This window comes from Geobacillus sp. Sah69, from assembly GCF_001414205.1.
GTDB classification, from domain to species: domain Bacteria; phylum Bacillota; class Bacilli; order Bacillales; family Anoxybacillaceae; genus Geobacillus; species Geobacillus stearothermophilus.
Window position 1 is genome coordinate 1 of the sequence record NZ_LLKS01000032.1, and the last position, 55,896, is coordinate 55,896.

The following is a 55,896-nucleotide window of genomic DNA, read 5'->3' on the forward strand; positions in this document are numbered from 1 at the left end:
TATTTTTGAATACTGATAGCCTTGTAGTCATATTTTCCTTGTTTGGCAAGACTGATCAAACCAAAGAAAGATTTAAAGGCTTCATTGACCTTTTTTAAAATTTGCTGTGCCATGTTGCTGTTTAACAGCTTATAGTTTTCGTTAGTTTTGGCAAGATGATMRTTTTTCTCATAATTAAGAAATTCCTTGTGTTCAAAATAGTATTGTCTGACATTGTACAATCCGACGTTGTACATGTTCTTGGCAATATGGCACAGTTCTCGAAGGGTCAAGTATTCTTCTTTGGTCAAACCATTTAGCTGTTGTTTGATACAAAAATACATTTTTTCACCTCCCATCTAACTATATTATACTATATTTTACTGAATCTATCCTATTTTCAGCAAAATATAGTTAAGGCGATTCATCTCCCACTTACTCCGCTTCGCTTCGTTGAAGTGGGAGTCTTCTCGCCTAATTAAGATAAAACGGGCCATTCAGCTAACAAAAAAATAAACAGTGGACGGGCCGTTTGGGCTAATGTTCCCTTGCCGTTTCGGCAAGGCTTTCTTTTTGCCCTTTGCCCGTTATGATATACTAGAAAGTACGTACAGAGAAACGGAGGAGAACGAAGTGGCGAAAGGCATCATCCATTATGAGGTTGGGGAACAAGTTGATCTCTTTTTGCTCATCAAATCCGCAACGAAAGGCATCGCCAGCAATGGCAAGCCGTTCTTAACGTTGATTTTGCAAGATAAAAGCGGCGACATTGAAGCGAAACTGTGGGATGTCTCGCCAGATGATGAAGAGCGGTATGTGCCGGAGTGCATCGTCAAAGTGGCGGGAGACATCCATAACTACCGTGGCAAATTGCAGTTGCGCATCCGTTCGATCCGTCCTGCTCATCCGGGCGATGCGGTGCGCATCGATGACTTTTTGGAGACGGCTCCGCTCGGGCGCGAGGAAATGAAGGCGAAAGTGATGGAATACATATTTGCGATGGAAAATCCAAACATCCAGCGCATTACCCGCTATTTGTTGAAAAAATACGAAAAGGCGTTTTTTGAGTACCCAGCGGCGACGAAAAACCATCATGAATTCATCTCCGGACTGGCGTACCACGTCGTGTCGATGCTCGAGCTCGCCAAGGCGCTCGTCCATCTCTATCCGTCGCTCAATAAAGACTTGCTTTATGCCGGCGTCATTTTGCATGACCTTGGCAAAGTGATGGAATTATCTGGTCCGGTATCGACGGTGTATACGCTGGAAGGAAATTTGCTCGGACACATTTCGATCATGGTGAGCGAGATCAGCAAGGCGGCGGAACAGCTCGGCATTCAAGGTGAGGAAGTCGTCATTTTGCAGCATCTCGTGTTGTCGCATCACGGCAAGGCGGAATGGGGCAGCCCGAAGCCGCCGCTTGTCAAAGAAGCCGAGGTGCTTCATTACATTGACAATTTGGATGCGAAAATTACGATGATCGACCGTGCGCTTGAGAAAGTAAAACCAGGTGAATTCACCGAACGCGTCTTTGCCCTTGACAATCGCTCGTTTTACAAGCCGGTGTTTTTATCTGTTTCAAAGCCAAAAAACGCGGGTAGTAAAGAGTAGGGGGCGGATCAAGGGAGGGATGGATCATGATCGAACCGATCATTGAAATCGTCCCGACATCCCAGCACGAACAGGCGAAAGAAACGTTGAGCGAACTGCGCCGACAGTGGAAGAAAACGAAGAAGAAAACAAAGAAGAAGCGAAACGAAGCATAAGCGTTGTCCCGAGGAAAGAGGCGGTGTCCCCGCCTCTTTCTTCATGCATACAGCTGGCCGTTCACGCGTATAGTGTAGTAAGACAAGCGTACAAGGAGGGGATGGCGATGTTCAGTTTGCCATGGTGGATTTATTTGGTCGTGGCCGGCATTATTTTCAGCGGCTACATGACTGTAAAAACAGCGGCGCGCGAGCGGGAAATCGACGAGGCGTTTATAGAAAAAGAAGGCGAAATTTATATGGAGCGCATCCGTCAAGAACGGGAGCGGCGGAAGCAAGCGAAGTCCTTGCAATAGCCAAGGGCTTTCTTTTTTTGATTTTTGAAAACGCTTTTTTTAAAAAATTCTCTTTCTTTTTTTTTGAATCGTGTTAGGATAGTAATATCAACGGACTACCAGGAGGCAAAGTGAGGGATAACAATGAAACGCGCGTACAACTTCAACGCTGGCCCGTCCGCGCTTCCGCTTCCGGTGCTTGAGCGGGCGCAAAAAGAGCTGCTTAATTTTCAAAACACCGGCATGTCGGTGATGGAATTAAGCCACCGAAGCAAGGAATACGAGGCGGTGCACAATGCGGCGAAAGAGCGGCTCAAGCGACTTCTAAATGTGCCGGACGGGTATGACGTTTTATTTTTGCAAGGCGGGGCGAGCTTGCAGTTTTCGATGGTACCGATGAACCTCCTCACGGAAGGGAAAATCGGCTGTTATGTGCTGACCGGGGCGTGGTCGGAGAAAGCGCTGAAAGAAGCGCAAAAAATCGGTTTGACAACGGTTGTCGCGTCGAGCAAAGAAGCGAACTACACGTATATTCCGCCGCTCGATGATGTGAAATGGCCGAAAAACGCCGCCTATGTCCATATTACGTCCAACAACACGATCTTCGGCACTCAATGGAAGGAATTTCCGGACACGCCGGTTGACCTGGTCGCGGATATGTCGAGCGATATTTTAAGCCGTCCGTTCGATGTCAGTCAATTTGCCCTCATTTACGCCGGGGCGCAGAAAAATCTCGGCCCGTCAGGAGTCACGGTTGTCATTCTCCGCAACGATTTGCTGGAGCGCATTCCGGACGGGCTGCCGACGATGCTGGATTACCGGACGCACCAGAAGAGCAATTCGCTGTACAACACGCCGCCGACGTTTGCGATTTACATGCTGTCGCTCGTGCTCGAATGGGTCGAAGAGCAAGGCGGTGTGGCGGCGATGGAAGAGCGCAACCGGCAAAAGGCGGCCATGCTGTATGAGGCGATTGATGAAAGCGGCGGCTTTTACAAACCGCACGCCGAAAAGGGGAGCCGTTCGCTCATGAACGTCACCTTTACGCTTCCAAATGAGGAGCTGACGAAAACGTTCCTCGCCGAGGCGAAAGAACGCGGGTTTGTCGGGCTCGGCGGGCACCGATCGGTCGGCGGCTGCCGGGCGTCGATTTACAATGCGGTGCCGCTTGAGGCGTGCGAAGCGCTCGCATCGTTTATGAACGATTTTCGCCGCCGCTTTGCCTGAAACTTTCTTCTTCACTTTTGTATTGCAAAGTGATATAATAATAGAAAATTCTCGAGCATGAGAATAGATGAGAATAGATGAGGAGAGATGAGCATGAATGCCAGAACATTAGTATTGATGGCGCTGTTAGTCGGAATCGGAGCCGTGTTGCACGCCGCCATTCCGGGGTTGTTTTTCGGAATGAAGCCGGATATGATGCTGGCGATGATGGTGTTGGCGATTTTGCTGTTTCCAAACGTCAAGGCAGCCGGTCTTGTCGGCGTCGCCACCGGGTTGATTTCCGCCATGACGACGACATTTCCGGGCGGGCAGCTTCCGAATATGATCGACAAAATCATCACGGCCTTCGTCGTCTTTGCCCTGATCTTTGCGGTGAAAAAGTACAGCCAGACCGTGGTCGGGGCGGCGGTGCTGGCGGCTGTCGGCACCGTCATTTCCGGGTCGGTGTTTTTAACCGCGGCGCTCCTTATTGTTGGGTTGCCGGGTGGAACGACCTTTTCTGCGCTGTTTGTCACGATTGTGCTGCCAACCGCGGCGTTAAATGCGGTGGCCATGGCCATTATCTATCCGATTGCGGCGTCCATTTTCCGGCGGATGAACGTCACAGCACACGTGTAAACGGCAAAAACCCGATCATGACTGGTCGGGTTTTTTGCTATCAAACAGGCGGAACGATGCTGGTTTGCAGCTCCTTCCCTGTCTTTATTTATTTGAAAATTCAAACAAATGCTAAGCGTAGCTGAGAAGCCAGGCGGCAAACAGACAAAGCGATGCTATTCCAATATAGCGCAAAGCTTGCTCTTTGAGCAGCGCCTTTGGCGGGTACGCCCGCGCTTTCCATAAAGAAAAGAAAGTGTTTATAAAAAGACAGAAAAATACGAATCCGATTGCGGCAAGCATCCATTGTATATACATCATTGCGTTTTCCCTCCTGTATGCGGCAGTCTCCTTAGGCTTATTACTATGAATATGCAAAAAAATCATAAAAATAAATATTTTTGTCTTTATTCTTTTTTGTTTTATTGATATAATAGGAAATAAAAAATACGGTGAGGGAAAGAGTGGGTGGAACGATGAAGGGGACAGAACAGCATTATTCCGTTAAAGAGGCAATGCTATTTAGCCAACGGATCGCCCAGCTGAGCAAGGCGCTATGGAAATCGATTGAAAAAGACTGGCAGCAATGGATCAAGCCATTCGATTTGAACATTAATGAGCATCATATTTTATGGATTGCTTACCATTTTAAAGGAGTATCGATATCAGAAATTTCCAAATTTGGTGTGATGCACGTTTCGACAGCTTTTAACTTTTCGAAAAAACTGGAAGAAAAAGGACTTCTTTCATTTTCCAAAAGGCAAGACGACAAGCGCAATACGTACATTGAGTTGACCGAAAAAGGCGAAGAAGTGTTGATGAAGCTGATGGAGACGTATGACCCGACGAAAAATGCCGTTTTTAATGGGGTGCTGCCGTTGCGCGAGTTGTACGGAAAGTTTCCGGAAATTTTAGAAATGATGTGCATCGTCCGCAATATTTATGGCGATGATTTCATGGAAATTTTTGAGCGGGCGTTTGAGAACATTAAGGAAGACTTTGTCGAGCAAGACGGCAAGCTCGTCAGGCGGACGGCGAAAGCGACAGAGCAGGAGAAAGAGCTGGCCAGCCAGGCTAATTGACGGTTTGAATGAGCATTTTCAGCTCGGTCATCAGCGGCACAAACAGTTGTTGGGCCAACATGGCGTCAACCGTTTGTTCGAGCGGAAGGTTCGGATGGAGCATCCCGGCAAACTGCACGAGCAGAGGGGTGAAAATCGTCAACCCTTCCGCTTTTTGCCGCTCATATTGCTCGGCGAGCTCTTGGCAAAACGATAGGAATGCGTCGACTTCTTCTTTGGTCAAATCAGCGCGGATCACAAGGGAGTAAAACGGTTTTTTCATTTCATCGACCATTTCCAGCAACAATGACTGGTGAAATTCGAGCTTGGCCACTCGCTTTTCCAACGACTCCATACACCGTGCTCCTTTGGCTGGCATAAAGTGCAACCGTGTTTACGTATATTTTACCGGATTTGTGCGCATTCACCAATAGGGAAAATCGCTTCACCGTATTTTTCGAGAGAAAAAAGATTGATTTCCGGCGGCGGACGAGGTAAAGTTAAAGCCATGGACGGTGTTTGGTGAAGATGAGAAGGAGGGGAAGAGTTTTGGCGCTTTACTTTATCCCTCTGGCAGTGGCGGTTTTATTTTTTCTGAATCAGCTCACTCACTCGTTTTGTGCGCAGCGAGACATCCCGGAGGAGCAGCAGCCGGCGGTTTTCCGGACGATCAACGTACTGATTACGATTTTATTGATTTCTTCTTATTTTGAAGTGTTGTTTACATAACGAGGAGCCGGTGCGGCCGATCGGGAAAGAAGAAGCAAGAGGGTGTTCCCGGTTTCGGGGGACACCCTCTTTTGTTTAGTAGATGACGCAGGCGCAGCCGACAATGATTAGCAAAATAAACAGCACAACAATCAACGCAAAGCCTCCGGAATAAGGTGTGCTCATCGTAACACCCCCTTTCGTAAGAAGAAGCCTGTCGAGCGCTTCATCCTCATCATATGTATGACAAGCGTGCATGTTATGGGCGGATGACTAAAGCGGAAAGAGGTTTTTTTTTCATTGAAAATATGGTATAATTATTGTCGTGGCTGAAGAGGCGAGCATGTTGTTTCTTGGGCGCGCTTGGGCGCCATTCGATCTGCGCCGCTTGAAAGCGTGGGAACATTCAATCGAAAAAAGATGTAGGAGTTGTGAAGCGAATGAAAAAATGGATGATGGCCGCTGCCGTCGTTTCGCTCATGGCTTTGTCGGCCTGCAGCAACGACGGTTCGGAAGCGATTGTGGAAACGAAAAACGGCAATATTACGAAAGACGAATTTTATAATGAGATGAAAGAGCGCGTCGGCAAATCCGTCCTTCGTGATTTGATTGACGAAAAAGTGTTGAGCCAAAAATACAAGGTAACCGATGAAGAGATCGACCGCGAAATCGAACGAATCAAGGAAGCGTATGGAACGCAATATGATTTGGCCGTGCAGCAGAACGGAGAAAAAGTGATCCGCGAAATGGTCAAGCTCGATTTGCTGCGGACGAAAGCAGCCGTTGAAGACATAAAAGTGACGGAGAAAGAGCTGAAGGAGTATTATGACAACTACAAGCCGAAAATTCGTGCCAGCCATATTTTAGTCAAAGATGAAAAAACAGCAAAAGAAGTAAAGGCGAAGCTTGATAAAGGCGAGGATTTCGCCAAGTTGGCCAAAGAATACTCCCAAGATCCAGGTTCGGCGTCCAACGGCGGCGATTTAGGCTGGTTTGGCCCAGGGAAAATGGTCAAGGAGTTTGAAGAAGCCGCCTATAAGCTGAAAGTCGGCGAAGTGAGCGATCCGGTGAAAACGGATTACGGCTACCATATCATTAAAGTGACGGACAAAGAAAAGAAAAAGTCGTTCAACGAAATGAAAGACGAAATTGTGTTTGAAGTCAAACGGAACAAGCTTGATCCTGCGACGATGCAGTCAAAAGTGGACAAATTGGTGAAAGATGCCGGTGTTGAGATCAAAGACAAAGATTTACAAGATGTGATCGAGCAGCAAGGAAAACAGTAAAAAAACGGAAGCAGAACATCCCTGCTTCCGTTTTTTTATTTGTGGGCTTGACCTTTCTGCTGTTCAACAACGGGAGATCAGCCGAGCTGCTCGCGAATGGCGGCCGCGATCGCCTGCAGGTCAGCGGGCGTATAGTCGCTTGCATGCGACTTCCAGACCGCGCCAAACCCATCCCCTTTGCCGTAGCGTGGAATGAGGTGAAGATGGTAATGGAACACCGTCTGCCCCGCTTGCTCGCCATTGTTGTTCAATAAGTTGAGCCCGACGGGGGAAAACGCTTTATTCAGCGCGTTGGCGATTACCGGCACGGCGCGAAACAGACAGCCGGCTGCCTCCGACGTAAGCGTAAAAACGTTTTCTGTATGTACTTTTGGGATGACAAGCGTATGCCCTTTCGTTACTTGGCTGATATCCAAAAAGGCAAGCACATGCTCGTCTTCGTACACTTTCGCCGCCGGCAACTCACCGTTGACGATTTTGCAAAAAATGCAATCACTCATAGGAACGGTCACCCTTTCCTTTCGTTTTCTTCATTTTACCATAAAAAAACCGGGATGTAATCCCGCATGCGGTTACATCCCGGCTGGTGAAAAGGGGAGAGGATGATTCAATCAAATGTGCGTTTGATGAACACCCCATTTGCGACAAAGTCGTTTAGGCGTGAGCGCTTCCTTTGTTCAACGCGACCATCCCCTTTGGACAGGTTCGTTGCTTCTCAGCAACAGACAGATGGCCCTTGTTCATGAACGGTTTACAACGTCTTGCGGCTCACAACGGTGTCTTTGACGAACACCCCATTTCAGATGGATCGTTCATCAGCCTTTGCTTGGTGAATCCCCATCCCCTCTTCGCTATTTATCATGCCCGCAGAGGCAGTGTTTATGCAGGGAGGGGCAACAAACTTTTTTGGTAAAAACCGCTTCTCTTTGATACAATGGGGGCAAAAGCCATTTCGCGGTGGAAGGGGTTAGCGGACGATGGCGCTTTTGCAAGTGGATCATATATCCGGAGGGTATACAGCGCAAAACGTGCTTGAGGATGTGACATTTTCGGTTGAGCGCGGCGAAATAGTGGCCTTGATTGGCTTGAACGGGGCCGGGAAAAGCACGACAATCAAACATATTATCGGTTTGATGGAGCCGCGCCGCGGGACGGTTTCGATCAACGGCTATACGCTCGCGGCCGAGCCGGAGGCGTACCGGAAGCAGTTTGCCTTTATTCCGGAAACGCCGGTGTTGTATGAAGAACTGACATTGGAAGAACACTTGCGTCTAGCGGCGATGGCGTACGGGTTGAGCGAGGAGGAATACGAACGCCGCCTTCCTCCCTTGCTTCGCGAGTTCCGCCTCGAGCGGCGTCTTTCTTCGTTTCCGGCCCATTTTTCCAAGGGGATGAAACAAAAAGTGATGATCGTTTGCGCCTTTTTGCTTGAACCGCCTCTTTATATGATCGACGAGCCGTTTCTTGGCCTTGATCCGCTTGCGATTCATGCGCTGCTCGAGCGGATGAATGAACAAAAGGCGAAGGGAGCCGGCATTTTGTTATCAACCCATATTTTAGCAACAGCCGAGCGGTATTGCGACTCGTTTGTCATTTTGCACCAAGGGCGCGTGAAAGCGAAAGGAACGCTTGATGACATCCGCCGCCAGTCCGGGTTGAAACATGCGACGCTTGATGAGGTGTACATTGAATTAACAAAGGATGATGCGCCATGATGGACGCCGGCAAGCTTTGGCAGGAGCGCTTTCGAGCGGAGGGGAGGCGAAGGCTCCGGTACTTGCGTTACATGTTCAATGACCATTTGCTTGTCGGCCTGTTCATCGTGTTGGGCTGGGCGGCGGTCGTGTATAAACGCTCGATCGAACAGCTCCCCCCCTCATTTCCGTACCCAGCCATCGCTGCGGCGGTGTTTGGTTGGGCGGCGGCGTCAGGCTCGGTGCGCACCTTGTTTCGTGAAGCGGATATGGTGTTTTTGCTGCCGGCCGAGCGCCGGCTGCGTCCATATATTCGCCGGGCGTTTGTTTTCTCTGCAGTGTGGCACTCCTACGGCCTATGTTTGCTTCTTTTGGCGGCCGGACCGCTCCATGTCCGGTTTTCGCCGGTGCCGTGGCCACTCTTTTTGCTAGGCATCGTCTGTTTAAAACTATGGAATTTATGGGCGAGTTGGAAGGGGAATTACATCGCTGAACCGTCGTTTCATCGTTGGAGCGCGCTTGTCCGCTTGGGCGCATCGGCGCTTGTCGTGTACTTTTGGCTGGCGGCGGCGCCGTGGCCGTTTTTCGGAACGGTCGCCGCGTTGATGGCCGCTCTTTCCGTCTGCTTATGGCGGTGGACAGAAGGGAAAACATGGAAGTGGGAGCGGCTCATCGCCGAAGAGCAGCGCGCAGCCCGATTGTTTTACCGGGTGGCCAACTTGTTCACGGACGTTCCGGAATGGCGGGAGACGGCGAAGCGGCGGCGTTGGCTCGACCCGTTGCTGGCCTTTATTCCGTACGGGCCGCGGCACGTCTTTTTCCATTTGTATGTACGCACGTTTTTGCGCGCCGGCGAGTACGCAGGGCTGTATGTGCGGCTAACCGCCATCGGATGCGTCGTGCTCGCGGCGGCCGACCATGAATACATGAGGGCGGCCACGGTGCTTTTGGTGTTGTATGCGACCGCTGTTCAATTGGCGGCGCTTCCTCATCGCCACCGTTATTCGCTATGGACGCGGCTGTACCCGCTGCCGCGGACGGAATCGCCCGCCGCTGCCATGCGGCTGTTCGCCATCTTGCTCATCGCGCAAAATACGTTGTTTCACCTTGTATTGGCTGCTGTCTCCCCCCGTTTTCTTTGGCTTGCCACTTGGGTGGGCGGAAACGCGTGGGGGATCTGGGCGGCCGGGCGCTATGGACGCCCGCGCCGGAGGGCCAACGCCGGCTATTAGCGCTTTTCGAGCCAAGGCCGGCGTCTTTCTTTTTTGAAAGGGGCGACGGAAAGCCCTTAACGTGCTGTTTCTGCTTGATGCTCTCCCAGCGCAGCGCTTCTTTTTTGTTTCACACCTTCTTTCCCGCTTCATATGCTGTAGTACACCAGCCCAGGCGCATGTCCGGCGGGCCGGGCTGGAAGTTGGGGAAAGGGGATTGTGTATGGGTGTAGAGCTTGTGGCGCTGCACTGGATTTACTTGCTGTTTATCATGCTCATCATTGGGTTTATGGTTGCCCGCAAAGATACATCGCTCGTTTGCATTGCTGGGATCTTTTTGTTGGCGGCGGTCGCTACCCATTCACTGAGCGCGGCAGTCAGCGGGGTGTTTAACAGTTTTATTTACGCCATTACCGAATTGCTGCCGCCGATTTTGGTCATCTCAATCATTGTGTCGATGAGCAAAGTGTTGTCGGCGACCGGCATCAATGATGTCATGGTATCGCCGTTTGTCCGCTTGATCCGCACGCCGGCTTGGGCGTATTGGACGATCGGGATTTTGATGATGGTCATCTCCTGGTTTTTCTGGCCGTCTCCAGCCGTTGCCTTAATGGGGGCGGTGCTGTTGCCGGCAGCGGTCCGGGTGGGCTTGCCGGCGTTAGGAGCGGCGATGGCGATGAACTTGTTTGGGCATGGCATCGCGCTTTCTGGCGATTTCATCATTCAAGGGGCGCCGAAACTGACCGCCGATGCAGCCGGCCTGCCGGTTGGCGACGTCATCGCCGCTAGTGTGCCGCTCGTGTTTGTCATGGGGGCGGTCACGACCGTCACCGCGTTTTATTTGCTGCGCCGCGACATGAAGCAAGGACGTTTGGCGGTCGGCGATGCAGAAATCGCTGCTGCCACGGATTCGGCGCTCGAAAAAACGGAAGGACTGCTCGCCGAGACGGCGAAAAAATGGCTGGCGCTGTTGATTCCGGTGTTGTTTGCCCTTGACGTCATCGCGATGTTTTATTTGCGCTTGCAAGGCGGCGAGGCGACAGCCTTAGTCGGCGGAACCGCGATTTTTATTTTGATCCTCATTTCCGTTTTAGCCCACCGGCAAGAGAGCTTTGCTGAAGTGACCAATTACTTTATTGAAGGATTTCAGTTCGGATTTAAAGTGTTCGGTCCTGTCATTCCGATTGCCGCCTTTTTCTATCTTGGCGATGCCGGATTTGTAAAAATTATCGGCGACTACTTGCCGCAGGCGTCACAGGGCATTGTCAACGATTTAGGGGTCGCCTTGGCTCATGCAGTGCCGCTGAACAACGAAATCGGGGCAGTGACGCTCACGATTGTCGGGGCGATTACCGGTCTTGACGGCTCCGGGTTTTCCGGCATCTCGCTCGCTGGTTCGGTCGCCCATTTGTTTACGGTCGCCATTGGCGGCGGGGCGGCCACGTTAACGGCGCTCGGCCAGATCGCTGCCATTTGGGTCGGCGGCGGCACGCTTGTTCCGTGGGCGCTCATCCCGGCCGCGGCCATTTGCGGCGTCGATCCGTTTGAGTTGGCGCGGCGCAACTTGATTCCGGTAGCGGTCGGTCTGGCGGTCACAACCGTTGTCGCCATGTTTCTGATCTGACGAAAAAAGCTGTCCTGTGCGGCCAGGGCAGCTTTTTTGGTATAATGGTCATAGGCTGAAAATCGGTCGATTTTTTGACAGTTTGTTTCCTTCTCTATACATAGAGCGGGGAAACCTGTATAGTGAAAAATAGATAAGCAAAAAATCGGAAACGGACAGCTCGATTGGGGAAAAGAAAGGCGGATGGAGATGACAAGACGGATCAACGATACATTTTTGCGCGCCTGCCGCGGCGAGAAAACGGATTATGTGCCGGTCTGGTACATGCGGCAAGCCGGCCGGTCGCAGCCGGAGTACCGGGCGCTGAAAGAAAAATACTCGCTGTTTGAGATTACGCATGAACCGGAGCTGTGCGCCTATGTCACGAGGCTTCCGGTCGAACAATACGGCGTTGATGCTGCGATTTTATATAAAGACATTATGACGCCGCTGCCGGCGATTGGCGTTGATGTTGAGATTCAGGGCGGCATCGGGCCGGTGATCGCCAATCCGATTCGCTCGCTTCAAGACGTCGAACGGCTCGGGGAGATCGATCCGGAACATGATGTGCCATACGTGCTGGAGACGATCCGGTTGCTTGTCAACGAGCAGCTTGACGTGCCGCTCATCGGGTTTGCTGGTGCGCCGTTTACGTTGGCGAGCTACATGATTGAAGGCGGACCATCAAAAAATTACCATAAAACAAAAGCGTTTATGTATGCGGAACCGAAGGCATGGTTTGCCTTAATGGACAAGCTCGCCGAGATGACGATCCGCTACGTGCGGTCGCAAATTCAGGCCGGGGCGAGCGCGGTGCAGATTTTTGACTCTTGGGTCGGGGCGGTGAATGCGGACGATTACCGGGCGTTTATTAAGCCGGCGATGGCGCGCATTTTTGCCGCTTTGCGCGAGGAAGGCGTGCCGCTCATTATGTTTGGCGTCGGGGCGGGCCATTTGGCGCGCGAGTGGAACGATTTGCCGCTTGACGTCATCGGCCTTGATTGGCGGCTGTCAATTCGGGAGGCGCGCCGCCAAGGCATTGTGAAAGCCATCCAAGGCAACTTGGATCCGGCGGTGTTGCTCGCTCCATGGAATGTGATCGAAGAGCGGGTGAAACGCATTTTGGACGAGGGGATGGAGCAGCCGGGCTATATTTTTAACCTGGGACATGGCATTTTCCCTGATGTGCAGCCGGCGACTTTGAAGCGGCTGACGGCTTTTATCCATGAGTATACTTCAGCAAAGTAAACGAGGTGCAACACAATGAAGAACATTGTCGGACTGCTTGTGATGGCGTACGGCACGCCGTACAAGGAAGACGATATTGAACGGTATTATACGCATATCCGCCACGGGAGGAAGCCACCGCAAGAACAAATCGAGGATTTAAAAGCGCGCTACCGGGCGATCGGCGGCCTGTCGCCGCTTGCGAAAATTACGGAAGAGCAGGCGAAACGGCTCGAGGAGCGGCTGAACGAAGTGCAAGATGAAGTCGAGTTTCGCATGTATTTAGGGCTCAAACATATTGAGCCGTTCATTGAGGATGCCGTCGAGCGCATGCATGATGACCGCATCAAAGAAGCGGTTGGGATCGTCCTAGCCCCTCATTATTCCACATTCAGCATCCGCTCGTACAACGAGAGGGCGAAAGCGGCGGCGGAAAAGCTTGGCGGCCCGGTTATTTATACGATTGACCAGTGGTATGACGAGCCGAAGTTTTTGCAATATTGGTCCGAACGAGTGAGAGCCATTTTTGATGCCATGCCGGAACAAGAGCGGGAACGGGCGGTGTTGATCGTCTCGGCCCATAGTTTGCCGGAAAAAATCATTCAAGCGGGCGACCCGTATCCAGAACAGCTCCAAGACACAGCCGAACGTATTGCCAAACAAGCCGGCGTCTCGCATTACGCCGTCGGCTGGCAAAGCGCCGGCAGCACGCCGGAGCCATGGCTTGGCCCGGACGTGCAAGATTTGACGCGCCAGCTCCATGAAGAGCACGGCTATACGTCGTTCGTTTATGCGCCGGTCGGTTTTGTCGCCGACCATTTGGAAGTGTTGTATGACAACGATATTGAATGCAAGCAAGTAACCGAAGAAATTGGCGCCCGCTATTACCGGCCGGAGATGCCGAATACCGATCCGCTGTTTATTGATGCATTGGCGACGGTCGTGTTAAAGCGGCTCGCAAAAGAAGGCGGTAAGCATGAGTGAAGGAAAACGGACGGTTGTGATTATCGGCGGCGGCATTACGGGTCTCGCGGCCGCCTACTACTTGCAAAAAGCGGCTAAAGAACAGCAACTGCCAGTGACGTGTAAACTTGTCGAGGCGACGCACCGGCTCGGCGGAAAAGTGCAGACGGTCGTTCGTGACGGTTTTGTCATTGAACGGGGGCCGGACTCGTTTTTGGCGCGGAAAACGAGCGCATTCCGCCTTGTGAAAGAAGTCGGGCTCGAACGGGAAATCGTTCATAATGCGAACGGAAAGTCGTACATTTTGGTCAATGGCAAGCTGCACCCGATTCCAGGCGGAGCGGTGATGGGCATCCCGACGCGCATCGCCCCGTTTGTGGCGACCGGGTTGTTTTCGCCGGCCGGCAAGCTGCGGGCGGCGCTCGACTTCGTGCTGCCGCCGGTGAAAACAGCCGGTGATATGCCGCTTGGCCGCTTTTTTCGCCGCCGTTTAGGCGATGAAGTGGTGGACAATTTGATCGAACCGCTGCTGTCTGGCATTTACGCCGGCGACATCGACGAAATGAGCTTAATGGCAACGTTCCCGCAGTTTTTTCAGCTGGAACAAAAATACGGCAGCCTCGTTCGCGGTGCGAAACGGACGACGCCAAAGGAACAGAAGGAGCGAAAAGGGGCATTTCAGACGTTAAAAACCGGCTTGCAGTCGCTCGTCGAAGAGGTGGAAAAGCGGCTTGAGCCAGGCAGCGTCGTCAAAGGGGCGCGCGTCGAGCGGATCGTCCGCGTCGGTTCAGCGTATCAGCTGCGGCTCAGCAATGGTGAAACGTGGGAGGCGGACAGCGTCATTGTTGCGGTGCCGCACCATGTCGTGCCGGATATGTTCGCTGATTATCCGTTTTTCGCCCCGTTTCGGTCCGTGCCGCTGACGTCGGTGGCAACGGTCGCGCTTGCCTTTCCAGAGGAAGCGATCCGTCAAGATATTGACGGCACTGGGTTTGTTGTCTCGCGCCGCAGCGATTACACGCTGACGGCGTGCACGTGGACGCACAAAAAATGGCCGCACACGGCTCCGCCCGGCAAAGCGCTGCTGCGCGGCTATGTCGGACGCCCGGGCGATGAGGAGATCGTCGATCAACCGGATGACGAGATTGTCCGCGTTGTGTTGGATGATTTAAGTAAAGTGATGAAAATTGACGGCCGGCCGGAGTTTGCCGTCATCTCCCGGTGGAAGCGGGCGATGCCGCAATATACAGTCGGGCATCGCGAGCGGCTGGCGAAAATTAAGCAACAGATGGCGGCTGAGTTGCCGGGAGTGTTTTTGGCCGGTAGCTCGTATGAAGGGCTCGGGCTGCCGGATTGCATCGACCAAGGAGAGAAGGCGGTCGGTGATGTGCTTGACTACTTGCGCCAAACGGAATAACACCAGCCGGTCGGGATGTACAGCCGCGCCCATTAGCGGGCCGCCTTGTACCGTTAGGCGGCCCGTGTATTCCGTTGTCCGGCCGCGCTGTTCCCTAGAACAAGGGGTGCCGCCGTTTCGGGAAGCTGAGCGGCGTTTTTAAGGGCTTTACGGGAAAACGGCCGCATAGTATAATGGATACGAATTGACCGAATCGTTCATTTAGTCAAATTAAAGGATGAGGCCAATGGCAAGCGACCGTAAACGGCAAATTATCGAGGCGGCAACTCAATCGTTTGCGGCATTCGGCTACAAGGCGACGACGATGGAACAAATCGCCAAGCTCGCCAATGTCGGCAAGGGAACGATTTATACGTTTTTTTCCGTGAAAATAATGAATCCATGAGCGGTTATTTTCATGCTTGGGTGGCGAGTAAAAGCTTACTCATGGATGTTTTTTGTGTAAAAAAAAACGCCCCCACACGGGGGGCATTAAAGCAAAAAAGGCAGGTTGCATCGGGGAACAGCCTATTGCCGGCGGGGCAGCCGGCATCGTGACGCAAGGGCAGCGTCCGCTCACCTAGTGGCGGTAAGCGGTGCCAAGGCAGTCAGAGCATGTGTTGCCGTAGCACTCGTGCTGCTCGTCGATCGTTTTGCCGCATTGCGAGCACTTTTTCGGTGCTATGTTTTTGAAAAATTCTAACACTTTCATTAACATTGTGATCCCCTCCGTTGTCTTGGTGATTTTATTGTATTATAACACAGATAAAAATGTCAATATGTGTTTTAAAACAAAATCAACAAAGATGAAAAAAAGGCAGCCGTCGTGTATGATGAAGACAAAATGGGTGGAAGGAGAGGAAAGGGAATGAAAGTGACAGTCATCGGCTATTGGGGAGGGTTTCCCGCCGCCAATGAAGCGACATCCGCTTATTTGTTTGAGCATGACGGGTTTCGCATGCTTGTCGACTGCGGAAGCGGGGCGCTCGCCAAGCTGCAAAACTACACGGCTGTAGAAAACTTGGATGCGGTTGTCGTCTCCCACTATCACTATGATCATATCGCCGATATCGGCCCGCTCCAATATGCGCGCCTCATTCATAAAAATGTAGGGGCGGATTTGCCGGTGCTGCCGATTTACGGCCACCAAGAAGATGAGGCGGCCTTCGCTCGCCTGACGCATAGCGGCATTACGGAAGGGATTCCTTATGACCCGGCCAAGGTGCTTGCGGTCGGTCCGTTTTCGCTTTCATTTTTGAAAACAGTCCATCCGGTTCCGTGTTATGCGATGCGCATCACTGCCGGCGGCAACACGGTCGTGTACACGGCTGATTCGAGCTACATGCCGGAATTTACACCGTTTGCAAAAGGAGCTGACTTGCTCATTTGCGAGTGCAATTTTTACGCTGGACAAAACGCGGCGCCGGCCGGCCATATGACGAGCGAGGAAGCGGCGGCCATCGCCGAGGGGGCGGGCGTTGGTGAACTATGGTTGACGCACTTGCCGCACATTGGCAGGCACGAACAGCTCGTTGAAGAAGCGGAGCGGACGTTCCGCGGCGTTATTCGCCTCGCCCGCACCGGCTTAGTGTGGGCGCAGTAGCGAAAAGTAGCGAAAAAAACGGCGAGGGAAGCGCTTTCGATTGTCCTTCGCCGTTCTTTTTTTATAATAAATTATAGTTCGAATTTTTTTACTTGAAAAATGAATGGTCATTCATTTTTAAGGGGGGAGATTGGATGAACTTAACGACACGGTTGGCGCAAATCGCCAAACAACTACCGGACAAAGAAGCGTACGTGTTTATGGGGGAACGATGCACGTATCAACAATTGGACGCCGCGGTGTCGCGGTTTGCCGACGGATTGGCGCAGCTTGGCATTCGCCGGGGGGGATCACATCGCCTTATTGCTTGGCAATTTGCCGTAATTTGTCATCGGCCTGTACGGGGCGCTGCGGCTCGGAGCGACCGTCATCCCGATCAATCCGATTTATACGCCGGAAGAAATTGGGTATATTTTGCTTAATGGCGACGTCAAAGCGGTAATCGGGCTCGATTTGCTCGCTCCGCTCTTTGCCGGGGCGAAGCAGCGCCTGCCTTTGCTGAAGCAGGCCATCGTTTGTGAAACGTCGCAAGGAAAGGAAAAAGGGATTTCGCTGTCCGATGAAATAAAATCGTTTGCAGAAGTGTTGGCTGCCGGCGAAGTCGGTGAACTTGTTGTGCGCAGCCCGAACGTCATGAAAGGGTACTACAAAATGCCGGAAGAAACGGCGGCTGCCTTGCGCGATGGCTGGCTGCACACCGGCGATTTGGCGCGTATGGATGAGGAGGGCTATTTCTACATCGTCGACCGGAAAAAAGAGATGATCATCGTCGGCGGCTACAATGTATATCCGCGTGAGGTCGAGGAAGTGCTGTACAGTCATCCGGGCGTCGTCGAAGCCGCTGTGATCGGCGTGCCGGATCCGGATTACGGCGAGGCGGTGCTAGCGTTTGTACAGAGGAAAAAACGGAAAGCAGCACAGCTTGAGAGGGGAGAGACGGTTGCTGGAGCTAAAACGAATTACAAAAGTATTTAACGAAGGAACTGCTGATGAAAAAGTCGCCTTGCGGGGGATTGATTTAACGCTGGCCCCCGGCGATTTTGTCACGGTCATCGGCAGCAACGGCGCCGGAAAGTCGACGTTGATGAATATCATTTCCGGCCGGCTGTCCCCTGATACGGGTGAAGTGTGGATCAACGGCCGCAACGTCACGGCGCTCAAAGAACATGCCCGCGCCCGCTACATCGGCCGCGTGTTTCAAGATCCGATGGCCGGCACCGCCCCCCATATGACGATTGAGGAAAATTTGGCGCTCGCTTACAACCGAACAAGACGGCGCACGCTGCGTCTTGGTGTAACAAGAGAAAAGCGAAAGTGGTTTCGGGAAACGCTGCAAACGCTCCATTTAGGGCTCGAAGACCGGCTCGCCGCTAAAGTCGGCCTTCTCTCCGGCGGGGAGCGGCAGGCGCTTTCACTGTTGATGGCCACATTCACAAAGCCGGATGTGCTTTTGCTTGATGAACATACCGCCGCCCTCGACCCGGCGCGGGCCGAGCTTGTCACCGAATTGACGAAGGAAATTGTCAGACAGCATCAGTTGACGACGCTGATGGTCACGCACAATATGGAGCAGGCGATTCGCCTTGGCAACCGGCTCATCATGATGGATGGCGGGCAAATTATTTTCACGGCCGCGGGAGAGGAAAAAGAAAAATTGACAGTCGAGCGGCTGTTGGAAGAGTTTCAGCGCATCCGCGGCAGCCGGTTTGCGAGCGACCGCGCTGTACTCGGTTCATAAAACGAAACGAGGTGCCCCAACGTTGCGGGCGCCTCATTTTCGGTGCAATGGAACGGGTCAAGCGGTTGGAAGCGGCTTGGTCGCCTTTTGATAGGCGGCTTGCAGCGCTTTCGTCACGTCCCCCGGTTCGCCGTTTCCGATCAATGTTTCTTCTACTTGGACGATCGGAGTGATCGCCGAGGTGGTGCTCGTCAAAAACAGTTCATCGGCTTCGGCGAGACTGCTGACGGAAAACGCCTTTTCGATGAACGGAATGCCAAGTTCAGCGCAAAATTCCTTCACTTTGGTGCGGACGATGCCGTTTAAAATCCGCTCCGTCGCTGGGTGAGTATAGACGGTTTTGTGTTTGACAAGGAAAATGTTCGATGAACTTCCCTCGGTCACGACGCCGTCGCGGTGGAGAATCGCTTCAAACGCTCCGCGCTCGACGGCTTCTTGTTTTGCAAGTACGTTCGGCAGCAAGTTCAAGCTTTTAATGCAGCAGTACTCCCAGCGGACGTCTTTGGTCAAAATCGCGCGCACGCCGCGCGCCATTTCCTCCGTTTTTCGCGCCATCGGCTGAATGTAGGCGTACAAATTCGGCCGGTTTTCGGCCGGAAATGCATGGCTGCGCGGGAAGCTCCCTCGCGTCACTTGCAAATACAAAATGGCATCTTCTCGCACATCGTTCATGCGGCGCAGCTTCTCGAGCCGCTCAGCCAACTCTTCATGGCTGAACGGAACGGCGAGGCGAATGGCCGCCGCCGAGCGGTATAGGCGGTCTAGATGTTCATGGAGCCAGATGTACGTGCCGCTGTATAGACGAACGACTTCGTAGACGCCGTCGCCAAACTGCAAGCCGCGTTCTTCCATCGGATAGGCAACTTGTTCGGAACGAAGGAGGCCGCGTTCGGTCAAAACATATGCTTTTACGGTCATGGACGTGCACTCCTTTTCTTGTGACAAATCGATCGTCAATCAATTTGATTATATCATAGAGGAAAAAACTGTGATGGATGTTCGGGTTGAGAAACATCGTTCTTTTCCGTGAAAATCCCCACCACTTGGTGAGTGCGGTATACGCTCCTGATCCGTGAGGGTATACTGAAAATGGCCAAAAAAGGCAATAGGAAAGCAGAGGTGCCCGATTTTAGGCATCTCGTATAACCTGTCTGCCTTTTGGCTAGACTAAATAAGTTGTGGTTGGCGGAACGGCTCTTTGCGGGAGATCATGCAAAAGATGATCACCAACATCCGCCGAGCAATGGCGATGAGGGCTTTTTTCTTCCCGCACCGGGCCGCCAACGACCAAAACTTTCGGGACAAGGGATGCGTCTTGGATCGAGCTGCTGACCATGCCGCCTCGCATAACGCCGATCGGAGATGGGGATTGCCTTTTGTCGTGCGCGTGCTCTTTCGCTTTCCGGCGCTTTCATGGTTGCCGGGGGACAATCCAGTCCATGAAGCCGCCCGTTCCGGCGTTTCAAAGACGCTCATGTCGGTTCCCATCTCGGCGATGATGACGGCGGCGGTTTGTTTTTTCACTCCGGGCATGGTCATCAGCAGGTTCACTTCCTCGCGATACGGCTCGAGCAGGCGGTCGATGTGYTGGTCGACTTCTTCGATGAGCCGCTCCAATTCCTCMACGTGTTTCCACAAGAGGCGAAGGAGACGGAGCTCGTGTTCGGTCAAGGTGCCGAGCAGCGAATCGTACACCGCTTGCTTTTTCTTTTTGAGCCTTCCGCGCAGGCATTGATCCAACTCGTCCTTGTCCACGTATCCCTTCTCCAGCAGCCGGGCGAGGATGTCTTTTCCGGAAACGCCGAAGAGATCGGAGAGGACCGAGCCGAGTTTGACATTGGAAGACTCGAGCACTTTTTGAATCCGGTTTTTCTCCGAAGTCAGCTGTCCGACCCACTTTTTGCGGAGGCGGGTAAAATCCCGCAATTCGCGAATATCCGCTGGGGGGACGAAACTTTTTTCAACGAGTCCATGGCGGAGCAGCTTGGCGATCCACTCGGCGTCCGAGACATCGGTTTTTCTTCCCGGGACATTTTTGATCCGCTGCGGATTGGCCARWGTCAAGTCGACATAGCCCTCGAGGAAGGCGAAGACCGGTTTCCAATACACGCCGGTGGATTCCATGGCGACATGGGTAACGCCATGTTCTTCGAGCCACTCAAGCAGGTCGCCAAGTCCTTTCGAGAACGTGGAGAAGGTTTGAATGTCCTTTTGAATGTGTCCATCTTCTTCCCATAGCGCGCAGGCGACGATGGTTTCGGCATGAACATCCAATCCTGCGCAGCGAGGATAGATGACATCCATGATGAAAATCCTCCTTTTCGATGATCGAGTGCGCAAACAGCGAATCCACGGGAGAAATGCGGCAGTTTTCCGTTCGTCGTCACCTTTCCTCCGCATCGGGAAAGGGCGGACAATGGGTGGTGCACCCAGTGGATTCAAACACTTTTCCGTACAGGGTCTAAGCCACCATTAAGCATAACGTCCTGTTGAACTGTTTGCGCCTATTCTTCATTATGGGAAGAAAAGGGGGATTTTCATCCCTGGGTGGAGGGCAAACCATTGCCCATGGATCTTTTCCGTTTTTGTTCAAACCACCCGCCTTTTTCGCGGAAGGAAACTAGTTTTCTCGGATATGCAGCCATTTTCCCTCTGTTCTAGTTCGATGTTCCCAATTATAATAAAAATAAACGACAGAAAGCGAGGTGGCTTTGTTGACATCTGCCGCACAGCAGCTTGTCACCCATTTGGAAACCCATTTGCCGGACTTCCTCGCCTATTGGCTGCAGCACATGAAAATTGCCGACGATGACAAATATATCGACTGTGTCGAACAAAACGGCTTGGCGGTGTTCACCTTGGTCAAAGAGGCGCTGCTGCAGTCGTGGCCCGGCGAGATGGTTGAACGGCTGGCGAACAAAATCGCCAAAGAACGGGCGGAGATGAACACCGGCATCGGCGCCCTTGTTTACAACGTAAACTTGGGACGGCGCCTGATCATCAACCATGCGTTGGCCGCACCGCTGTCCGTCGATGAGCTCGCCCCGCTCATTGACCATATGAACGAGTTGTTTGACCAGTTTTTGTTTCATGCGGTCACCAAATACAATGAGTTAAAAGAAAAGGAGCTGCATGAGAAAAATGCGCTCATTGCCAGATCGCATCAAGACCGGCTGACGCTGCTCGGACAAATGTCATCGAGTTTTGTCCATGAGTTTCGCAATCCGCTTACGGCTATTATTGGTTTTATTCAATTATTGAAGTTTGAGCATCCGCATCTTCCTTATTTAGACATTATCGACCATGAGTTGCAGCAGCTGAAATTTCGCATTTCGCAATTTTTGCATGCCTCACGCAAAGAAATTGTTGAAAGCGAAAAGGAAACGTTTTCGCTTTGCCAGCTGTTGGAGGAAATTATCGAGTTTTTATACGCCTCGATCGTCGACAGCGATGTCGACCTTTCGGTGGCGATCGATGAATCCATACATATATTTGCCTATAAAGATCAGCTGCGCCATGTGCTGGTAAATATTTTGCTCAACTCGATCGAAGCGTTGAAAGAGAGGGAAAAACCGCGGCGGATCAACATCGCCGCCCGTTGCCAAGACGGAAGCATCATCATCGAAATCGCCAACAACGGTCCGTCCATTCCGGCCGACATTGTGGAAACGATTTTCGAGCCGTTTTTTACGACGAAAAAACTCGGAACCGGCATCGGGTTGTACATTTGCAAAAAAGTGATTGAAGACCATGGCGGAGATATCCGCTGTTCATCCGATGAAGACATGACGACGTTTTCCATCCGCCTGCCCGCATAACAAAGGGCGAAAATGGGCATGCTGGATGTAAAAAAGGATGATGTCGATGACACCGTCATGGAAACATTTGCTGGAACAGACGGCAGCCGCCATTCGCGAATGGCTTCAGCGGGAAAACCATTCGTTTGCCGAGCTGGCGGAGCTGATCCGCCATCATCCGGACACCGTCCGGTCCGAGCGCACTTGGCTCGGTTTGACGTACCGCTTTTACTCGCTGACACTGGCGGATGCGGCGCTGAGGATGGAAACAAAAGTCGCCCACAACGGGAACGAGCGCATTTTATCGTTGTCGCTTCACGCTCCGCGGACCAAAGCAGCCGTGTATCGTTCTTATGACGAAGAGAGCGACTTGTCCGATGTCGTCACCACCCCTCCGCTCGCGGAAAAAACCGCACCGTAACCGAACCGGTGCGGTTTTTTTAGCCTTTCATGCCCTGCAGCCATTCTTGGTAACATTCCGGACAAAGCGCTTCCTCGCGTTCTTCATCGTTCGCATGGAACGAGACGTAATGCACGTTGTCGTCGCACTCGCATTGGCAATAGAAACACGTTTCGTTCATCGATTGTCCCTCCTTGTCCGTTAGTGTGGACAATCCGAGGAACGTCATTGCAAGGAAAACATCCCCAAAAGCGATCAGCACGACGTGTGCGACAACAAATAGTCTAATGGCGAGCGACCCGCAGCTGAAATCGCTCATTCAACAAGACATGCAAAAAACAGAGCAGCACATCCGCGACTTGCAAAACTTATTATCGTAACGAACGGAGGAGGGACAACGATGCAGGCAACGATGACGCCGACCGGCGTATTCAATGATCAAATGATCGCCGCCGACTATCTCATTGGGGCGAAAAGCGCGATCAAAGCGTGCGCAATGGCCATTGCCGAAGCAACAACCCCGGAAGTGCGCAATACGCTGAAGCAACATTTAAATGACGCGATTGCGTTTCACGAGCAAATTAGCCAATACATGATCAACAAAGGATACTATCATCCGACCAACGTCCAAGAGCAGCTGCGCGTCGATATGCAAACGGCGCAGCAAGTGTTGCAATCAGCCGGCCGCTGAACGCACAAATGGGATTCGCCCGCTGCAAGGGGAATCCCATTTTTCATGATTTGCCCTCCATTCGCCCATCCTAACAACAAGGAGGTGAACAGCGTGAAACGCCGATACCGAATATGGGCCGCGACCAGCGCGGTTGTTGCTCTACTCGTTGCCGCAGCCGCCTTGGGGCGACCGGCTCTAGAAGAAAACGCCCCGGCTCCACCACGGCTGAAGCCGTTTGACGCCGAGGTCGCACCCACCCATCCAACCGTTGTCGCCTTAGACAGCTTAAGCGCAGGCGAACAGCTGAAACAGCAGTTGAACAAGCACCCGCGCATTCGGGAAATCCTCCATAATCGCCGCGGTGACCAAAGCCATTATTTCGCCAATGAGATCGTCGTCCGCTTTCGGGCATTGCCATCGGAAAGCCGTCTTCAACAAATGGAGGCAGCCATCGCCGGCCAGCTCATCAAGCAGGTCGACCACGTGTTTGTATTCCGTTCGCGCGGGCAAACGTACGAAGAGATGCGCCGCTATTTCCGATCCCTTCCGATGGTTGATTATTGCGAACCGCACTACATTTACATGCAAAATGAGTGGAACAAGCCGGCGCTGATCCCGAACGATTCGTTTTACGCCCGCTACCAATGGAATTTGCCGGCCATTCATACCGAAGCCGGCTGGACGTTGTCGCGCGGCAAACAAACCGTGCCTGTCGCCATCATTGACAGCGGGGTCGATTTGACCCATCCCGATTTAATCCGCCGCCTTGGTCCCGGATACAACGTATTGGCCGACGACCGCTCTCCGAATGACGAAAATGGCCATGGCACCCATGTCGCTGGCATTATCGCCTCACAGCCGAACAACGACGAAGGAGTCGCCGGCATAACATGGTTCAACCCGATCATGGCCGTCAAAGCATTAAATGCGGACGGCTATGGAACGAGCATCGACGTGGCGAAAGGCATCCGCTGGGCGGTCGACCACGGGGCAAAGGTCATCAATTTAAGCCTTGGCAACTACCAACCATCCTCGGTGCTTGAAGAGGCGATCCGCTACGCCGACGCCCATGATGTCGTCCTTGTCGCCGCCTCCGGCAATGACAGCACATCACAGCCGAGCTTTCCGGCCGCGTATCCGGAAGTGATCAGCGTCGGGGCCGTCGACCCGGATCTATCCTACGCTTTGTATTCCAATTATGGCGAGTACATCGATGTGGTGGCGCCCGGGACGAACATTGCCAGCACATTTGCCGGCCATCAGTACGCCGCTCTTTCCGGCACATCCATGGCCGCTCCCCACGTCGCGGCGCTCGCCGCCTTGATTCGTTCCGTCAACCCGCAGCTTTCGAATGATGAAGTGCGCAGCATTATTTTAGAAAGCGCTGATGACTTAGGCGAGAGAGGAAAAGATCCGTATTATGGCTACGGACTTATCAACGTCTATCGTGCCCTCGAGCTGGCGAAACCGTGAACAAGCGCCCGCCTTCCATCTGGAACAGCCTGCATGCCGCCCGTTGCAACGGAATGACGCCATCTCAACGAATCGTTGCAGGCTCGAACGCTCAAGTTCCATAACCGCCTCCCTTTCCGTCTTGATCATGACAGCGGACAGGCGGGGAATGGCCATGAAAAAACGGTGGGGACTGGATTACACCCCCATCGTTTTTTCGTGCGTCAACATCGTTGTCACCGCCCCGACAACCGTGACGACGACAAGCGAATGAACAAAGGGCACGGAGTCGATGATCAAGCTTCCAGCTGAAATGATGCACGCATCAATCACAAAAATAACGATCCCAACGTTCCAGTTCGTCAGCCGCGCGATAAACTGGGCGAGCAAGTCGGTGCCGCCCGTGCTTGTCTCCTCACGCAGCATCAACCCGATGCCTGCACCAACCAAGATTCCGCCGATCATGGCACTCCACAATGGATCGAGCGCCACCACGCCGCGCAACACCGACAATACGTCAATCATCCAAGAGGAAAACAAAAGACCGTGCAAACTGTTGTAAAAAAACGGGCGGTAGTAAAACCAAGCCGCCACGTAAAGCGGAACGCTTAAGACGATCATCATCAATCCGGCTTGCACGTTCCAGACATATTTGGCGATCAATCCGAGCCCGATCATTCCCCCATCAAGCAAATGGTGAGGAACTAAAAAGACGTTGATGCCAACGCCAAGCAACAGGCTGCCGACGATCACCGCCGCCATTTTTTTGATCATCATGACTCCCCTCCGCCACCGGCTGATTGCAACGAACGAACGCACCTCCGTATATGTATATGGCGCTTGTCAGCAGAGCTTGTCTTTTTTTTTTTTTTTGCGGCGAGAGAACAATGGCCGACAAAGCAAAAAATAAGAGGCTAGGCTCTCGCCCAACCTCTTATTTTTGCGCTTTTGTCGCCTCGTCGTCGTCAATGATGCCCTTTGTCGCGTTTTTGAATTCACGCAGCGTTTTTCCAGCCGCTTGCCCTAACTCCGGCAGCTTTTTCGGCCCGAAAATGAGCAATGCGAAAAAGACGATGAGCGCAATTTCTCCAAACCCGATGTTCATATTGCTCACTCCAATGTTCAAGCGTCATTTCTTTCGCTATTATATCATATTCGAACAAGGAGTGTCATCGGCTTTCCCTTGACAGAGTCAGTCAAGACTTTGTGGAGAACATTTTTTCGGTTCACTACGGGTGTTGTCAATCACTAGTTAGCGAACCATTTTCAGGAATTGATATCGTAAGCGCTTTCGGACTCTCATCCCTCATCTTGAAGTGATGATATTGTATTCCATTTTTTTACACCCAACCAAAATCCCGAAGCGCCGACAACGCTTGATGGATCGGCGTCCCGGATGACCGCTGCAGACACGGTAGATTCTGACGCACCACATCTGCCCACAACCGTCCTGCCTTCCGTTTGGCCTGTTCAACCCGCTTGGACTTCGTCGAGGCCGAGGCTGCCGTTCGGGTCTCTTCTTCCTCCACCAACTGCCCATTTCTCCGCCAAATCCCGTCGATTCGGGCTGCCATCGCCCTCAGAAACGCCCGAAGCCCTTGGTCTTTCCAGCTGCGGCGGGATTTCACCCGATGCGCAAACCGGCTCATCACGCTCTCGGCGTGGCCCATCGGACGCATGCCGGTCGTCTCCACCCCTTGCTCCGACAGCCACTCCCGATAGTCCCGGATGCATCCCGGCATCGACTCGATCCGACGGATCATGGCAGCCATCTGCTTCTCTTTCGCTTCGTCCTCCAACGTGCCGACCGCGCTGTTCAGCTCCACCAGAAGTCCCTCTTCGTCTTGTTTCGCCAGCTTCTTCCGCACCTCCCGCCAACGCGGATGGCCGGACAGACACTGACGCAGCTCCCGCGCCACATGAAATCGATCCAGCTGAAAGCAGGCTCGCTTTCCAAAATACTCCCGGCAGGCTGTGATCCACGACGCCGCGTCGCCGTTGATGATCAAAAGGTCCCGGCACGGGTCATAGGCATATTCGTTCATCAGCCACTCTTCAAACCGTTCCCACACGTCTCCCTCCCCTTCATGGAGGTAGTGGCGCCGGTTCACGAGCTCGAGCTGCGAACCGTTTCGTTTCCATCCCTCGTGAACCGCCAGGATTTTCTCTTCTTTCGCCCGTTTCCCTTTCCCCTGGCGGGAAATGAACAGCCCATCCGCCTCCACAAACAGCACTCGGCCGTGCCGTTGGGAAACAGGGTGGTGCAGCGAGACAGGGGCCTCCAGCACCAGTTGGCGAATCGCCTCGTGGCTTAGGACCGCATACCCCACGATCGACTCCAACGTACGGGCCGCTTTGCGGTAGGAAGAGCACTCTACGGCCAACTCGACCGCCGTTTCCTCGAGGCAAGGGCTGATCGACTGCGCTCCATCAAAGCCCAGTTCGGCATCCAGCAAGAAGGTATACGCCCCCGCCTGCCGATCATAGTAGTAGTTCCGTCGAAACGTCACTTCTCCAAACAGCGTTTGGATCGTGGTCGGCCGTTTGTCTTTCAGCTGATACCGGCGCTTGTCCCGCGCTTCCGCCAGTTGTTGATCAATCTCCTCCAAAAGGGCCGCCAACAAGACAGCGAACACCTTTTGAAGAGTTCTGACTAATTGTTCCTCCAGCTCTTTTAATAAAGGCCATTCTGTGGTAAGATGTTTCATGGACTCTCTCCCTCCTGTTTTCGGTTGATGTTGACAATCACCATCATAGCAGGGAGAGAGTCCTTTTTGCATGACATTTGCTTTTTTCTACCGCGCTTCGCTTGGTGGCCCCGACGAGCGTCGCGAACAAAAGTTCGCAACCCTCGTCGGGGATCATTTCGGAATGTCACCCACAAATATTTTACTCACACAATCTACAAAAATCCTTTGTTTCTACCTTGTTAGGGTGTGACATGTGAGTAGTGATTTCCGCTCTTTCCCTCGACCGGCTCCATTAACCATCGGAGGTCATAAAGAAACGCATCTTGGTTCATACTAAAGAAAAAGATGGAAAAAGAAAGGAATCCACCATGCTTCGCGAACTCGACTGGATGACGTACATCATGATCATTTTGGCCAGCTATAGGTTCACCCACTTGATCGTCTTTGATAAGATCACCGAATTCATTCGCAATCCGTTTATGAAAAAAGAGACAATCCGGCGTGAGGACGGCCATACGGAAATCAAAAAAGTGCCGAAATCGAAATTCGGCTATTTGTTGAACTGTTACTGGTGCGCGGGGGTGTGGAGCGCGATTTTTCTCGCGCTTGGGTATTTATTCATCCCGAAGATCGCCATGCCGTTCATTTTTATTTTTTCGATCGCTGGGGCGCAAGCGATTTTGGAAACATTCGTCGGGGTAGGGACGAAGGCAATCGATCTTCTGTCGGCGGCGAAAAAGCGGATGGACTGACATTGGCGGGCGTACGGCGGAAACATGCGGCACGCTCGCTTTTCTTGCTTTTGTCGATACATCATGGTTAACTTATATCATTATTTAACATAAATCAGCCAGAAGTCCCCCACCTCTACAGGTGGGGGATGAATGGCGTTCGGTTTTTCTGTTTTTTTCTTTCTTCTTTGGATGGCAATAGAATACAATAAACATAGGAGGTGAAACCATGTATCGAACGCTGAAAACCCGTTTTCGGGCAAAGAAAGAAGTTACCCAAAAACTCAGAAATTATCCAATTGGTCGTTTGGAAAATTATTTGATTATCTCAAATACAAATTGAATGCCGAAGGAATTCAAATCGAGAAAAAAGATGAAAGTTATACCTCGCAAACATGCCCTGTTTGCGGGAAGAAAAATAAATCTTCTTCTAGAAATTATACATGTCAATGCGGGTACAAACGACACCGTGATATCCATGGGGCAATGAATTTATTTGCCAAAGTATATTATGGTGAAATCCGCCCATTGGAATTTACGGTCAAACCGTTTACGTATCGACGGATTRCTTAGGTATGAAGTCGTAGATGGCGAGTTCCCGCCCTTGAGTATCATGGATACTCATGTTGCCTGTGGCTCCCAACGGGACGGGTGCCAGGTGTTGCCTGCAGATAGGCTGCCAACCAGCCTATCATGCATCCACCTCCGAAGGGGAAACAGGAAACCCCCACTTCGATAAGTGGGGGAGGTTCATTGTCAAGGCCGGTTTGCAGCCATACCCGCGAAGAACCGAGCGTGACCGGTACGTCGTACGGCAAGGCGAATTGAAACGGGATCGTTTTCGTTTCGTTCGGCGCGATCGTCAGCGGGCCGCTCACTTTGTAGCGCGCCAGCACGGCTTTTTCTTCAAATTTCTTATCATCGATTTCGCGGATGTACGTTGTGACTAATGCCAAGTAAATTTCATCAATGTGCTGTTCGACGCTGCCGCCGCGAATGTCGACAACCCCTTCGACGGTTTCGCCTTGGACATATTGCGCTTTGGCGAGCTTCGTATCAACAGTGGCGGCACCGATGCCGATCGAACTTAACAGTTTTTTGAACAACACGTTCTCCCCCTTGTCAGCGATTTCAGTTGAGAATACGGAGCACCTGGTGAAAAGGTTCCGTCCTTCTTAATTAAAAAGGCGGGAACGATGCCGTCCCGACCTTTGCCTGTCATGATTCTACTGTTGAGAGTAACATAACACCGAAAATGGTTACATTATTTTGGAAAATATGGAAGTTTTTGGCTAATCACTCATATTTCGCAACCTTTGCATAATATACAAAAAATAACCAAAACATTCGCATAAAAATAAATTTTTATACAAATATTGTAAAATAACTAATTTTTATTCACTCAAATCAGGCTTATTTTGAATTTTTATTCAGGGTGCGAAATGTGAGTAATCACCACAACATGTACTTGACAACGGTTTCCTGACAAGGATAGGAAAAAAGTGCTGATGTTCCCTCACAAGCGTAAATAGGGGATGTTCAGAAAAAATCAAGTACAACTTTTGGTGAAGAGCCAAGTTTTTGCTACAATGGTTGGGAGATCATAACAAGGAGCCGGTCGTCATGAAACGAACCATCTATGTCGTCGGGGCAGCCATTCGCAATGAACGCGGGGACATCCTATGCGCCTTGCGCGCTCCCGACATGTCGCTGCCCAACGTGTGGGAGTTTCCGGGCGGCAAAGTGGAAGAGGGGGAGCGGCCCGAAGACGCTTTAGTTCGGGAAATTCGCGAGGAGCTTGGCTGCACCATTTCGGTCGGTGAGTTGTTGGCTGATGTGTTCCATGAGTATGAACACGCCATCGTGCATTTGCGGACGTATGAAGCCCGCTTAGTCGATGGGGAGCCGCGGGCGCGGGAGCATGCTGAGCTTCGGTGGGTGCCGCTTCAAGCATTGCGCTCTCTTGAGTGGGCGCCGGCGGACATTCCGACTGTTGAGGCGTTGTTGGTTGAGGGGGAAGCGCAGAAGGGCGTTTTGGACGTTCTGATGAGACCGAGATCTATCGACGATTGAGGTGAAGAAAGCCTGGTTGCGGCCGTTTGCCATGTGGCCGCACCAGGCTCTTTTGGTGTCAGCAGTTAGCGGATGTCAAGTGGGTCGACTGCTTTATCCGTCACGGTGCACGCTTCCGCCAAAGCGAGGTCGGCGGCGGCGTCTTCGGCAGTGACGAGGACGCGCCAGCTCGGGTTCTCGATCAAACGGCAAAAATCAAGAAAGCGCGTTTGGGCAATCGCTTCGTACCACCCGTGGCGGTCCGAGAGCACCACGGTGCGCTCGTATGGGCGGCGCGGAGCGGCTGAAGGTTCCGTGGGCGGCAACAGCCGGTCGGCCGCTTGCTGCAGTTGTTCGATAGCGTCAGCCGACGGCTTTGTCGGGATGGCGTCAAGCCAGGCGTCAATGCAGGCTGCCTCCTCGTCAGTGACGAGGCCGGAGACGGACAGCTGCGTCGGAATCCAGCCGTCAAGCACGATGCGGCCGCGTTTCGTATGAATGTCCCAGTGCGTCGATTCCGAAGCGGCAGGGTCCATCGTAAAGCCGTGGTAATAATGGACGGGGATGCGCCGTCCGTTGCCTTCATGAATCACCGTAGCGCCGACGCGCGGCCGTGTGCCGTCTGTTTCCTGAAGCGCGAATCCGTGGGCGGAAACCGCTTCGCCAAACCAATCGCGGCCGACTTCAAAAAAGTGGACGCCGTGTTCAATGAGAATGCCTCCGCTTCGCCGCTCGTCCCAAAACCAATGGCCTTTGGCGACGCGGTGAGCCGCGTTGTGAAGGCTTGCGTAGTCCACTGGTCCAAGAAGCGCGCGGTGGATGAGTTGCTTGACAGCTTCAGCGAGCGGATGGTAGCGAAGGACGAGATTGACCGCCAACGCCCGGTTTTGGCGGGCGGCGAGCTGGATGTTCGCCCGCAGCGCCTCGGCGGTGAGGCCGCCTGGCTTTTCAAGCAACACATGTTTGCCTTCCTCAAGCGCCCGCTCGGCAAGCGGGGCGTGCAAATGCGGCGGGGTGGTGAGAATGACGATGTCAACATGCGGGTCAACGATCAATTGTTCAGCTTCGCGGTATTCGCGCACGTCGCCCGCCTGTGCCTGACGGCGGCGATAGGCGTCGATGACGCGCTGGCGTTTTTCGTCCGTCCGCCCGGCGACAGCGGCGAGATGGAAGGAAGGAAGCGGGGCGAGCGCGCCGGCTAAAAATTCAGCGAACGCACCGGCACCGGCAATGCCAACATGGTAACGGAAAGATGATGAAGAAATCATGGCGTATTCTCCTCCTCCCTCACATATATATAGCATTAACGATACTCATTATACCGCAAAGAAAAAGAAGAACGAGAAAATGAAAGTTTTGAAATTTGCAAGCATCAATCATTCCTCATCGACACCATCCGACAATTATTTCGCTTGCATAGAAGGAGGAATATTATGTATATTATTATTAGCAACCATCACAGCCGAGTGCTAGCAATCTATGAACTACTTTCATTTTCTCGTTCATCCGTCAAAAAAGGTGTCTATTTTTGTGAAAAAAAGATATGGAGGGATGACGAAATGAAAGCATTGTTGCTGGCAGGAGGATTAGGTACGCGTCTTCGTCCATTGACCGAAAACATCCCCAAACCGATGGCCCCGATTGCGAATCGGCCATGGCTTGAACACCTTATCGTTCATCTTCGCGACCAAGGAGTCAACGAATTTGTCATCGCCGCACATCATTGTTCAGAAGTGATCCGTCGCTATTTCGAAGATGGGAAGCGCTGGAACGTCAAGATTACATACGCGCTCGAACCGTTCCCGCTCGGAACGGCTGGGGCGATCAAAAACGCCGAGCGCTGGCTGAAGGAACGGTTTCTCGTGTTTAACGCCGACATTGTGCATTTGCCGCAATTGATCCCGCTGCTTGATTTCCATCGTCAACATGGCGGTTTGGCGACCATTGTTTTAACGGAAGTAGACGATCCTTCTTCCTATGGGGTCGTAGAACAAGACGACAGCGGGCGAATTTTACGCTTTGTCGAAAAGCCGCGCCGCGAAGAAGCGCCATCGAACCGCATCAATGCCGGCATGTATATTTTCGAGCCGGACGTGATGCGCTATATTCCGGCTGAGCGGGAAGTATCGATTGAACGCGAAACATTCCCGCTGCTGATCGAGAAGAATGTCGGTGTCTATGGCATCGTCAGCAACGGATACTGGCGTGATATGGGGACGCCGGCCCGCTACCGCCAAGTTCACTGGGATGCGTTGCGTCGGGAGTTTCCGATTCCGCTGAAAGGCCGTGAAATCCAGCCAGGGGTATTTGTCGGCGAACATGTCGAGATTGGGTCGGGCGTCTTGTTTGTACCGCCTGTGCTCATCGGCGACCATGTGAAAATCGGACGGCAGGCTGTGATCGGCCCGAATGCGGTCATCGGTGACCACTGCCAAATCGGCGCCCGCGTCCATTGCGCGCAAACCATCGTTTGGGACCGCTCTGTCATTCGTGACCGCAGCCGTTTGCAAAACAGCATTTTCGGCTATCGGACGGTGACGCCGGCGGGAAAAGTGTTCGAAGATTCGATTATTAATCAGTTCAAGGAGGCGGTGCAAGCATGATTCGAATTGCCTACGTCAGCACGTATCCGCCGCGGCGGTGCGGGCTGGCGACGTTTACGGAACATTTGCGGCAAAGTATTGACGGCGTCCGCGGACCGTCCGATGGCGACCGCGTCATCGTGTTGTACAACGAAAGCGACGGCGATGACGCCTATCGCCACAACCCGGCGTATTGGCCGCTCCCGGCGCAAAACCGCACGGCGTATGCCGAAATGGCGAAACGGGTGAATGAGAGCGACATCGATGTTGTCGTCCTACAGCATGAATTTGGCATTTTCGGCGGCGAGGCAGGCGAATACATTCTCGATTTCATCGCGGCGCTCGAAAAGCCGCTCGTGACGACGTTCCATACGGTGTTTGCCGAACCGCCGCTGCCGTACCGCCCGATTCAAGAAAAAATCGCGGCGGCAAGCGACGCCATCATCGTCATGAACCGGCAGGCGATCCCGTATTTGGTCAAAGCGTTTGGCCTGCCGGAAGGAAAAATTGTCTACATTCCGCACGGTGCTCCAGGCCCAAGCAGCGAAAATCGCGATTCGCTTCGCCGACGTCTCGGATTCAGCGGCCGCAAAGTGATGTTGACGTTCGGGCTTCTAAGCCGCGGCAAAGGAATCGAGTCGGTGCTCGCCGCATTGCCGGGCGTCGTGCGCAAGGTGCCGGAAGCGCTGTATGTCATCGCCGGACAGACACATCCGGAAGTGAAAAAACGGGAGGGCGAGGCGTACCGCGATGAACTGAAAGCGTTGATTCATCGGCTTGGACTCGACGGCCATGTCCGCATGGAGGACCGGTATTTCAGAGAAGAAGAGCTGATTGATTATTTGACGGCGTGCGATTTGTATGTCACCCCGTACCCGGGCATTCAGCAAATCACAAGCGGCACGCTCGCCTATGCGGTCGGCGTCGGCCGTCCGGTCGTTTCGACCCCGTATGAGCATGCGCGCGATTTGTTGCGGGGCTGCGAGGAGCTACTGTTGCCGTATGGCGATACCGCCCGATGGGAAGAGCGGCTTGGGCAGCTGTTGGCCGATGAGGCGGCGTTAAAACGCTGGGAAGAAACCGTGCGCCAAATTGGGGCGAACACGCATTGGCCGCGCGTCGGCGAACAGCATGTCGCCTTATTTGAGCGCGTGTGCGCCGCAAAACGCGGGGAGGTGAAGGCGGTTGGCTTCGTCGGTCATTAAGTTCGACCATCTCGAGCGCATGACTGACGACACCGGGTTGCTCGAGCATAGCCTCGGCCGCATTCCGCGGCGGCGCGAAGGGTATTCGACCGATGACAACGCCCGCGCCGTATGGGCGTGCCTCGAGTGGCTGGCGTTGCTCGACGATCAAGAAACAAAGGAGCGGCTGTATCGTCTGCTTGACCGATATTTGGCGTTTTTGCTTTGGGCGCAAAACGATGACGGGACGTTCCATAACAACTTTTTCTTCGATCGGACGAAAGAGGAAGAGACGCCCTCAGACGACTGCTTCGGGCGGTCGTTTTGGGCAGCGGCGATCGCGTATAGGCAATTGGATGATGCGGCGCGGCGCGAGGCGGCTGCGGACATGTTGAGGAGGGCGCTGCCGGCGGCATGGGAGCTTCGCTCGCTGCGCGGCGTCGCCTGGGGGCTGGCCACTTGCGGCGTCTTATTGACAGAAGGACGCCCGCTTGGCATCGATCAAGAGGAAGTGGCAGCTTTGGCTGCACGGCTTGAGCAGCGGCTGCTTGCGGCGTATTGGGAGCATGCTGGCGACGATTGGCATTGGTATGAGCCGGAGTTGACGTACGCCAACGGGGTGCTGCCGTGGGCGCTTTGGACGGCATATCGGCGCGCGCCGCGGGATGAGGTGAAGGAAGTGGCGGAAAAAAGCCTTGCTTTCCTTATTGAAAAAATGAGCGGACCGGGAGGTGTCATCCGTCCGGTCGGCAACTGCGGCTGGTGCAGCCGCCGCTACCGTGCCGATTGGGATCAACAGCCGCTTGATGTGATGAAGCTCGCTTTGGCGGCGCGCGAAGCGTATTGGGCAACGGACGACGAGCGTTATCGCGGCGTCGTCCGCCGCTGCCTCGCTTGGTTTTACGGACAAAACGACGGCAACGCGCCGCTTGCGGACCCAAGCGACGGCAGTTGCTGCGACGGGCTTGGCCCGAACGGCCCGAACCCGAATCGGGGGGCAGAATCGACATTATCTTACTTGTTAACCGCAGCAATCGCTCAATCGATTTCGGTGGAGGTGGTTATGGATGAGCTTTTCAGCAACGAAACGATTCACATGGCCAGCACACGTGTTTAAAGAATACGACATCCGCGGACGAGCCGGAGAGGAGCTTGACGAGCCGTTTGCGTATTGGCTCGGACGGGCCTTTGCCGACATGATGCAAAAGGAAGGCGAGAAGAGGGCGGTTGTCGGTCATGACAATCGTCTGTCATCGCCTGGCTTGCATCGGGCGCTCAAAGATGGGCTGCTCGATGGCGGCTGCGATGTCGTCGATATTGGGCTTTCGACGACGCCGATGTTTTACTACAGCTTATACTACACGAACATTCCATGCGGCATGATCATCACCGCCAGCCATAACCCAGGGGATGAGAACGGATTTAAAATCGCCATGGGGAAAACGACAATTTATGGCGAGCGCATCCAAGCGCTGCGGCGGGCGATGGAGCGGCTCAGCCAGGAACAGCCGCGTCCTGAAACAGCGCGGGGGCGCGAGGAAACGCTTGACCTTGCTCCGGCCTATATCAAGATGTTGAAGGAGAAAATTAAGCTCGGTCCGCGCAAGCTGAAGGTCGTCGTCGACTGCGGCAACGGCACCCCATCGATCATTGCGCCACAAGTGCTCAAAGAGTGGGGATGCGATGTCATCCCGCTTTACTGTGAATCCGATCCGACGTTTCCGAATCATCATCCGGACCCGGTCGTGCCGGAGAACTTAACGGACTTGATTGAGATGGTGCGCAAGGAGCAGGCGGATCTTGGCATCGCGTTTGACGGCGACGGCGACCGGATCGGAGTCGTGGATGAAACAGGTGCGATCCGCTGGGGCGACCAACTGATGGTGCTGTTCTGGCGCGAAATTTTGAAGCGCCATCCGGGAGCCGACGCGCCCGTCGAAGTGAAATGTTCGCAAGCGCTCGTTGAGGAAATTGAGCGACTCGGCGGGAAACCGTTCTTCCATCGCACCGGCCATTCGCACGTCAAAGCGACGTTGCGCCGTCGTCCGGAGATCCCGTTTGCCGGTGAAATGTCGGGCCATTTGTTCTTCAACGATGAATTTTACGGCTATGACGACGCGTTGTACGCCGCCGGCCGGCTGCTTCGGCTGTTGTCGCACGATGAGCGCCCGCTGTCCGAGTGGTTTGCCGATGTGCCGCGGTACGCGGCGACGCCGGAGACGCGCGTTGCTTGCCCGGAAGAGAAAAAACCAGCTGCCATTGCCGCGGTGAAAAACCGGTTCGCTGGCCGCTATCCGGTTGTTGACGTCGATGGCGCCCGCATCCAGTTCCCGGAAGGCTGGGGGTTGGTGCGGCCGTCGAACACGCAGCCGATTCTTGTGTTGCGTGCAGAAGCCAAGACGGAGGCTGCATTGGCGGAGATTAAGCGGCAGCTGGCTGATTGCCTCGCCACCCTTGAATTGCGCATTGACTGGTGACGCCTTTTCTCCGAATGGTCTGCGCTTGTCGCCCTTTGTCCGTTTCAAAAGATTCGTTCCGGCGTGGGTCGTCCGTAGGGATCCCACGCCGGTTTATTTTTGTTGTGAGGGGGCTCATGCTTGATTTCTTGCAAATGGTTTGTCCATAATAGATAAGGATAAAACCCAACGAAGCGGTGGCGTTGTAAGGTCTTTTAAGAAACTTATTGAAGAGCGGTGTTTCCCCTCAAATCGCCGTCCTTCTTGAGCCCTCCAACGCTCACACCCCAAACAGGCGGGGAAAATTCAAGGGAGGGCCGCCTTGGACGGATGTAGATTTCTTTTTGAAATTTGGCTAAAATAAAGGCAATTCGCTGTCAGGAGCGAATACAATGATAGAAAAGGCAGGAGGAGGGAAAACCGTATGGCGGTGACGAACCCGGTGGGGTTTTGGAAGCGGTTGTTGGCTAATATATTGGATGCGATTGTCGTTGGCTTTCCGATTTCGATCATCGGCTATTTCATCACGGGCAGTGGGGAAACGAACTGGTTTACGTCATTGGCGAACATCCTTTACGCGTTAATCGTTCCTGCTGTTTGGTACGGATATACGGTCGGCAAGCGGATGATTGGCATCCGGATTGCGAAAGTGAACGGCGGCAAAGTCGGCATCGGCACAATGTTTTTGCGCTCGTTCGTTGGCGGACTCGTATACTTTATCACGTTCGGCATAGGTCTCATCATTAGTGCGATTATGGTCGCGGCGAGAGAAGACAAACGCTCCATTCACGATTTTATCGCCGGCACATATGTGACGACGGACAAACCGGCGGCGTAAACAATGAAAAACGGCGGGCTTCCCAAAGGAGGGATGAAAGAAAAAGCGCAACAATTTATTCGGCAAGGCTCGTCGCTGTATCAATGACAAGAAGCGGGCTGCGATGCTCGGCATGGTGGAGAGAATATGGAAGTTCGATCAACGGAAAAAGCATGAGCTGGAAAGCGCTCAGTGCTGATCGAAGCAGCGGAGGGGGGCGAACGTTCATCGCCCCTCTTGTTTGTTGTGCAAATGGGTGTGGTTCTTTATTGTTTTTAAAATATATAATTTTCAAAAAATATATTTACAAATCGTTTCAGATGGATTATGATAATGGCATAAGGTGCAAATTTTGAATCATAGAATGATCATGAGGGGAAAACTGCGCAGTCTATCGCGGCGCCTTCGCCGGTGCTTCGCTTCCATAGACAGCGGCCAGTTGCGTCATCGAACCGTGGATGATGCTGGCCGCTTCTTTTTATGGCGAAAGGGCCGGGTTTCAGATGGTTGGATCGCGTTTTTCCAGAAGGCTGGTGAAAAACCGCTGTTTGCCTTGATCGATGGGTGAACGTGTGAAAATAGGGTCGATGCTACAAGCTTTTTCTACTTGAGAAGCGATTCCGGGAAGCTGTTGCCCTAGTAAATCACCGGCCTTTTCGATGAGATGTATACCGCATCAAAAAAGAATATCCCGATTGGGTGCGGGATATCCATTGCTCGTCAAGGATCTGTTGGTTTTGCTTTTTTGGCTTCGAGCACTTCTTTGACCGCCGCTTCAATTTCTTGATAGCTTGTGCAGCGGCAAATATTCGACTCCAGCCATTCTTGAATCGTCGCCTCATCGGCGTTTGGGTGCCGCTCGATGAGCGCGTGGGCGTTCATAATGAACCCAGGAGTGCAATAGCCGCACTGAAAGCCGAAGTGGCGGACGAAGGCGTGCTGAATGGGGGCATCATCAAGCCCTTCGATCGTGGTGATTTCTTTGCCGACTGTCTCAATCGCGAGCATCATGCACGATTTGATTGGCGTGCCGTCGACTAAGACGGTGCAGGCGCCGCAGTCGCCGTTCAAACAGCCTGGCTTGGCCCCGGTCAGCCCCAGCCCATCGCGCAAAACAAACAGCAGCGTTTCGGCTTGGCGAGTGACGATCGATCTTCGTTCTCCATTAACGTGCAGCACAAGCTCCCGCTTTGTCGTTTCCTCCATGTCCGCATGCTCACCTCCTGTTTAGACGGTTTCTCCGTCTCCGAGCTCACGAAGCATATCTTCAAGCAACTGGGCGACGACAAACAGCCGGTAGTCTGTCGAGCCTTCAATATCGTGCAAAATCGGGCGCGGGAAGGCGTCAACCGCTGCTTGGATTCGTTCACCAACTGGGCGGTTCCGGTCGTTGAGGTGCGCCTCAACGTCAGCCGAGCGAAACGGAAACGGGCAGATGCCGCTTAGGGCAACGCGAACCGTCCCGTCTTTTTTCAGCGCTGCAATCGTCACAAGCGGGTAGCCGACTTCCCCTTGCTTGCGGCGCTTGCGGTGGAAATGGGGCAGGGTGGCGGTGGCACGGTCAACCTTGAACTGGACGACAAATTCACCGCGGCCAAGCTGCAGCTGTTGATGAAACAAGTCAAGGAAGCGGCATTGCCTGATGCCGTATGGTCCGGCGATGATGACATCCGCCTCGGCGACGAATAGCGGTAGTGCGGTCTCACGGTAAAAAATTTGTCCGCAGATGTTGCCGCCGAGCGTAATTTGGTTGCGCGCTGTCCGGTCGGCGACTTCTCGCGCCGCTTTTGTCAATAACAGGAACGGATTTGCTTCTTCGAGCTCGCCGAGGGAGAGCGCCGCTCCGAGCACGAGAGAACCATTGTCGACATCAAGCGACCGACATTCAGGGATCGATTTTATGTCAATGACGGCCGCGGTGCGGACAAGGTTCAACCGAGACAACGTGATGATTTCCGTGCCGCCGCCGTAGTAGAGCGGTCGTTTTCCATCCCGCTCGAGCGCCGCAAACAGCGCTGTCGCTTCAGCGATCGACTGCGGCCGGTAGTAGGCAAAGTCAAACGGAACCATAGGAGTCCCCTTTCTGTGTCCGCCAAATGAGTTCAGGCACAAGCGGCAGTTCATTGAGCGGCACGCCGGCAGCGAGAGACAAGGCGTTTGCCAAGGCGGCGGGCATGCCGATCAAGCCATGTTCGCCGATGCCGCGAGCGCCGTATGGGGCATCGATTTGCGGTGTTTCGACAAACTCAACGATGTACTCTGGATGTTCGCCGAAGCGAATCGGCCGGTATGTGCGCAACTGTGGGTTTAACACGCGCTGTTCGTTGTCAAACAGAAACCCTTCGCGGCTGGAAAAGCTTAGACCCATGCTCATCGCCCCCATCGCTTGGCCAAGCGCTGCCTTTGGGTTGAGCACTTTGCCGGCATCAATGACCGCATACGCTTTGACAATGCGATACGTGTAGTCGCGGCGGTTGAATTCAATTTCCACTCCCTCGGCGCATACGCCCCATTCCGGTCCCGGTTTGCCGGCGCCGGTCTTTGGATCAAGCGTGGTCAAGTGGCGCAAAATGTAGCGGCCGCGCCCGATCACTTGCCCGCCGATGGCGTTGCCGTTCGGAAACTTGTAGCCATAGGCGATGTCTTTGATCGGAAGAAAGATGGACGGGTCATCGCGCAAAAAGACGCGCCCGAACCCGACTTCCAAATCGTCCGGCGAGGCCCGCAAGACGCAGGCGGCGATGTCTTTTAACTGACGGATGGCGTCGTCGGCAGCGGCAAGCGCCGCACGTCCGGCCATAAACGTCCCGCGGCTGGCGACTGTTTTCCAATGTTCCGGCGTCGTTTGCGTATCAATATCCATTTTGACATGGACACAATCGACGTCCATCTTCAGCCGTTCAGCAACGATTTGCGCGAGCACCGTTTTCGTTCCGGTTCCGATTTCGACGACGCCGGAGATGACGTTGACACTGCCGTCGGAGTTGAACGTTAAGATGACGCCCGAGCTAGCATCTGTGTCGATCGTCGATGTTTTCCAGCCGCTGCTGATTCCCTTTGCTCTTACCGTATAAGCGTCCACTTCGACGCGCTGCCACTCGTCCCAGCGCATCAGCTCGCGCAACCGGTCGAGGCAGGCTGGCATGTTGCCGACGTTGCTTTTCGTGAGCCGCACTTGCGTCGGGGTCGTATGCCCCGGGCGGATGGCATTTTTGCGCCGCACCTCCCATGGGTCAAGTTGAAGCGTTCGTGCCAATTCATCGATGGCCCGCTCGACGGCAAATGCCTGTTCGCAATGGCCAAAACTGCGAAACGGCGTCGCGTACGGGCGATTCGTATAGACGCACAATGAATCACAAAAGACGTTTTCGACATGGTACGGGCCGGTGCAATCGACGGCTGCGGCGCGGCTGACATCGATCGCCTTGTCGGAATAAGCCCCGCCGTCAAATAGAAATAAGATTTCCATGGCCTTGAACAAGCCCTCTTTTGTCGCGCCGATTTTGACGGTTGCCTCCAAACCGATATGGACGGGTGAAGTGACCATGTCATGCTCGCGGCTGTTCCAGACGCTCACTTTTCGGCCGCCGACCGCTTTGGAGGCAAGGTAGGCAAGCAGCTCAAGCTGGACGGGCGCTTTTCCTCCGTAGGCGCCGCCGACAAGCGGCGTATGGACGATGACTTTGCCGGTTTCTTCGCCAAAATACGTATGAAGCAACTTCTTGATCATAAACGGTGACTGTGAGGAGGCGGAAATATGGATCGTGCCGTCCGGCCAAATTTCTGCCGTGGCGCAGCGTGTTTCCATCGCGATATGATCGGAAGGGGCGAACGATACGCTTGTTTCGACGATGACGTCGCTTTCCGCAAACCCTTGTTCAATGTTGCCTTTTCGGATTTTCGTCCGGTGGGCGACGTTTGTCCCTGGCTCAGGATAAGTGGTTTTGTTTTTTTCATAGCGGTCGAGATGTTCGTGCAGCAACGGGGCGCCTTCTTTCAGCGCCTCACGCGGCGAGCCGACCGCCGGAAGCGGCTCGTAGGCGACGCGGACGAGGCGGGCCGCCTGTTCGGCTTGAACGAGTGTATCGGCGACGACGACGGCGACGACTTCGCCATAGTAGCGCACTTTGTCGAAAGCGATCGGAGGGCGGTCGCGCATGTCTTCACCGGTAAGCGGCAGCCCCTCGCCGGTCACAACAGCATGGACGCCGGGGGCGGCGAGCGCGCGGCGTGCCTCCAGCGAGAGGATGCGCGCGTGGGCGTATGGGCTTGTCACCAAAGAGGCATGAAGCATCCCCTGTTCTTTGAAATCGTTCGTATATTTCGCCCGGCCGGTCACTTTATCCCACGCTTCTTTGCGGATAATGCTTTTACCGACGGCCATGGGGGCGTCCCTCCTTTTCTTCTCGATAGATGGTGGCGCGTTCATAATCGTCTTTTGTGTCGATGTCAATACCGGTTGACGCATCACCTTCGTACAAAAGACCATGCCAGTGGGGATCGCGAAAGAGCGTGCGCCCACCGGCATCGCCGTCCAGCGCCAAGAGAGCGGGAAACATTGGGCTTCCAAAAATAACTGGGGGCATCGGCACACCGGAGCAGGAGAAGGCGGCGTAATCGGGACGATGGCGTCGATAAAGGCCGGCCAGCGCATTGATCGTGTCGGATGTGACGAACGGTTGGTCGGCCAATAAGACAGCAGCGGCGTCCGCTCTTTCCTCCATCGCTCGGCGCAACCCGCAGGCCAGCGAATGAGCCAGGCCGCGGTGACAAGCGGCGCAACGGACAAGGCGGCATTTGTCATGGACTAGCAGCGCGTCAGGAAGCCAGGCGAGCGCATCGTCTGGAGGGACGACAACGATGACGGGCGCAAGGCAAGAATGAAGCGCCGCTTTCAGGCCGGAGGCGCCAAGCGTCCCATCCCCCCATGGCAGGGCGCGTTTATCGGCCCCCATCCGCCTGCTTTGTCCGGCCGCTAAATAAATGGCGGCGATCGTGATGTCCTTCATTGGGCGGCCTCCGCTCCATGCCTGCGCAACACGCTGATCAGCTCGGCGGTGATGCTGATGGCGATTTCATGTGGGCTGCGCGCGCCGATGGACAGCCCAACCGGCGAACGGACAAACGGCGGGGCGGAGCCGGAAGGAAAGAGGCGGTCGGTGCGCCGCCGCGGGCCGAGCACGCCAAGGTAGGCGAGCGGTTTGTCAGCCAGCAGCGAGACGAGTTCGCGGTCGCGTTCAAATTGGTGGGTCATCACGATGACAAAATCGCGTTCATTCAAATGGAGCATTGGCACCGTTTCATGCGGAAAGCCAACCACCCATTCATCAGCGTCGGACACATGGGATGGATGGCAAAACGCTGGGCGCCAATCACTCACGGTAACGGAAAATCCCGCCGCTTTGGCCGCCGCGACGAGCGGCGGGGCGTCCGGACCGGCGCCGAAAATGACGAGGCGCGGCTTTGGCCAAAAGTGCTGAACGTAAAATGTTTCCCCGTCCACTTCGTACAAACCGCTTCGCCCTTGATAAAACGGCGTTTTGTGAAGCCATTCGCGCCATTCCCGATGCGGCGTCCGACGGCAACCGCCGAATTGTTCGCCTGTTTCACTTTGGAAAAACGGCCGCTCGTCTGGATACATGATGCTTCGGACCATCAGTACATGTTCGCCGCGGTCAAGGCAACGCTTGAGCGCCAGCCAATCGAGTTTTGCGTCGCTTGTGACCGGCTCGAGCCAAATGTGGACGAGGCCGTTGCAACCAGCACCCTGCCCCCACGACAAATCGTCCTCGATCCGCAAATCAAACGAGACAGCAGCTGCCTGGCGGTTGGCCAATACGTCACGCGCGTAGGCCGCCACCGCTTCTTCGAGGCATCCGCCGCTCAGCAGCCCGACTGTTTCTCCGTTGGCGCCAATCCACATGCACGTCCCTTCTTTTTGGTAGGCTGAGCCTTCCACACTGATGATGATGGCTAACACACCGTCGCCCGGCGCGGCGGCGATCGCCTCGAGCACAGCATGGGAACTCTCCATGGCTCATCCTCCTTTCGCATTGCGCCAAAGGCGGCTGAGCTGTTGAAAGCGCGGTGGGACGGACGATCCATAAGATTTCGTAATGGTTGTAAGCGGCGGCAGCGGGTGGGCCATCAGGTCGTCCCCCTTTCGAAAAAGAGCTCTGCTATCATTATATTTCGGCAACAAATGCCCATGACTGAAAAAGGAAAGAAGCCAGCCGTCATCGGCTAGCTTCCTTGTTTTGGATCGTTTTTTCCTTTTCCGAGCCGTCCAGCGCGCTTTGCCGCCTCCCGCAGCAAATACTCGATTTGGGCGTTGACGCTGCGAAACTCGTCCTGCGCCCATTGCTCTAGTATGGCGTACAGGTCATAATCAATGCGCAAAGGGAATTGTTTTTTCGCTGCCATCGCACTCCACAACCATCAGTATAGACTGCCGGTATTGATCACCGGCTGGGCGGCGCGCTCGGAGACGATCGCCACCATCAAGTTGTTCACCATTGCGGCTTTTCGTTCATCATCTAACTCTAAAACGTTTTCTTTGTCAAGCTGTTCGATCGCCATGCGCGCCATCGAGACGGCGCCTTCGACGATCTTTTTCCGGGCGGCCAAAATGGCGGCGGCTTGCTGGCGTTGGAGCATGGCGCCCGCGATTTCCGGCGAGTAGGCCAAGTGGGTGAGGCGCGCTTCCATCACGTCAACTCCGGCAATGCGCAGCCGGTCTTGCAATTCTTGGGCAAGCACATCAGAAATGACATCCGCATTGCCGCGCAGCGTGATCTCGTTGTCGTCTTCAAACGTGTCGTATGGATATTTCGTTGCGACATGGCGGATGGCCGCTTCGCTTTGAATCTCAACAAATTGTTCATAATCATCAACGTCAAACACTGCCTTGGCTGAATCGATGACGCGAAAGACGACGACGGCGGCGATTTCAATTGGATTGCCTTGAACATCGTTCACTTTCAGCTTCTTGCTCGTGAAGTTGCGCACGCGCAGCGATACTTTCTTTCGAACGGTGAGCGGCACGGTGAAAAACAGCCCGCTGTCGCGAATCGTGCCAAAGTAGCGGCCGAAAAAAATGATCACTTTTGCTTGATTCGGCTGAACGATCGTGATGCCAGTCGCCAAGAAGGCGGCAAGGGCGAAGCAGAAAACGGCCAATAAGAGCTGCGCTTGAATGAGGCTGACAAAACCAGCCAGAACGAAAAGGGCGACGCATCCGATGCCGATAAATCCATCTATGCGCCATGCTTCTTGTTCTCTCATCCCTATCCCCCTTATAATGTCGATTTGATATTTATATGATATCATATAATCAAAAAAATGGAAAGCTGAAGATGAGAAGGTGGAGTGGTTGATGGCTCGCCGCGAAGCACATGTTTCCCCTAATTTTTCATCCAGAGGCATCAACGGCGATCATTCATCCTGTTACTGTTTTAATGAACTAAAAAATGGAAATCCATCATTGACATCGCTTTCATTGTCATCATACAATAGAAAAAAAGACCGATAGGTGTGTAGAAGCCATGGAACCAAGACAAGCGCGCATCGGCCGGCAGGCGTTGCTGCTGGCGATGCTGGATGAGGGGGAGGAAGGCCCGGTCTTGAGCCAGCTTGAGGCGCTTTCGTGGCGCTATTGCCAAGGGCGGGTCGGGGCGATGGAGCCGCACAAAATCGTCGCGGCGATTGAGACGGCGGCAAAGCGGCATGGAGTGGTGGACGGCGGCTTGTACCGCGAGATGCACGCCTTATACCATGCGATTTTAGAGGCGGTGCATGGCGTGACGAGGGGGGCAGGTAGAGCTGGGAGATTTGTTGAGAACCGCTGGCCTTCGTTTCGCCGTCGTGCGCGGCATGCCGTATAAACAGCCGAACGAAGGGGAATGGATCGCCGTTGCGTTGTACGGGACGATCGGCGCCCCGGTGCGCGGGCTCGAGCACGAGGCGGCGGGGCTTGGAATCAATCATATATAAGCACGCTCCATGCCTAGAGCGATGAGTCATGAGGAGGCGAACACTGCCATATGGCAGGCCGCCTCCTTTTTAATTGGGAAAGGAGCTTGATTGGGAAAACCAGTCAACTACCCCCACTTCGCTCACGCTTGAAGTGGAGGCTTGCAACTCCCCAGAAGTGCAAACGGACTTCATCCTTTTTTAGAGACGACTTCATGGGCCTTGGACCGTCCATTCACGTCTCTTTAGAAAACGGGAGACGAATGTTGGCTAAGCGCAGCCAAAAAGGTTGGTGAAAGATGACCGATTTCGCCAAACCCACTGCTTTCGGCTGAAAGAGAAGTCCGTTTGAGAAGAGAGTCCGTTTTCTGCGACTTTTCACGAGATGGACTCGTGAAGCTTCTGCTTTCAGTGTCAGTGTAGGCAGCGGGATCATCGCCCATTGTGTATCATCTCATCCGAGATTTTCGGTTGATTTCCAGTGAGGCAGTGGATGGGTTGATAGTTGTCCCCCACTGAAATTTGCAGTATGATGAAGAAGAAAAGCAAAGGGGAGAGGGGGGCTTTTGTTGACTATTTCTGCCGCGGCGCTGTTGGCGTTATGGAAGATTATTGCGATTGATATCATTTTGTCTGGGGATAATGCGGTCGTCATTGCGATGGCGACGCGGCGGCTGCCGAACGACCAGCGGAACAAAGCGATCGTATGGGGAACGGCGGGGGCGGTGCTGCTCCGCATTTTGTTTGCGGCGGTCATCGTCTTTTTGCTCAACATCCCGTTCGTTCACTTTGTGGGCGGTTTGCTGCTTGTCTGGATCGCCTATAAAGTGCTTGTTGAGCGGGAGGAGGAGGTCAAAGTGCAAGCGGCAGACCGGTTGCTGAAAGCCATCATGACGATCATCATCGCCGATGCGGTCATGAGCTTGGACAATGTCGTCGCCGTCGCCGGGGCGGCGGAAGGGCATCTAGGCATGCTAGCGCTTGGGGTCGCCATCAGCATCCCGATCATGATTTTCGGCTCCAAAGCGATCGTCCATGTGATGGAAAAACATCGTTGGATCGCATACGTCGGCTCGGGCATTTTGGCGTGGACGGCCGGAAAGATGATGGCAGGGGATGAAGGGGTATTGCATTGGTTTCACCTTTCTTACGGACCGTTCGTCTACGCGGTTGCCGCTGGCGTGACGATTTTGGTCGTGTCTGCCGGCTACATCACGAATAAAAGAGCCGAGCGTGAAGAAGGGACGTTGATTTGAGCGGTTGGGGGTGGTGTGATGCCATGAACATCCGACGCATTCTCGTGACGGGAAGGCTTTATGCCGAGCTTGCCGCCCTTCTTCCGGACAAGCGGCCCGATAAAGCGTTTCGCTTTGTGGCGGAGGAAGAACTGACGGACGATGATTTCGTCTGGGCGGATGCGTACGTCGGCTTTCGGCCGGCCGGGCCGTTTTCGCTTGCCAACTTGCGCTGGGTTCATTCGCTTGGCGCGGGCGTTGACGCGTTTTTATGGAAGCGGGAATGGAAGAAGGACGTGCTGCTGACGCGGACGGTCGGCTCGTTCGGCGAGCAGATCGCCGAATATTGTCTCAGCTACTTGCTGCGCGACGCCCAATGTCATGACGTGTATGCATGGTATCAAGAACAGCGGCAGTGGAAGCCGCTCGCTCCGAAACGGCTTGGTGAACAGCGGATTGTCATTTATGGGACGGGTGAGATCGGCCGGCGCATCGCGGAAACGCTTCGTTTATTTGGGGTTTCCCCGATCGGCGTCTCGCGAAGCGGCCGAGACACGCCGCCGTTTTCGGCTGTTTACCGCCATGAAGAGGCGGGGGAAGCGCTTGCCTGCGCTGATTGGGTGATCGCGGCCCTTCCGCTCACCGAGGAAACGCATCATCTCTTTGACGAGACGTTTTTTGCCTGTTTGCACAACGCGGGCTTTATCAATGTTGGGCGTGGGGCGACGGTTGATGAGACGGCGCTTATCGGCGCCTTGGAAAACCGAAATGTCCGCCTGGCGGTGCTCGATGTGTTCGAAGAAGAGCCGCTGCCGCCGCACTCGCCGCTTTGGGTTCATCCGAATGTCATCATCACCCCGCATATCGCGGCGCTCACGTCAGCCGAAGACGCCGCCCAAAGCATTTTAGACACGCTCCGTTGCATCGAAACCGGCGAACCGCTTGCCAATGCGGTCGATGTCAGCCGGCAATATTGAAGGAAAAAAGGTGCCCCATGATATCAAGAAGGGGCACCGTTTCGTTTTGGTCAACGGTCGGTGACGACGATATACGCCGCTTTCATCGGCCCGTGGACGCCGACGACCAAGTTCATTTCAATGTCGGCCGAGTTGCTTGGGCCGGTGATGAAGTTGATGCACGACGGGACGAGCCCGCCTTTTTCGATTTGCTCGTGAATGACCGCCGCCGCTTGCGTCATGCGCGGCACGACCGTGCTTTTCGGGACGATGGCGATATATGTTTTCGGCAAAAAGTGAATGGCCCGCCCTTGTTCATTGCGCGAAAACAACACGACTGTCCCTGATTCCGCGAGCGTGATGTCGCTGAAGACGATGCCGACGTTCGCCTGCTCGGCGGCGTCAATGTTTTGGCGTCCAAGCGCCGGATTCCAAATATGGACGGTCGTTTGTTCCGCAGGCCATTCGTCGCGAAGCAAGGCGGACAGCCCGTACTCGGCAAAGCGCGGGTCATCCGGCACGATGACCGGACCGCCGCCATAGGCGGCCACTTGCCGCCTCAGCGCGCCGGCAAGTTCGGCGCTTGTCGTCTCGATGTAATCGGTATGGATCAATCCGCATTGTTTTTGCAGCACGTTCAGCAAGTCGTCTTGGCTATAGCCGGCAAACACCGTCCATTGCGGCGCATAATCCCATTGCGGCCGGGAGACGCCGGACAGGCGCGGGCTTCTCCCAAGGCGCTCGGCGATGGTTTGCAAAAACGCATCGCGGTTTTGAATGGTGCCACGCGTCATGATGGATTCCCTCCTTTTTGGCGTGTTTGGAACCAGTCACGGAACCGTTCTTTGCTCGGCGCCGGAAATTCGCGGCTTTCCGTCCATGCTTTCAGCGGCCCAGGTCCTTTTGTGACGCGCCCGTCCTCTACAAACGGAGCGAAGGCGCTCGGTGCGAATTTTGTGCCGAAGCGGTAGAGCGACGATGAGGCTGTCCCGAGGCGGAACGCTTTCATCGCCAGTTTTTCTGCGACCGGCGCTTTTCCTTCCCGCTCGACGATGATTTGGCGATGTTTGATGAGCAGCTCGTGAAGCGGGATTTTCACCGGGCACGCCTCGGTACAGGCGGCGCACAGCGAGGAGGCGTACGGAAGCTCCTTGTAGTCGTCGTAGCCGCCCAACAGCGGCGACAATACCGCACCGATCGGGCCGGAGTAAATGGAACCGTACGAATGGCCGCCGATATGGCGGTAGACCGGGCAGACATTGACGCAAGCCGCGCAGCGGATGCACTGCAGCACCGGTTGAAACTCCGTGCCTAAAATTGATGAACGCCCGTTGTCGACGATGACGAGATGGAATTCTTCCGGACCATCGACGTCGCCTTCATCGCGCGGACCGGTGAGAACGGTGATGTAGCTCGTCAGTTTTTGCCCGACAGAGCTTCGTGTGAGCATGCTCACCAGCACTTCCATCTCCTCAAACGTCGGCACGATCCGCTCCATCCCCATGACGGTAATTTGCGTTTTCGGCAATGCGGTCACCAAATCGGCGTTGCCTTCGTTCGTCACAAGCGTGATCGATCCCGATTCAGCGATGGCGAAATTGCAGCCGGTGATGCCGATGTCAGCCGTCAAATAGTCGCGCCGCAGCATTTCACGGGCGTGGCGCGCAAGCTCAACGGGGTCGGACGATTTCGTATAGCCCAGCTTCCGTTGAAAGACATCGCGGATTTGCTCTTTGTTTTTATGGAGCGCCGGACCGACGATATGCGACGGCGGGTCATGGTCGTCAATCTGCAAAATGTACTCACCGAGGTCGGTTTCGACCACTTGACAGCCGATGGCCTCAAGCACCGGATTTAAGTTGATTTCTTCTGTCACCATTGATTTCGATTTGACGATTTTTTTCGCTTGCTTTTCCAAAGCGACGCGGCGGATGTAGTCGTTCGCCTCTTCGGCTGTTTGGGCGAAAAAGACGTGGCCGCCCCGTTTGGCAACGTTTTCACTGAGTTGCATTAAATAAAAGTCCAAGTTTTCGAGCGTATGCTTGCGGATTTGTTCAGCAAGCGACCGCCACTCTTCCCAATGGCCGAGCTCTTCGATGACGCCAAGCCGCCGCACATAGCCGCGGTCTTGCATGCCGGCGACCGCCCCGCGCATAAAATCGTTGTGCAAGTTTTCTTCGACCCGCTTCCAAAACGGACCGTTTTCAATTTTCATCGGCATGTCCGGGATCCTCCTCTCTTACTTTCGTTGATTGAGCACTTCGGCGATATGCATGACGCGAATCGGCTTACCGAGCCGCTCGATGCGCCCGCCGATGTTCATTAAACAGCCGCAGTCGGCGCCGATTAAATAGTCGGCGTCCACTTCTTCGATATGTGCGATTTTTTCATCGACCATTTGTTCGGAAATCGGCCCCATTTTGACGGAAAATGTGCCGCCAAACCCGCAACACTGGTGGGCGTTCGGCAGCGGAACGAGCTCAAGCCCTTTGACGTTTTTCAATAGGCAAAGCGGCGCTTCTTTGACGCCAAGAAGGCGGGTCATATGGCAAGACGTATGGTACGTCGCCCGTCCGTGGAGCGAGGCGCCGACATCTTCGACTTTTAGGACATCAACGAGAAATTGCGTCAATTCGTACGTTTTCGCCGCAAGCTGTTTCGCTTCCTCTTCCCATTCCGGGTCGCCGTGGAAAAGGTGTGGATATTCTTTTACCATCGCCGCGCACGAGCCGGATGGGGTGACGACGTAATCAGCGTGGGCGAACGCGCGCATCATCTGTTTCATGGCTTCTTTCGCCTCTTTGACGTAACCGCTGTTATACGCCGGCTGGCCGCAGCATGTTTGCGCTTCTGGAAAATCTACTTCGCAGCCGAGCCGCTCGAGCAGTTCGACGGTCGCCTTGCCGGCGTTCGTATAAAAAAGATCGATGAGGCAAGTGACGAACAAGGACACTTTCATTCGTTTCCCTCCTGTTTTTTGAAGATTCAGTGAACTGGTCATCTGATGACTATATGTCTATTATAAACCATTTTTTCAGATTCGTAGCTCTTTTTTGCAAAAAACGCACTCAGTTTGGCTGCTGAGTGCGAACGTAGCGGCGCAACACGTTTTCGACGTTTGTCAAATGGTCGAGCATGCGCGCCCGGGCGGCGTCTGGATTTTGTTTGCGAATGGCTTCAAAAATGGCCTGGTGTTCCGCAAGCAGTTTTTCGGTCGTCGTTTGTTTCGAAAACAGCCAAATGCGGCGCGTTTCCCGCATCGTTTCAACGATCATCCCGGAAACGCTGTTCATGATGCTTGTGAGCATCGGATTTTGCGATGCTTCGGCGATGGCCATATGAAACGCCAAGTCGGCTTTTTCGCCAAGCTCATCGTTGCCGATGCCTTCTTTCATTTGTCGGAGCGCTTCCGCCATGGCTTCAAGATCGCGCTCTGTCCGTTTGGCAGCAGCGAGCGAGGCGGCGCCTGCTTCGAGCAGTTTGCGCACCTCAAGCAAGTGCCAAATATCTTCTTTGTTCATTAAGACGGCGATCGAAAGCGGAAATGTCATCATCGTTGGATCGAACTCACGCACGTACGTCCCTTCGCCTTGCTTCAATTCAATCAGCCCCATCGCTTTTAACGCGGTGAGCGCTTCGCGGATGGCGGCCCGTCCGACTTGGAACTGCTCGGCGAGCTGCTGGACGGAATCGAGCTTATCACCGGGCTTCAACTCGCCGTTTTTGATCATATCAAAAATCGCTTCGGCCACTTCTTCGTAAATTTTTTTCGTTTTGATCCGTTTAAATGCCAATGGATCCACCTCAATACGATAAATAGATTTCCGATTGTAGGGGAAATCTCCTGCAATGTCTATTATGATACAGCATCATGGGAAGAGACAAGCGCTTTTTGCAGCTGGGGAGAGGAAGCAGTGAGTGGAAAGTTCAAAAAAATGAAAAAATACCTATTGTCTTTTGGAGAAAACGCTTTTATAATTTGAGACAGACGGCGTTTCTTATCCGGTCATCTGATGACTGGAAGAGTGAAACAGAAAGATCAGTGGGCGATCATTTGCAAACGCCGATAAGTCGGACATAAAGGGGAGGAGAAAACCGCATGCAGTGGAAGCAAGATTTTACGCCAATCGCCGACCAGCTTTGGTTATCGGCCATTGTCGCACTCATTCCGATTTTGTATTTCTTTTGGGCTTTGGCCGTCAAGCGGATGAAAGGGCATGTCACCGGGCTGACGACGTTGCTGCTTGCTTTGGTGTTGTCTGTAATCGCTTACAGGATGCCGGCCGGCAAAGCGGTCATGTCGGTGACGCAAGGGGCGGTGTACGGGCTGCTCCCGATCGGCTGGATCATCATTACGTCCGTCTTTTTATATAAGCTGACGGTGAAGACCGGCCATTTTGACATCATTCGCAACTCCGTCGTTTCCCTCACCGAAGACCGGCGGCTGCAGGCGCTGCTCATTGCCTTTTCGTTCGGGGCGTTTTTGGAAGGGGCGGCCGGGTTTGGCGCGCCGGTGGCGATTTCAGCAGCGCTTCTGGCCGGATTGGGGTTTAACCCACTGTACGCCGCAGGCATCTGTTTGATCGCCAACACAGCGCCGGTGGCGTTCGGGGCGGTCGGGATTCCGATCATCTCGATGGAAGGGCCGACCGGTGTGCCGGCGATGGAAATTTCGAAAATGGTCGGGCGGCTGCTGCCGTTTTTATCGGTGTTCATTCCGTTCTATCTCGTTTTGATTATGGCAGGATGGAAAAAGACAGTCGAAGTGTTGCCGGCCATTATCGTCTCCGGCGTTTCGTTCGCGCTCACGCAATATTTGACATCGAACTTTTTAGGACCGGAGCTGCCGGACATTTTGTCCTCGCTCGTTTCGATCGTCGCATTGGCTGTCTTTTTGAAATATTGGAAGCCGAAAAGCACATTCCGCTTTTCAACGGAGTCGGAAGTGGCGGCTGCTGGGCAAGTTGCTCGCGCGACGCAACGCGGCGGGGAAGTGTTCCGCGCTTGGTCGCCGTTTCTCGTGCTGACGGCGTTGATCTCGCTTTGGGGCATCCCGCAGGTGAAAGCGGCGCTCACCGGCCATTATGAAGGAACAAACGGTTTGCTCAAGCTTGTCAATGCCATCGGAGCCCATTTGACGTTTATGCCGCCTGTGCCGGGGCTCAATAACCAAATTTTGAACCCAAGCGGTCAGCCGATTGCGGCGGTGTATAAGCTTGAGCTGCTCGGCGCGGCTGGGACGGCGATTTTGTTGGCGGCGGTCGTCACCAAGTTCATCATCGGCATCTCGTGGAAAGATTGGGGACGCACGTTTGTGGAAACGCTTAACGAGCTGAAATATCCGATTGTGACGATCGCTTCGGTCGTCGGCTTTGCCTACATCGCCAACTCGTCAGGCATGAGCACGACGCTTGGGATGGCGTTGGCCAAAACAGGCCCGTTGTTCCCGTTCTTCTCGCCGATTTTAGGCTGGCTCGGCGTGTTTATCACCGGTTCGGATACGTCGTCGAACTTATTGTTTGGCAATTTGCAAAAAGTGACGGCAACATCGATCGGCATGGATCCGGTGCTGGCGTTGGCGGCCAACTCATCGGGCGGCGTCGTCGGGAAAATGATGTCGCCGCAGTCGATCGCGGTCGCCTGCGCGGCCGTCGGCTTGACCGGCAAAGAGTCCGACTTGTTCCGCTTTACGGTCAAACATAGCATATTCTTAATTATCTTGGTTGGTATTCTCGTGTACCTGCAATCGACGGTATTATCGTGGATGATTCCGTAACGGCAGCGAAGGGGGACGAGGCTTGGCCTGGATGGAAACAGACGCCAAGCCCAGCCCCTTTTCCGCTGTCGGCGAATGCAAATGGATGTGGAAAGGGTGAGACCATTGATTTCAAATGAAGCGAAAAAACGGTTGATTCAAGTCGTGGGAGCTGAAAACTACGATGACACGAAAACGGGGCGGCTCGTCTATTCGTATGATGCGACTCCGCAGTTTCAGTCGCTCCCCGATGCAGTCATTGCGCCGCGAAATACGAAAGAGGTCGCGGAAATTGCGAAAATTTGCAACGAGTATCGCATCCCGATCGTGCCGCGCGGGTCAGGAACGAACCTTTGCGCCGGCACGTGTCCGGTCGAAGGCGGGATCGTTCTTCTGTTTAACCATATGAACCGCATTTTGGAAATTGATGAGGAAAACTTAACCGCGACCGTTCAGCCGGGAGTGGTGACGCTTGATTTGACGAAAGCCGTTGAAGAAAAAGGATTGTTTTATCCGCCGGACCCGGGGTCGATGAAAATTTCAACGATTGGCGGCAACATCAGCGAAAACTCAGGCGGCTTGCGCGGTCTGAAATACGGGGTGACGCGCGACTATGTGCTCGGGTTGGAAGTCGTCTTGGCGAACGGCGATGTCATCCGCACCGGTGGCAAGCTGGCAAAAGATGTAGCTGGCTATGACTTAACCCGTCTGTTTGTCGGATCGGAAGGAACGCTTGGCATTGTCACCGAAGCGACGTTAAAACTTATTCCGATGCCAGAGACGAAGCAGACGATGCTCGCTCTTTATCAAGATTTGGAGGCGGCCGCCCGTTCGGTGTCGAAAATCATCGCCAACAAGATCATTCCAGTGACGCTCGAGTTTTTGGACCAGCCGACATTGGAAGTGGTCGAAGATTTCGCCCGCATCGGCTTGCCGACCGATGTGAAAGCCGTTTTACTCATTGAGCAGGATGGGCCGAAGGAAGTGGTAGAGCGCGATATGAAAAAGATGGCCGATATTTGCCGGGCCGAGCAGGCGGTGTCCGTTCAACTCGCCCGTTCGGAGGAAGAAGCAGAGGCGCTGCGGACGGCGCGGAGGACGGCGCTGTCGGCGTTGGCGCGCTTAAAGCCAACGACGATTTTAGAGGACGCAACCGTGCCGCGTTCGGAAATCGCCAAAATGGTCAAAGCAATCAATGAAATTGCCGAGAAGTACCAGTTGAAGATCTGTACGTTCGGCCATGCCGGCGATGGCAACTTGCACCCGACCTGTCCGACCGACGCCCGCAATCGTGAAGAAATGGAGCGGGTGGAACGAGCGTTTGAAGAAATTTTCGCCAAAGCGATTGAATTGGGTGGCACGATTACCGGCGAACACGGCGTCGGGGTAATGAAAGCGCCGTATTTGGAATGGAAGCTCGGTCCGGCCGGCATCGCTGCCATGAAAGCGGTCAAGCAGGCGCTCGACCCGAACAATATTATGAATCCGGGCAAAGTGTTCGCCAAAAGCACGAGAAAACGGGTGGTGGTGACACGATGACAACGAAGATAGAACGAGCGCTCATTCAGAAAGCGTTTCAAGAACGGATGGATGAGGATGAACTGATGAACTGTATGCGCTGTGGCTTTTGCCTGCCATCATGTCCGACGTACATCGAATCGGGGCAGCAAGAAGCCCAGTCGCCGCGCGGACGGATTGCCTTAATGAAGGCGGTCGTCGATGGACTGATTGAGCCGGACGAAGAGGTGGAGCGGGCGCTCAACTTATGTTTAGGCTGCCGGGCATGCGAGTCGGTCTGTCCGTCCGGGGTCCGCTACGGCCATCTGCTGGAAGAGGCGCGCGACATTATCGCCCAGCATAAAAAAATGCCGCTTCCGGTTCGCCTCATCCGTAAGCTTGTGTTTGCCGGACTGTTTCCGCATCAAGAACGGATGCGGAAGGCGACGGCGTTTCTCGGTTGGTATCAGCGCTCCGGCTTGCGGACGCTTGCCCGCAAAATGGGGCTGCTTCGCCTGCTTCCGGCCTCGTTCCGGCAAATGGAGCGCGTGCTGCCGGACGTGCCGACGGCAAAAGAGATGAAAAACCGGCCGCATCGTTTGAATCCGGACGGTACGGTGAAAAAACGGGTCGCCTTTTTCGCTGGCTGTTTGATGGATACGATGTTTATGGAAACAAACGATGCGACGCTGCGTCTATTGCAGCTCGCCGGCTGCGAAGTCATCATCCCGCCGTCCCAAGGGTGCTGCGGGGCGCTGCACGGCCATGGCGGGGAAAAAGAGATGGCGAAAGAGTTGGCCAAGCGAAACATTTCCGCTTTTGAGCAGCTTGATGTCGACTGCATTGTGACGAACGCCGGCGGCTGCGGTGCGTTTTTGCTTGAATATGACCACCTGTTAAAGGATGATTCCGAATGGCGCGACCGGGCGGAGGCGTTTGCGGCGAAAATCAAAGACATTTCTGAAGTGTTGGTTGAACTCGGGTTTCACCAACTACCGCTTCGCGTGGCGCCGCAAACGATCACCTACCAAGATTCGTGCCATTTGCGCAACGTCATGAAAACGGCGGCCGCCCCGCGCCGTTTGTTGCGGGCGATTGACGGCGTCGAGTTCCGCGAGATGAACGATGCTGACCGCTGCTGCGGATCGGCCGGCATTTACAACCTTGTGGAACCGGAGATGTCAATGCAAATTTTAGACCACAAAATGGAAATGGCGAAACAAACGAAAGCGACGACGATCGTCACCGCCAACCCGGGGTGTTTGCTACAAATGAAGCTTGGCATTGAACGGGCCGGGCTGTCAGGAAGCGTCC

Annotated in this window: 56 protein-coding genes and 5 pseudogenes (1 of these 61 only partly in view); 36 read left to right on the forward strand and 25 right to left on the reverse strand. The window is 54.0% G+C overall.

Annotated features, from left to right (window positions below; all coding sequences use genetic code 11):
* Window positions 1-323 (reverse strand): annotated as a pseudogene (locus AP057_RS06440) (RNA-guided endonuclease TnpB family protein); the annotation flags it as partial.
* Between the two features lie 289 nt (window positions 324-612).
* Here AP057_RS06440 and yhaM point away from each other — a divergent pair.
* The 5 genes from yhaM (at window position 613) to AP057_RS06465 (ending at window position 3,865) form a co-directional block, all read left to right on the forward strand.
* Window positions 613-1,590, forward strand: coding sequence for a 3'-5' exoribonuclease YhaM (gene yhaM / locus AP057_RS06445; protein ID WP_055358330.1), 978 nt, complete (start codon window positions 613-615; stop codon window positions 1,588-1,590).
* Between the two features lie 26 nt (window positions 1,591-1,616).
* Window positions 1,617-1,745, forward strand: coding sequence for a hypothetical protein (locus AP057_RS06450; RefSeq protein ID WP_033013844.1), 129 nt, complete (start codon window positions 1,617-1,619; stop codon window positions 1,743-1,745).
* 107 nt (window positions 1,746-1,852) lie between these two features.
* Window positions 1,853-2,041: a sporulation YhaL family protein gene (locus tag AP057_RS06455; RefSeq protein ID WP_033011581.1), complete on the forward strand. Its 189-nt coding sequence runs from the start codon at window positions 1,853-1,855 to the stop codon at window positions 2,039-2,041.
* 123 nt (window positions 2,042-2,164) lie between these two features.
* Window positions 2,165-3,247 (forward strand): 3-phosphoserine/phosphohydroxythreonine transaminase, encoded by a 1,083-nt coding sequence (serC, locus tag AP057_RS06460; RefSeq protein ID WP_055358331.1) that lies wholly within the window; start codon window positions 2,165-2,167, stop codon window positions 3,245-3,247.
* Between the two features lie 93 nt (window positions 3,248-3,340).
* Entirely contained in the window at window positions 3,341-3,865 is a 525-nt protein-coding gene (locus AP057_RS06465; protein WP_055358332.1) for a tryptophan transporter, read from the forward strand.
* A gap of 111 nt (window positions 3,866-3,976) precedes the next feature.
* Here the strand turns inward: AP057_RS06465 and AP057_RS06470 are convergent, their stop codons facing one another.
* A complete protein-coding gene (locus AP057_RS06470) occupies window positions 3,977-4,165 on the reverse strand; it encodes a hypothetical protein (RefSeq protein WP_044746248.1) in 189 nt (62 codons plus the stop codon).
* Between the two features lie 155 nt (window positions 4,166-4,320).
* On the opposite strand from AP057_RS06470, the gene AP057_RS06475 reads away from it, so the two are divergent.
* Window positions 4,321-4,926 carry an HTH-type transcriptional regulator Hpr gene (locus tag AP057_RS06475; RefSeq protein WP_200910058.1) on the forward strand — a complete coding sequence of 202 codons (606 nt, stop codon included), beginning with the start codon at window positions 4,321-4,323 and terminating at the stop codon, window positions 4,924-4,926.
* On the opposite strand, the gene AP057_RS06480 is transcribed toward AP057_RS06475, so the two are convergent.
* Window positions 4,919-5,260, reverse strand: a complete 342-nt coding sequence (locus AP057_RS06480) for a YhaI family protein (RefSeq protein WP_055358334.1) — start codon at window positions 5,258-5,260, stop codon at window positions 4,919-4,921. The two genes, AP057_RS06475 and AP057_RS06480, sit on opposite strands and share 8 nt — an antisense overlap.
* A 194-nt stretch (window positions 5,261-5,454) precedes the next feature.
* On the opposite strand from AP057_RS06480, the gene AP057_RS06485 reads away from it, so the two are divergent.
* On the forward strand, window positions 5,455-5,634 hold the full coding sequence (locus AP057_RS06485) for a hypothetical protein (RefSeq protein ID WP_033013838.1): 180 nt from the start codon (window positions 5,455-5,457) through the stop codon (window positions 5,632-5,634).
* A gap of 75 nt (window positions 5,635-5,709) precedes the next feature.
* Here AP057_RS06485 and AP057_RS16140 read toward each other — a convergent pair whose 3' ends face one another.
* Window positions 5,710-5,799 carry a YjcZ family sporulation protein gene (locus AP057_RS16140; protein ID WP_101878870.1) on the reverse strand — a complete coding sequence of 30 codons (90 nt, stop codon included), beginning with the start codon at window positions 5,797-5,799 and terminating at the stop codon, window positions 5,710-5,712.
* A 254-nt stretch (window positions 5,800-6,053) separates the two neighbouring features.
* Here AP057_RS16140 and AP057_RS06490 point away from each other — a divergent pair, with 254 nt between their 5' ends.
* Window positions 6,054-6,899 (forward strand): peptidylprolyl isomerase, encoded by an 846-nt coding sequence (locus AP057_RS06490; RefSeq protein WP_055358335.1) that lies wholly within the window; start codon window positions 6,054-6,056, stop codon window positions 6,897-6,899.
* A gap of 77 nt (window positions 6,900-6,976) precedes the next feature.
* Here the strand turns inward: AP057_RS06490 and AP057_RS06495 are convergent, their stop codons facing one another.
* A complete protein-coding gene (locus AP057_RS06495) occupies window positions 6,977-7,399 on the reverse strand; it encodes an HIT family protein (protein ID WP_055358336.1) in 423 nt (140 codons plus the stop codon).
* A 477-nt stretch (window positions 7,400-7,876) separates the two neighbouring features.
* Here AP057_RS06495 and AP057_RS06500 point away from each other — a divergent pair, with 477 nt between their 5' ends.
* The 7 genes and pseudogenes from AP057_RS06500 to AP057_RS06530 form a co-directional block, all read left to right on the forward strand.
* Complete coding sequence (locus tag AP057_RS06500) at window positions 7,877-8,614, forward strand: ABC transporter ATP-binding protein (protein ID WP_055358337.1); 738 nt, start codon at window positions 7,877-7,879, stop codon at window positions 8,612-8,614.
* On the forward strand, window positions 8,611-9,825 hold the full coding sequence (locus AP057_RS06505) for an ABC transporter permease (RefSeq protein ID WP_055358338.1): 1,215 nt from the start codon (window positions 8,611-8,613) through the stop codon (window positions 9,823-9,825). The genes AP057_RS06500 and AP057_RS06505 overlap by 4 nt, the downstream gene beginning before the upstream one ends.
* Window positions 9,826-10,027: 202 nt before the next feature.
* Window positions 10,028-11,428: a hypothetical protein gene (locus tag AP057_RS06510; RefSeq protein ID WP_055358339.1), complete on the forward strand. Its 1,401-nt coding sequence runs from the start codon at window positions 10,028-10,030 to the stop codon at window positions 11,426-11,428.
* Between the two features lie 189 nt (window positions 11,429-11,617).
* A complete protein-coding gene (gene hemE / locus AP057_RS06515; protein ID WP_055358340.1) occupies window positions 11,618-12,655 on the forward strand; it encodes a uroporphyrinogen decarboxylase in 1,038 nt (345 codons plus the stop codon).
* 15 nt (window positions 12,656-12,670) lie between these two features.
* Window positions 12,671-13,618: a ferrochelatase gene (gene hemH / locus AP057_RS06520; RefSeq protein WP_055358341.1), complete on the forward strand. Its 948-nt coding sequence runs from the start codon at window positions 12,671-12,673 to the stop codon at window positions 13,616-13,618.
* Window positions 13,611-15,014 carry a protoporphyrinogen oxidase gene (hemY, locus tag AP057_RS06525; RefSeq protein ID WP_055358342.1) on the forward strand — a complete coding sequence of 468 codons (1,404 nt, stop codon included), beginning with the start codon at window positions 13,611-13,613 and terminating at the stop codon, window positions 15,012-15,014. Before hemH ends, hemY begins: the two co-directional genes overlap by 8 nt.
* 226 nt (window positions 15,015-15,240) lie before the next feature.
* Window positions 15,241-15,384 (forward strand): annotated as a pseudogene (locus AP057_RS06530) (TetR/AcrR family transcriptional regulator); the annotation flags it as partial.
* Between the two features lie 189 nt (window positions 15,385-15,573).
* Here the strand turns inward: AP057_RS06530 and yhfH are convergent.
* Window positions 15,574-15,711 carry a protein YhfH gene (gene yhfH / locus AP057_RS16145; protein WP_064502499.1) on the reverse strand — a complete coding sequence of 46 codons (138 nt, stop codon included), beginning with the start codon at window positions 15,709-15,711 and terminating at the stop codon, window positions 15,574-15,576.
* Between the two features lie 150 nt (window positions 15,712-15,861).
* On the opposite strand from yhfH, the gene AP057_RS06535 reads away from it, so the two are divergent.
* The 3 genes and pseudogenes from AP057_RS06535 to AP057_RS06550 all read left to right on the forward strand — a co-directional run bounded on the left by AP057_RS06535 (window position 15,862) and on the right by AP057_RS06550 (window position 18,334).
* Window positions 15,862-16,596, forward strand: a complete 735-nt coding sequence (locus tag AP057_RS06535; RefSeq protein WP_033013828.1) for an MBL fold metallo-hydrolase — start codon at window positions 15,862-15,864, stop codon at window positions 16,594-16,596.
* Between the two features lie 134 nt (window positions 16,597-16,730).
* Window positions 16,731-17,517: pseudogene (locus AP057_RS06545) on the forward strand (AMP-binding protein); the annotation flags it as partial.
* A gap of 19 nt (window positions 17,518-17,536) precedes the next feature.
* The gene (locus AP057_RS06550; RefSeq protein WP_033013827.1) at window positions 17,537-18,334 is read left to right on the forward strand and encodes an ABC transporter ATP-binding protein; all 798 of its coding nucleotides are present in this window, start codon (window positions 17,537-17,539) and stop codon (window positions 18,332-18,334) included.
* 57 nt (window positions 18,335-18,391) lie between these two features.
* Here AP057_RS06550 and dat read toward each other — a convergent pair whose 3' ends face one another.
* Window positions 18,392-19,252: a D-amino-acid transaminase gene (dat, locus tag AP057_RS06555; RefSeq protein ID WP_033013826.1), complete on the reverse strand. Its 861-nt coding sequence runs from the start codon at window positions 19,250-19,252 to the stop codon at window positions 18,392-18,394.
* A gap of 249 nt (window positions 19,253-19,501) precedes the next feature.
* The gene (locus tag AP057_RS06560; protein ID WP_011229840.1) at window positions 19,502-20,638 is read right to left on the reverse strand and encodes an IS110-like element ISGka2 family transposase; all 1,137 of its coding nucleotides are present in this window, start codon (window positions 20,636-20,638) and stop codon (window positions 19,502-19,504) included.
* 410 nt (window positions 20,639-21,048) lie between these two features.
* Between AP057_RS06560 and AP057_RS06565 the strand changes: the two genes are divergently transcribed.
* A complete protein-coding gene (locus AP057_RS06565; RefSeq protein ID WP_053532313.1) occupies window positions 21,049-22,152 on the forward strand; it encodes a histidine kinase N-terminal domain-containing protein in 1,104 nt (367 codons plus the stop codon).
* Between the two features lie 46 nt (window positions 22,153-22,198).
* On the forward strand, window positions 22,199-22,552 hold the full coding sequence (locus AP057_RS06570) for a hypothetical protein (protein ID WP_033006776.1): 354 nt from the start codon (window positions 22,199-22,201) through the stop codon (window positions 22,550-22,552).
* Window positions 22,553-22,571: 19 nt separating this feature from the next.
* Here AP057_RS06570 and AP057_RS17430 read toward each other — a convergent pair whose 3' ends face one another.
* Complete coding sequence (locus tag AP057_RS17430) at window positions 22,572-22,712, reverse strand: hypothetical protein (protein ID WP_015374705.1); 141 nt, start codon at window positions 22,710-22,712, stop codon at window positions 22,572-22,574.
* A gap of 219 nt (window positions 22,713-22,931) precedes the next feature.
* Between AP057_RS17430 and AP057_RS06575 the strand changes: the two genes are divergently transcribed.
* Both AP057_RS06575 and AP057_RS06580 read left to right on the forward strand, forming a co-directional pair.
* Window positions 22,932-23,222: a spore coat protein gene (locus AP057_RS06575; protein ID WP_055358345.1), complete on the forward strand. Its 291-nt coding sequence runs from the start codon at window positions 22,932-22,934 to the stop codon at window positions 23,220-23,222.
* A 93-nt stretch (window positions 23,223-23,315) separates the two neighbouring features.
* Window positions 23,316-24,677: a S8 family peptidase gene (locus tag AP057_RS06580; RefSeq protein ID WP_055358346.1), complete on the forward strand. Its 1,362-nt coding sequence runs from the start codon at window positions 23,316-23,318 to the stop codon at window positions 24,675-24,677.
* Window positions 24,678-24,854: 177 nt separating this feature from the next.
* Here the strand turns inward: AP057_RS06580 and AP057_RS06585 are convergent, their stop codons facing one another.
* The 3 genes from AP057_RS06585 to AP057_RS06595 all read right to left on the reverse strand — a co-directional run bounded on the left by AP057_RS06585 (window position 24,855) and on the right by AP057_RS06595 (window position 27,364).
* Window positions 24,855-25,430, reverse strand: a complete 576-nt coding sequence (locus AP057_RS06585) for a YitT family protein (RefSeq protein WP_055358347.1) — start codon at window positions 25,428-25,430, stop codon at window positions 24,855-24,857.
* Between the two features lie 160 nt (window positions 25,431-25,590).
* Complete coding sequence (locus tag AP057_RS06590) at window positions 25,591-25,761, reverse strand: twin-arginine translocase TatA/TatE family subunit (protein WP_020959661.1); 171 nt, start codon at window positions 25,759-25,761, stop codon at window positions 25,591-25,593.
* A 235-nt stretch (window positions 25,762-25,996) separates the two neighbouring features.
* Window positions 25,997-27,364, reverse strand: a complete 1,368-nt coding sequence (locus tag AP057_RS06595; protein ID WP_055358348.1) for an ISLre2-like element ISGsp3 family transposase — start codon at window positions 27,362-27,364, stop codon at window positions 25,997-25,999.
* A 350-nt stretch (window positions 27,365-27,714) separates the two neighbouring features.
* Between AP057_RS06595 and AP057_RS06600 the strand changes: the two genes are divergently transcribed.
* Window positions 27,715-28,098: a DUF1360 domain-containing protein gene (locus AP057_RS06600; protein ID WP_055358349.1), complete on the forward strand. Its 384-nt coding sequence runs from the start codon at window positions 27,715-27,717 to the stop codon at window positions 28,096-28,098.
* 318 nt (window positions 28,099-28,416) lie between these two features.
* On the forward strand, window positions 28,417-28,650 hold the full coding sequence (locus tag AP057_RS16150) for a transposase (RefSeq protein ID WP_235468494.1): 234 nt from the start codon (window positions 28,417-28,419) through the stop codon (window positions 28,648-28,650).
* A gap of 182 nt (window positions 28,651-28,832) precedes the next feature.
* Here AP057_RS16150 and AP057_RS06605 read toward each other — a convergent pair.
* Window positions 28,833-29,186, reverse strand: a pseudogene (locus tag AP057_RS06605) (sporulation protein); the annotation flags it as partial.
* Window positions 29,187-29,700: 514 nt separating this feature from the next.
* On the opposite strand from AP057_RS06605, the gene AP057_RS06610 reads away from it, so the two are divergent.
* The gene (locus tag AP057_RS06610) at window positions 29,701-30,150 is read left to right on the forward strand and encodes a (deoxy)nucleoside triphosphate pyrophosphohydrolase (protein ID WP_055358350.1); all 450 of its coding nucleotides are present in this window, start codon (window positions 29,701-29,703) and stop codon (window positions 30,148-30,150) included.
* 65 nt (window positions 30,151-30,215) lie between these two features.
* On the opposite strand, the gene AP057_RS06615 is transcribed toward AP057_RS06610, so the two are convergent.
* A complete protein-coding gene (locus AP057_RS06615; protein WP_055358351.1) occupies window positions 30,216-31,397 on the reverse strand; it encodes a Gfo/Idh/MocA family protein in 1,182 nt (393 codons plus the stop codon).
* A 291-nt stretch (window positions 31,398-31,688) separates the two neighbouring features.
* Between AP057_RS06615 and AP057_RS06620 the strand changes: the two genes are divergently transcribed.
* The 5 genes from AP057_RS06620 (at window position 31,689) to AP057_RS06640 (ending at window position 37,189) form a co-directional block, all read left to right on the forward strand.
* Window positions 31,689-32,732 (forward strand): sugar phosphate nucleotidyltransferase, encoded by a 1,044-nt coding sequence (locus AP057_RS06620; protein WP_055358352.1) that lies wholly within the window; start codon window positions 31,689-31,691, stop codon window positions 32,730-32,732.
* Window positions 32,729-33,916, forward strand: coding sequence for a glycosyltransferase family 4 protein (locus tag AP057_RS06625; RefSeq protein WP_055358353.1), 1,188 nt, complete (start codon window positions 32,729-32,731; stop codon window positions 33,914-33,916). Before AP057_RS06620 ends, AP057_RS06625 begins: the two co-directional genes overlap by 4 nt.
* Window positions 33,897-35,012: a hypothetical protein gene (locus AP057_RS06630; RefSeq protein ID WP_055358354.1), complete on the forward strand. Its 1,116-nt coding sequence runs from the start codon at window positions 33,897-33,899 to the stop codon at window positions 35,010-35,012. The genes AP057_RS06625 and AP057_RS06630 overlap by 20 nt, the downstream gene beginning before the upstream one ends.
* The gene (locus AP057_RS06635) at window positions 34,963-36,372 is read left to right on the forward strand and encodes a phosphomannomutase/phosphoglucomutase (RefSeq protein WP_055358355.1); all 1,410 of its coding nucleotides are present in this window, start codon (window positions 34,963-34,965) and stop codon (window positions 36,370-36,372) included. The genes AP057_RS06630 and AP057_RS06635 overlap by 50 nt, the downstream gene beginning before the upstream one ends.
* A gap of 403 nt (window positions 36,373-36,775) precedes the next feature.
* The gene (locus AP057_RS06640) at window positions 36,776-37,189 is read left to right on the forward strand and encodes an RDD family protein (protein WP_055358356.1); all 414 of its coding nucleotides are present in this window, start codon (window positions 36,776-36,778) and stop codon (window positions 37,187-37,189) included.
* Between the two features lie 699 nt (window positions 37,190-37,888).
* Here the strand turns inward: AP057_RS06640 and AP057_RS06650 are convergent.
* The 7 genes from AP057_RS06650 to AP057_RS06680 all read right to left on the reverse strand — a co-directional run bounded on the left by AP057_RS06650 (window position 37,889) and on the right by AP057_RS06680 (window position 44,452).
* On the reverse strand, window positions 37,889-38,374 hold the full coding sequence (locus AP057_RS06650) for a (2Fe-2S)-binding protein (protein WP_055358358.1): 486 nt from the start codon (window positions 38,372-38,374) through the stop codon (window positions 37,889-37,891).
* Between the two features lie 21 nt (window positions 38,375-38,395).
* Complete coding sequence (locus AP057_RS06655; protein ID WP_055358359.1) at window positions 38,396-39,238, reverse strand: xanthine dehydrogenase family protein subunit M; 843 nt, start codon at window positions 39,236-39,238, stop codon at window positions 38,396-38,398.
* Window positions 39,225-41,552, reverse strand: coding sequence for a xanthine dehydrogenase family protein molybdopterin-binding subunit (locus AP057_RS06660; protein ID WP_055358360.1), 2,328 nt, complete (start codon window positions 41,550-41,552; stop codon window positions 39,225-39,227). The genes AP057_RS06655 and AP057_RS06660 overlap by 14 nt, the downstream gene beginning before the upstream one ends.
* Window positions 41,539-42,177 carry a xanthine dehydrogenase accessory protein PucB gene (pucB, locus tag AP057_RS06665; RefSeq protein ID WP_055358361.1) on the reverse strand — a complete coding sequence of 213 codons (639 nt, stop codon included), beginning with the start codon at window positions 42,175-42,177 and terminating at the stop codon, window positions 41,539-41,541. Before pucB ends, AP057_RS06660 begins: the two co-directional genes overlap by 14 nt.
* Window positions 42,174-43,202, reverse strand: coding sequence for an XdhC family protein (locus AP057_RS06670; RefSeq protein WP_055358362.1), 1,029 nt, complete (start codon window positions 43,200-43,202; stop codon window positions 42,174-42,176). The genes pucB and AP057_RS06670 overlap by 4 nt, the downstream gene beginning before the upstream one ends.
* Window positions 43,203-43,411: 209 nt before the next feature.
* Window positions 43,412-43,591, reverse strand: a complete 180-nt coding sequence (locus AP057_RS06675) for a hypothetical protein (RefSeq protein ID WP_015373907.1) — start codon at window positions 43,589-43,591, stop codon at window positions 43,412-43,414.
* Between the two features lie 15 nt (window positions 43,592-43,606).
* Complete coding sequence (locus tag AP057_RS06680) at window positions 43,607-44,452, reverse strand: SPFH domain-containing protein (protein ID WP_055358363.1); 846 nt, start codon at window positions 44,450-44,452, stop codon at window positions 43,607-43,609.
* 260 nt (window positions 44,453-44,712) lie between these two features.
* On the opposite strand from AP057_RS06680, the pseudogene hutP reads away from it, so the two are divergent.
* The 3 genes and pseudogenes from hutP (at window position 44,713) to AP057_RS06695 (ending at window position 47,351) form a co-directional block, all read left to right on the forward strand.
* Window positions 44,713-45,160: pseudogene (hutP, locus tag AP057_RS06685) on the forward strand (hut operon transcriptional regulator HutP).
* Between the two features lie 548 nt (window positions 45,161-45,708).
* Window positions 45,709-46,395 (forward strand): TerC family protein, encoded by a 687-nt coding sequence (locus tag AP057_RS06690; RefSeq protein WP_033013946.1) that lies wholly within the window; start codon window positions 45,709-45,711, stop codon window positions 46,393-46,395.
* Window positions 46,396-46,418: 23 nt separating this feature from the next.
* Window positions 46,419-47,351, forward strand: a complete 933-nt coding sequence (locus tag AP057_RS06695; protein WP_055358364.1) for a D-2-hydroxyacid dehydrogenase — start codon at window positions 46,419-46,421, stop codon at window positions 47,349-47,351.
* A 50-nt stretch (window positions 47,352-47,401) separates the two neighbouring features.
* Here AP057_RS06695 and AP057_RS06700 read toward each other — a convergent pair whose 3' ends face one another.
* The 4 genes from AP057_RS06700 to AP057_RS06715 all read right to left on the reverse strand — a co-directional run bounded on the left by AP057_RS06700 (window position 47,402) and on the right by AP057_RS06715 (window position 51,124).
* Window positions 47,402-48,124: a lactate utilization protein C gene (locus AP057_RS06700; protein WP_055358365.1), complete on the reverse strand. Its 723-nt coding sequence runs from the start codon at window positions 48,122-48,124 to the stop codon at window positions 47,402-47,404.
* Window positions 48,121-49,551 (reverse strand): LutB/LldF family L-lactate oxidation iron-sulfur protein, encoded by a 1,431-nt coding sequence (locus AP057_RS06705; protein ID WP_055358366.1) that lies wholly within the window; start codon window positions 49,549-49,551, stop codon window positions 48,121-48,123. Before AP057_RS06705 ends, AP057_RS06700 begins: the two co-directional genes overlap by 4 nt.
* 18 nt (window positions 49,552-49,569) lie before the next feature.
* On the reverse strand, window positions 49,570-50,289 hold the full coding sequence (locus AP057_RS06710; RefSeq protein WP_023633721.1) for a (Fe-S)-binding protein: 720 nt from the start codon (window positions 50,287-50,289) through the stop codon (window positions 49,570-49,572).
* A 109-nt stretch (window positions 50,290-50,398) separates the two neighbouring features.
* The gene (locus tag AP057_RS06715; RefSeq protein WP_055358367.1) at window positions 50,399-51,124 is read right to left on the reverse strand and encodes a FadR/GntR family transcriptional regulator; all 726 of its coding nucleotides are present in this window, start codon (window positions 51,122-51,124) and stop codon (window positions 50,399-50,401) included.
* Window positions 51,125-51,429: 305 nt separating this feature from the next.
* Between AP057_RS06715 and AP057_RS06720 the strand changes: the two genes are divergently transcribed.
* From AP057_RS06720 to AP057_RS06730, 3 genes are all read left to right on the forward strand, one after another.
* The gene (locus tag AP057_RS06720) at window positions 51,430-53,106 is read left to right on the forward strand and encodes an L-lactate permease (RefSeq protein ID WP_055358368.1); all 1,677 of its coding nucleotides are present in this window, start codon (window positions 51,430-51,432) and stop codon (window positions 53,104-53,106) included.
* 81 nt (window positions 53,107-53,187) lie between these two features.
* A complete protein-coding gene (glcD, locus tag AP057_RS06725) occupies window positions 53,188-54,624 on the forward strand; it encodes a glycolate oxidase subunit GlcD (protein ID WP_369813957.1) in 1,437 nt (478 codons plus the stop codon).
* Window positions 54,621-55,896 carry the 5' portion of a (Fe-S)-binding protein gene (locus AP057_RS06730; RefSeq protein WP_055358370.1) on the forward strand. 89 nt of this gene lie beyond the right edge of the window, so only the first 1,276 of its 1,365 coding nucleotides appear in the window; it begins with the start codon at window positions 54,621-54,623; the stop codon falls past the right edge of the window. Before glcD ends, AP057_RS06730 begins: the two co-directional genes overlap by 4 nt.

Bases quoted from the DNA above. Each gene is read 5' to 3' on its own strand.
- AP057_RS06450 (WP_033013844.1), top strand. From the start codon at position 1,617: ATGATCGAACCGATCATTGAAATCGTCCCGACATCCCAGCACGAACAG.
- AP057_RS06455 (WP_033011581.1), top strand. From the start codon at position 1,853: ATGTTCAGTTTGCCATGGTGGATTTATTTGGTCGTGGCCGGCATTATT.
- serC (WP_055358331.1), top strand. From the start codon at position 2,165: ATGAAACGCGCGTACAACTTCAACGCTGGCCCGTCCGCGCTTCCGCTT.
- AP057_RS06465 (WP_055358332.1), top strand. From the start codon at position 3,341: ATGAATGCCAGAACATTAGTATTGATGGCGCTGTTAGTCGGAATCGGA.
- AP057_RS06470 (WP_044746248.1), bottom strand. From the start codon at position 4,165: ATGATGTATATACAATGGATGCTTGCCGCAATCGGATTCGTATTTTTC.
- AP057_RS06475 (WP_200910058.1), top strand. From the start codon at position 4,321: ATGAAGGGGACAGAACAGCATTATTCCGTTAAAGAGGCAATGCTATTT.
- AP057_RS06480 (WP_055358334.1), bottom strand. From the start codon at position 5,260: ATGGAGTCGTTGGAAAAGCGAGTGGCCAAGCTCGAATTTCACCAGTCA.
- AP057_RS16140 (WP_101878870.1), bottom strand. From the start codon at position 5,799: ATGAGCACACCTTATTCCGGAGGCTTTGCGTTGATTGTTGTGCTGTTT.
- AP057_RS06490 (WP_055358335.1), top strand. From the start codon at position 6,054: ATGAAAAAATGGATGATGGCCGCTGCCGTCGTTTCGCTCATGGCTTTG.
- AP057_RS06495 (WP_055358336.1), bottom strand. From the start codon at position 7,399: ATGAGTGATTGCATTTTTTGCAAAATCGTCAACGGTGAGTTGCCGGCG.
- AP057_RS06500 (WP_055358337.1), top strand. From the start codon at position 7,877: ATGGCGCTTTTGCAAGTGGATCATATATCCGGAGGGTATACAGCGCAA.
- AP057_RS06505 (WP_055358338.1), top strand. From the start codon at position 8,611: ATGATGGACGCCGGCAAGCTTTGGCAGGAGCGCTTTCGAGCGGAGGGG.
- AP057_RS06510 (WP_055358339.1), top strand. From the start codon at position 10,028: ATGGGTGTAGAGCTTGTGGCGCTGCACTGGATTTACTTGCTGTTTATC.
- hemE (WP_055358340.1), top strand. From the start codon at position 11,618: ATGACAAGACGGATCAACGATACATTTTTGCGCGCCTGCCGCGGCGAG.
- hemH (WP_055358341.1), top strand. From the start codon at position 12,671: ATGAAGAACATTGTCGGACTGCTTGTGATGGCGTACGGCACGCCGTAC.
- hemY (WP_055358342.1), top strand. From the start codon at position 13,611: ATGAGTGAAGGAAAACGGACGGTTGTGATTATCGGCGGCGGCATTACG.
- yhfH (WP_064502499.1), bottom strand. From the start codon at position 15,711: ATGTTAATGAAAGTGTTAGAATTTTTCAAAAACATAGCACCGAAAAAG.
- AP057_RS06535 (WP_033013828.1), top strand. From the start codon at position 15,862: ATGAAAGTGACAGTCATCGGCTATTGGGGAGGGTTTCCCGCCGCCAAT.
- dat (WP_033013826.1), bottom strand. From the start codon at position 19,252: ATGACCGTAAAAGCATATGTTTTGACCGAACGCGGCCTCCTTCGTTCC.
- AP057_RS06570 (WP_033006776.1), top strand. From the start codon at position 22,199: ATGACACCGTCATGGAAACATTTGCTGGAACAGACGGCAGCCGCCATT.
- AP057_RS17430 (WP_015374705.1), bottom strand. From the start codon at position 22,712: ATGAACGAAACGTGTTTCTATTGCCAATGCGAGTGCGACGACAACGTG.
- AP057_RS06575 (WP_055358345.1), top strand. From the start codon at position 22,932: ATGCAGGCAACGATGACGCCGACCGGCGTATTCAATGATCAAATGATC.
- AP057_RS06585 (WP_055358347.1), bottom strand. From the start codon at position 25,430: ATGATCAAAAAAATGGCGGCGGTGATCGTCGGCAGCCTGTTGCTTGGC.
- AP057_RS06590 (WP_020959661.1), bottom strand. From the start codon at position 25,761: ATGAACATCGGGTTTGGAGAAATTGCGCTCATCGTCTTTTTCGCATTG.
- AP057_RS06595 (WP_055358348.1), bottom strand. From the start codon at position 27,364: ATGAAACATCTTACCACAGAATGGCCTTTATTAAAAGAGCTGGAGGAA.
- AP057_RS06600 (WP_055358349.1), top strand. From the start codon at position 27,715: ATGCTTCGCGAACTCGACTGGATGACGTACATCATGATCATTTTGGCC.
- AP057_RS06610 (WP_055358350.1), top strand. From the start codon at position 29,701: ATGAAACGAACCATCTATGTCGTCGGGGCAGCCATTCGCAATGAACGC.
- AP057_RS06615 (WP_055358351.1), bottom strand. From the start codon at position 31,397: ATGATTTCTTCATCATCTTTCCGTTACCATGTTGGCATTGCCGGTGCC.
- AP057_RS06620 (WP_055358352.1), top strand. From the start codon at position 31,689: ATGAAAGCATTGTTGCTGGCAGGAGGATTAGGTACGCGTCTTCGTCCA.
- AP057_RS06625 (WP_055358353.1), top strand. From the start codon at position 32,729: ATGATTCGAATTGCCTACGTCAGCACGTATCCGCCGCGGCGGTGCGGG.
- AP057_RS06635 (WP_055358355.1), top strand. From the start codon at position 34,963: ATGAGCTTTTCAGCAACGAAACGATTCACATGGCCAGCACACGTGTTT.
- AP057_RS06640 (WP_055358356.1), top strand. From the start codon at position 36,776: ATGGCGGTGACGAACCCGGTGGGGTTTTGGAAGCGGTTGTTGGCTAAT.
- AP057_RS06650 (WP_055358358.1), bottom strand. From the start codon at position 38,374: ATGGAGGAAACGACAAAGCGGGAGCTTGTGCTGCACGTTAATGGAGAA.
- AP057_RS06655 (WP_055358359.1), bottom strand. From the start codon at position 39,238: ATGGTTCCGTTTGACTTTGCCTACTACCGGCCGCAGTCGATCGCTGAA.
- AP057_RS06660 (WP_055358360.1), bottom strand. From the start codon at position 41,552: ATGGCCGTCGGTAAAAGCATTATCCGCAAAGAAGCGTGGGATAAAGTG.
- pucB (WP_055358361.1), bottom strand. From the start codon at position 42,177: ATGAAGGACATCACGATCGCCGCCATTTATTTAGCGGCCGGACAAAGC.
- AP057_RS06670 (WP_055358362.1), bottom strand. From the start codon at position 43,202: ATGGAGAGTTCCCATGCTGTGCTCGAGGCGATCGCCGCCGCGCCGGGC.
- AP057_RS06675 (WP_015373907.1), bottom strand. From the start codon at position 43,591: ATGGCAGCGAAAAAACAATTCCCTTTGCGCATTGATTATGACCTGTAC.
- AP057_RS06680 (WP_055358363.1), bottom strand. From the start codon at position 44,452: ATGAGAGAACAAGAAGCATGGCGCATAGATGGATTTATCGGCATCGGA.
- AP057_RS06695 (WP_055358364.1), top strand. From the start codon at position 46,419: ATGAACATCCGACGCATTCTCGTGACGGGAAGGCTTTATGCCGAGCTT.
- AP057_RS06700 (WP_055358365.1), bottom strand. From the start codon at position 48,124: ATGACGCGTGGCACCATTCAAAACCGCGATGCGTTTTTGCAAACCATC.
- AP057_RS06705 (WP_055358366.1), bottom strand. From the start codon at position 49,551: ATGCCGATGAAAATTGAAAACGGTCCGTTTTGGAAGCGGGTCGAAGAA.
- AP057_RS06710 (WP_023633721.1), bottom strand. From the start codon at position 50,289: ATGAAAGTGTCCTTGTTCGTCACTTGCCTCATCGATCTTTTTTATACG.
- AP057_RS06720 (WP_055358368.1), top strand. From the start codon at position 51,430: ATGCAGTGGAAGCAAGATTTTACGCCAATCGCCGACCAGCTTTGGTTA.
- glcD (WP_369813957.1), top strand. From the start codon at position 53,188: ATGGATGTGGAAAGGGTGAGACCATTGATTTCAAATGAAGCGAAAAAA.